General features: G+C 61.0%; 54 protein-coding genes (1 of these 54 cut by a window edge). 37 read left to right on the top strand and 17 right to left on the bottom strand.

Going from position 1 to position 55,969, the window contains the following annotated elements; translation table 11 throughout:
- From pstC to PHI30_RS05050, 8 genes are all read left to right on the top strand, one after another.
- On the top strand, positions 1-435 hold the 3' portion of the coding sequence (gene pstC, locus PHI30_RS05085; protein WP_300024820.1) for a phosphate ABC transporter permease subunit PstC. Its footprint begins 426 nt before the window's first position; only the last 435 of its 861 coding nucleotides appear in the window; its start codon lies off the left edge, out of view; it ends in the stop codon at positions 433-435.
- A 1-nt stretch (position 436) separates the two neighbouring features.
- Positions 437-1,288: a phosphate ABC transporter permease PstA gene (gene pstA / locus PHI30_RS05080; protein WP_300024778.1), complete on the top strand. Its 852-nt coding sequence runs from the start codon at positions 437-439 to the stop codon at positions 1,286-1,288.
- Positions 1,289-1,362: 74 nt separating this feature from the next.
- Positions 1,363-2,118, top strand: coding sequence for a phosphate ABC transporter ATP-binding protein PstB (gene pstB, locus PHI30_RS05075; protein WP_300024738.1), 756 nt, complete (start codon positions 1,363-1,365; stop codon positions 2,116-2,118).
- An 11-nt stretch (positions 2,119-2,129) separates the two neighbouring features.
- Positions 2,130-2,777, top strand: a complete 648-nt coding sequence (phoU, locus tag PHI30_RS05070; RefSeq protein ID WP_300024735.1) for a phosphate signaling complex protein PhoU — start codon at positions 2,130-2,132, stop codon at positions 2,775-2,777.
- Positions 2,778-2,827: 50 nt separating this feature from the next.
- The gene (locus PHI30_RS05065; RefSeq protein ID WP_300024732.1) at positions 2,828-3,487 is read left to right on the top strand and encodes an HD domain-containing protein; all 660 of its coding nucleotides are present in this window, start codon (positions 2,828-2,830) and stop codon (positions 3,485-3,487) included.
- A 96-nt stretch (positions 3,488-3,583) separates the two neighbouring features.
- A complete protein-coding gene (locus PHI30_RS05060; protein ID WP_300024729.1) occupies positions 3,584-4,264 on the top strand; it encodes a response regulator transcription factor in 681 nt (226 codons plus the stop codon).
- Positions 4,264-5,925 (top strand): ATP-binding protein, encoded by a 1,662-nt coding sequence (locus tag PHI30_RS05055; RefSeq protein WP_300024726.1) that lies wholly within the window; start codon positions 4,264-4,266, stop codon positions 5,923-5,925. Before PHI30_RS05060 ends, PHI30_RS05055 begins: the two co-directional genes overlap by 1 nt.
- Positions 5,926-6,110: 185 nt before the next feature.
- On the top strand, positions 6,111-7,529 hold the full coding sequence (locus tag PHI30_RS05050) for a spore germination protein (protein ID WP_300024724.1): 1,419 nt from the start codon (positions 6,111-6,113) through the stop codon (positions 7,527-7,529).
- 60 nt (positions 7,530-7,589) lie between these two features.
- Here the strand turns inward: PHI30_RS05050 and PHI30_RS05045 are convergent, their stop codons facing one another.
- The 5 genes from PHI30_RS05045 to PHI30_RS05025 all read right to left on the bottom strand — a co-directional run bounded on the left by PHI30_RS05045 (position 7,590) and on the right by PHI30_RS05025 (position 12,912).
- Positions 7,590-8,288 (bottom strand): M23 family metallopeptidase, encoded by a 699-nt coding sequence (locus PHI30_RS05045; protein ID WP_300024722.1) that lies wholly within the window; start codon positions 8,286-8,288, stop codon positions 7,590-7,592.
- Positions 8,289-8,475: 187 nt separating this feature from the next.
- Positions 8,476-9,990 carry a 2,3-bisphosphoglycerate-independent phosphoglycerate mutase gene (gene gpmI, locus PHI30_RS05040; protein ID WP_300024719.1) on the bottom strand — a complete coding sequence of 505 codons (1,515 nt, stop codon included), beginning with the start codon at positions 9,988-9,990 and terminating at the stop codon, positions 8,476-8,478.
- Positions 9,991-10,111: 121 nt separating this feature from the next.
- Positions 10,112-10,885 carry a triose-phosphate isomerase gene (gene tpiA, locus PHI30_RS05035; protein ID WP_300024717.1) on the bottom strand — a complete coding sequence of 258 codons (774 nt, stop codon included), beginning with the start codon at positions 10,883-10,885 and terminating at the stop codon, positions 10,112-10,114.
- 258 nt (positions 10,886-11,143) lie between these two features.
- Positions 11,144-12,337, bottom strand: coding sequence for a phosphoglycerate kinase (pgk, locus tag PHI30_RS05030; protein WP_300024714.1), 1,194 nt, complete (start codon positions 12,335-12,337; stop codon positions 11,144-11,146).
- Between the two features lie 83 nt (positions 12,338-12,420).
- The gene (locus PHI30_RS05025) at positions 12,421-12,912 is read right to left on the bottom strand and encodes a tRNA (cytidine(34)-2'-O)-methyltransferase (protein ID WP_300024712.1); all 492 of its coding nucleotides are present in this window, start codon (positions 12,910-12,912) and stop codon (positions 12,421-12,423) included.
- 357 nt (positions 12,913-13,269) lie between these two features.
- Here PHI30_RS05025 and PHI30_RS05020 point away from each other — a divergent pair, with 357 nt between their 5' ends.
- Together PHI30_RS05020 and PHI30_RS05015 are read left to right on the top strand one after the other, a co-directional pair.
- Positions 13,270-14,397 (top strand): DapH/DapD/GlmU-related protein, encoded by a 1,128-nt coding sequence (locus tag PHI30_RS05020; RefSeq protein ID WP_300024710.1) that lies wholly within the window; start codon positions 13,270-13,272, stop codon positions 14,395-14,397.
- Between the two features lie 80 nt (positions 14,398-14,477).
- Positions 14,478-15,437, top strand: a complete 960-nt coding sequence (locus tag PHI30_RS05015) for a ribose-phosphate pyrophosphokinase (RefSeq protein ID WP_300024708.1) — start codon at positions 14,478-14,480, stop codon at positions 15,435-15,437.
- A gap of 459 nt (positions 15,438-15,896) precedes the next feature.
- Here PHI30_RS05015 and PHI30_RS05010 read toward each other — a convergent pair whose 3' ends face one another.
- Positions 15,897-16,091 carry a hypothetical protein gene (locus tag PHI30_RS05010; protein ID WP_300024706.1) on the bottom strand — a complete coding sequence of 65 codons (195 nt, stop codon included), beginning with the start codon at positions 16,089-16,091 and terminating at the stop codon, positions 15,897-15,899.
- Positions 16,092-16,111: 20 nt separating this feature from the next.
- Between PHI30_RS05010 and pth the strand changes: the two genes are divergently transcribed.
- From pth to PHI30_RS04990, 4 genes are all read left to right on the top strand, one after another.
- On the top strand, positions 16,112-16,699 hold the full coding sequence (pth, locus tag PHI30_RS05005; RefSeq protein WP_300024703.1) for an aminoacyl-tRNA hydrolase: 588 nt from the start codon (positions 16,112-16,114) through the stop codon (positions 16,697-16,699).
- A 202-nt stretch (positions 16,700-16,901) separates the two neighbouring features.
- Positions 16,902-20,402 (top strand): transcription-repair coupling factor, encoded by a 3,501-nt coding sequence (gene mfd / locus PHI30_RS05000; RefSeq protein ID WP_300024700.1) that lies wholly within the window; start codon positions 16,902-16,904, stop codon positions 20,400-20,402.
- A gap of 129 nt (positions 20,403-20,531) precedes the next feature.
- Positions 20,532-21,557: a peptidylprolyl isomerase gene (locus PHI30_RS04995; protein ID WP_300024697.1), complete on the top strand. Its 1,026-nt coding sequence runs from the start codon at positions 20,532-20,534 to the stop codon at positions 21,555-21,557.
- 474 nt (positions 21,558-22,031) lie between these two features.
- Entirely contained in the window at positions 22,032-23,288 is a 1,257-nt protein-coding gene (locus PHI30_RS04990; RefSeq protein WP_300024694.1) for an acetyl-CoA C-acetyltransferase, read from the top strand.
- Between the two features lie 78 nt (positions 23,289-23,366).
- Here the strand turns inward: PHI30_RS04990 and PHI30_RS04985 are convergent, their stop codons facing one another.
- Positions 23,367-23,549, bottom strand: a complete 183-nt coding sequence (locus PHI30_RS04985; RefSeq protein ID WP_300024691.1) for a ferredoxin — start codon at positions 23,547-23,549, stop codon at positions 23,367-23,369.
- A gap of 224 nt (positions 23,550-23,773) precedes the next feature.
- On the opposite strand from PHI30_RS04985, the gene PHI30_RS04980 reads away from it, so the two are divergent.
- A complete protein-coding gene (locus PHI30_RS04980; RefSeq protein WP_300024688.1) occupies positions 23,774-26,854 on the top strand; it encodes an S-layer homology domain-containing protein in 3,081 nt (1,026 codons plus the stop codon).
- Between the two features lie 92 nt (positions 26,855-26,946).
- Here the strand turns inward: PHI30_RS04980 and recR are convergent, their stop codons facing one another.
- The 3 genes from recR to rpe are packed head-to-tail and all read right to left on the bottom strand — an operon-like array spanning position 26,947 to position 29,213.
- Positions 26,947-27,546: a recombination mediator RecR gene (recR, locus tag PHI30_RS04975; RefSeq protein WP_300024685.1), complete on the bottom strand. Its 600-nt coding sequence runs from the start codon at positions 27,544-27,546 to the stop codon at positions 26,947-26,949.
- A 39-nt stretch (positions 27,547-27,585) separates the two neighbouring features.
- Complete coding sequence (locus PHI30_RS04970; protein WP_300024682.1) at positions 27,586-28,563, bottom strand: 1-aminocyclopropane-1-carboxylate deaminase/D-cysteine desulfhydrase; 978 nt, start codon at positions 28,561-28,563, stop codon at positions 27,586-27,588.
- Between the two features lie 5 nt (positions 28,564-28,568).
- The gene (gene rpe, locus PHI30_RS04965) at positions 28,569-29,213 is read right to left on the bottom strand and encodes a ribulose-phosphate 3-epimerase (protein WP_300024679.1); all 645 of its coding nucleotides are present in this window, start codon (positions 29,211-29,213) and stop codon (positions 28,569-28,571) included.
- Positions 29,214-29,550: 337 nt separating this feature from the next.
- Here rpe and PHI30_RS04960 point away from each other — a divergent pair, with 337 nt between their 5' ends.
- The 9 genes from PHI30_RS04960 to PHI30_RS04920 all read left to right on the top strand — a co-directional run bounded on the left by PHI30_RS04960 (position 29,551) and on the right by PHI30_RS04920 (position 36,786).
- On the top strand, positions 29,551-29,850 hold the full coding sequence (locus PHI30_RS04960; RefSeq protein ID WP_300024677.1) for a helix-turn-helix transcriptional regulator: 300 nt from the start codon (positions 29,551-29,553) through the stop codon (positions 29,848-29,850).
- Positions 29,840-30,667: an NAD(P)/FAD-dependent oxidoreductase gene (locus PHI30_RS04955; protein ID WP_300024674.1), complete on the top strand. Its 828-nt coding sequence runs from the start codon at positions 29,840-29,842 to the stop codon at positions 30,665-30,667. The genes PHI30_RS04960 and PHI30_RS04955 overlap by 11 nt, the downstream gene beginning before the upstream one ends.
- Before the next feature lie 19 nt (positions 30,668-30,686).
- Positions 30,687-31,004, top strand: a complete 318-nt coding sequence (gene trxA, locus PHI30_RS04950) for a thioredoxin (RefSeq protein WP_300024671.1) — start codon at positions 30,687-30,689, stop codon at positions 31,002-31,004.
- Positions 31,005-31,197: 193 nt separating this feature from the next.
- Positions 31,198-32,949 carry an ABC transporter ATP-binding protein gene (locus PHI30_RS04945; RefSeq protein ID WP_300024668.1) on the top strand — a complete coding sequence of 584 codons (1,752 nt, stop codon included), beginning with the start codon at positions 31,198-31,200 and terminating at the stop codon, positions 32,947-32,949.
- On the top strand, positions 32,942-33,739 hold the full coding sequence (locus PHI30_RS04940) for a YlmH/Sll1252 family protein (RefSeq protein ID WP_300024665.1): 798 nt from the start codon (positions 32,942-32,944) through the stop codon (positions 33,737-33,739). Before PHI30_RS04945 ends, PHI30_RS04940 begins: the two co-directional genes overlap by 8 nt.
- 10 nt (positions 33,740-33,749) lie before the next feature.
- Entirely contained in the window at positions 33,750-33,971 is a 222-nt protein-coding gene (locus PHI30_RS04935) for a DUF4177 domain-containing protein (RefSeq protein WP_300024663.1), read from the top strand.
- 10 nt (positions 33,972-33,981) lie between these two features.
- Positions 33,982-34,191, top strand: coding sequence for a DUF896 domain-containing protein (locus tag PHI30_RS04930; RefSeq protein ID WP_300024660.1), 210 nt, complete (start codon positions 33,982-33,984; stop codon positions 34,189-34,191).
- A gap of 3 nt (positions 34,192-34,194) precedes the next feature.
- A complete protein-coding gene (locus tag PHI30_RS04925; RefSeq protein WP_300024657.1) occupies positions 34,195-35,331 on the top strand; it encodes a 5-bromo-4-chloroindolyl phosphate hydrolysis family protein in 1,137 nt (378 codons plus the stop codon).
- A 15-nt stretch (positions 35,332-35,346) separates the two neighbouring features.
- Positions 35,347-36,786, top strand: a complete 1,440-nt coding sequence (locus PHI30_RS04920; protein WP_300024654.1) for an aminoacyl-histidine dipeptidase — start codon at positions 35,347-35,349, stop codon at positions 36,784-36,786.
- Positions 36,787-36,825: 39 nt separating this feature from the next.
- On the opposite strand, the gene PHI30_RS04915 is transcribed toward PHI30_RS04920, so the two are convergent.
- A complete protein-coding gene (locus PHI30_RS04915) occupies positions 36,826-37,743 on the bottom strand; it encodes a CorA family divalent cation transporter (RefSeq protein ID WP_300024651.1) in 918 nt (305 codons plus the stop codon).
- A gap of 38 nt (positions 37,744-37,781) precedes the next feature.
- Positions 37,782-38,387, bottom strand: a complete 606-nt coding sequence (locus tag PHI30_RS04910) for an HdeD family acid-resistance protein (protein WP_300024649.1) — start codon at positions 38,385-38,387, stop codon at positions 37,782-37,784.
- Between the two features lie 180 nt (positions 38,388-38,567).
- On the opposite strand from PHI30_RS04910, the gene malQ reads away from it, so the two are divergent.
- From malQ to PHI30_RS04860, 10 genes are all read left to right on the top strand, one after another.
- Complete coding sequence (malQ, locus tag PHI30_RS04905) at positions 38,568-40,043, top strand: 4-alpha-glucanotransferase (RefSeq protein WP_300024647.1); 1,476 nt, start codon at positions 38,568-38,570, stop codon at positions 40,041-40,043.
- A gap of 245 nt (positions 40,044-40,288) precedes the next feature.
- Positions 40,289-40,549, top strand: a complete 261-nt coding sequence (locus tag PHI30_RS04900) for a TM1266 family iron-only hydrogenase system putative regulator (RefSeq protein ID WP_300024644.1) — start codon at positions 40,289-40,291, stop codon at positions 40,547-40,549.
- A gap of 17 nt (positions 40,550-40,566) precedes the next feature.
- Positions 40,567-41,556, top strand: coding sequence for an ABC transporter substrate-binding protein (locus PHI30_RS04895; protein WP_300024641.1), 990 nt, complete (start codon positions 40,567-40,569; stop codon positions 41,554-41,556).
- Between the two features lie 61 nt (positions 41,557-41,617).
- Complete coding sequence (locus PHI30_RS04890) at positions 41,618-42,310, top strand: ABC transporter permease (protein ID WP_367186335.1); 693 nt, start codon at positions 41,618-41,620, stop codon at positions 42,308-42,310.
- A complete protein-coding gene (locus tag PHI30_RS04885; protein WP_300024635.1) occupies positions 42,310-42,879 on the top strand; it encodes an ATP-binding cassette domain-containing protein in 570 nt (189 codons plus the stop codon). Before PHI30_RS04890 ends, PHI30_RS04885 begins: the two co-directional genes overlap by 1 nt.
- Before the next feature lie 60 nt (positions 42,880-42,939).
- Positions 42,940-44,073, top strand: a complete 1,134-nt coding sequence (locus PHI30_RS04880) for a glycerate kinase (protein ID WP_300024632.1) — start codon at positions 42,940-42,942, stop codon at positions 44,071-44,073.
- A complete protein-coding gene (locus tag PHI30_RS04875; protein ID WP_300024630.1) occupies positions 44,054-44,248 on the top strand; it encodes a hypothetical protein in 195 nt (64 codons plus the stop codon). Before PHI30_RS04880 ends, PHI30_RS04875 begins: the two co-directional genes overlap by 20 nt.
- Positions 44,249-44,291: 43 nt before the next feature.
- Complete coding sequence (locus PHI30_RS04870) at positions 44,292-45,131, top strand: DegV family protein (RefSeq protein WP_300024629.1); 840 nt, start codon at positions 44,292-44,294, stop codon at positions 45,129-45,131.
- 328 nt (positions 45,132-45,459) lie between these two features.
- Entirely contained in the window at positions 45,460-46,206 is a 747-nt protein-coding gene (locus PHI30_RS04865; protein WP_300024627.1) for an acyl-ACP thioesterase domain-containing protein, read from the top strand.
- 109 nt (positions 46,207-46,315) lie between these two features.
- Positions 46,316-46,765, top strand: a complete 450-nt coding sequence (locus PHI30_RS04860; RefSeq protein WP_300024625.1) for a helix-turn-helix transcriptional regulator — start codon at positions 46,316-46,318, stop codon at positions 46,763-46,765.
- Positions 46,766-46,844: 79 nt separating this feature from the next.
- Here the strand turns inward: PHI30_RS04860 and PHI30_RS04855 are convergent, their stop codons facing one another.
- Complete coding sequence (locus tag PHI30_RS04855) at positions 46,845-47,864, bottom strand: alpha-hydroxy-acid oxidizing protein (protein WP_300024818.1); 1,020 nt, start codon at positions 47,862-47,864, stop codon at positions 46,845-46,847.
- 212 nt (positions 47,865-48,076) lie between these two features.
- Between PHI30_RS04855 and PHI30_RS04850 the strand changes: the two genes are divergently transcribed.
- A complete protein-coding gene (locus tag PHI30_RS04850) occupies positions 48,077-49,012 on the top strand; it encodes a DUF4349 domain-containing protein (RefSeq protein WP_300024622.1) in 936 nt (311 codons plus the stop codon).
- A gap of 80 nt (positions 49,013-49,092) precedes the next feature.
- On the opposite strand, the gene PHI30_RS04845 is transcribed toward PHI30_RS04850, so the two are convergent.
- The 3 genes from PHI30_RS04845 to PHI30_RS04835 all read right to left on the bottom strand — a co-directional run bounded on the left by PHI30_RS04845 (position 49,093) and on the right by PHI30_RS04835 (position 52,499).
- The gene (locus PHI30_RS04845; RefSeq protein ID WP_300024620.1) at positions 49,093-49,914 is read right to left on the bottom strand and encodes a putative RNA methyltransferase; all 822 of its coding nucleotides are present in this window, start codon (positions 49,912-49,914) and stop codon (positions 49,093-49,095) included.
- Positions 49,911-51,299: an MATE family efflux transporter gene (locus tag PHI30_RS04840; RefSeq protein WP_300024617.1), complete on the bottom strand. Its 1,389-nt coding sequence runs from the start codon at positions 51,297-51,299 to the stop codon at positions 49,911-49,913. Before PHI30_RS04840 ends, PHI30_RS04845 begins: the two co-directional genes overlap by 4 nt.
- A 66-nt stretch (positions 51,300-51,365) precedes the next feature.
- Positions 51,366-52,499: a cysteine desulfurase family protein gene (locus tag PHI30_RS04835; RefSeq protein WP_300024614.1), complete on the bottom strand. Its 1,134-nt coding sequence runs from the start codon at positions 52,497-52,499 to the stop codon at positions 51,366-51,368.
- A gap of 107 nt (positions 52,500-52,606) precedes the next feature.
- Between PHI30_RS04835 and mtaB the strand changes: the two genes are divergently transcribed.
- Together mtaB and yfbR are read left to right on the top strand one after the other, a co-directional pair.
- Complete coding sequence (gene mtaB, locus PHI30_RS04830; RefSeq protein WP_300024612.1) at positions 52,607-53,896, top strand: tRNA (N(6)-L-threonylcarbamoyladenosine(37)-C(2))-methylthiotransferase MtaB; 1,290 nt, start codon at positions 52,607-52,609, stop codon at positions 53,894-53,896.
- Between the two features lies 1 nt (position 53,897).
- Complete coding sequence (gene yfbR, locus PHI30_RS04825) at positions 53,898-54,473, top strand: 5'-deoxynucleotidase (RefSeq protein ID WP_300024609.1); 576 nt, start codon at positions 53,898-53,900, stop codon at positions 54,471-54,473.
- A 49-nt stretch (positions 54,474-54,522) separates the two neighbouring features.
- On the opposite strand, the gene PHI30_RS04820 is transcribed toward yfbR, so the two are convergent.
- Positions 54,523-55,773 (bottom strand): helix-turn-helix domain-containing protein, encoded by a 1,251-nt coding sequence (locus PHI30_RS04820; RefSeq protein ID WP_300024607.1) that lies wholly within the window; start codon positions 55,771-55,773, stop codon positions 54,523-54,525.
- Positions 55,774-55,969: the final 196 nt, after the last annotated feature.

The following is a 55,969-nucleotide window of genomic DNA, read 5'->3' as shown; positions in this document are numbered from 1 at the left end:
CTGGCGGCCATCGTGGTGCTCTCCATCATGATTCTGCCCTCCATCATCAGCGTTTCCGAAACGGCGCTGCGGGCAGTGCCCAAGGAGTATGAGGAAGCGTCGCTGGCGCTGGGGGCCACGGAGATCGAGACCTATTTCCGGGTGTCCCTGCCCGCCGCGGGCAGCGGCGTTGCAACGGCGGTGGTACTGGGCGTGGGCCGCGCCATCGGCGAGGCCATGGCCATCATCATGGTGGCGGGCAACGTTGCCAATATGCCGGGGATTTTCACCTCCGTGCGCTTTCTCACCACCGCCATCGCCTCGGAGATGTCCTACGCCGCCTACGGCAGTCTCCAGCGCAACGCGCTCTACTCCATCGGACTGGTGCTGTTTTTGTTCATCATGCTCATCAATGTGCTTTTGAACGTGTTCATCAAAAACAAGAAGGAGGATTGACATGGACCGAAAGCTCTCTCCCCGCCGCCGGGTCTATGACACGGGACTGCGGGCGCTGTTGTGGCTGTGCAGTGGGATCACCTGCGCGCTGCTGATCTTCCTCATCGGGTATATCTTCTACCGGGGCCTTGGCAATCTCTCCTGGCAGCTGCTCTCGTCTCAGACCAGCTATATCAAGGATACCATCGGCATCCTGCCAAACCTCCTCAATACGCTCTATATCATTCTGGTGGCGATGCTCCTTGTGCTGCCGCTGGGCGTGGGGGCCGCCATCTATCTCACGGAGTACGCCACCAAGGCCAAGGTGGTGGCCGCCATTGAATTTGCCGCCGAGACCCTCACGGGCATCCCTTCCATCATCTTCGGCCTTGTGGGCATGCTGTTTTTTGTCCAGAAGCTGGGGCTGGCGCCGGGCATTCTGGCCGGCGGACTGACGCTGGTCATCATGATTCTGCCCACCATCATCCGCACGACGCAGGAAAGCCTTAAAACGGTGCCCCAGTCCTATCGGGAGGGCGCGCTGGGTCTTGGAGCGGGAAAGTGGCACATGGTGCGCACCGTGGTGCTGCCCAACGCCGTGGACGGCATCGTCACCGGCTGTATTCTGGCGGTGGGACGAATCGTGGGCGAGAGCGCGGCACTGCTGTTCACGGCGGGCTTCGGTCTCGTGCTGAACGACTTTTTCACCGCGCTGCAATCCTCCTCCGCAACGCTCACGGTGGCGCTGTACGTCTACGCCAACGAACGGGGCGAGACCGGCGTGGCCTTCGCCATTGCCGCCATCTTGATGGTGCTGACATTCCTCATCAATCTGGCCGCCAATTTTGCGGGCAGGAAACTAAGGAACATCTGATGAAATCCCCGCGCTCACCAATCCGAACGCGTTGATTTCATCAGAGATTCCTAAAAAAGTAACGGGAGAATACGATGGGTACGATGATACAGGCAAAAGACCTGAACCTCTGGTATGGGACCAACCATGCCCTCCACGGCATCAACGTGGACATTCCAGCCCATGAGATCACGGCGTTTATCGGGCCGTCGGGCTGTGGCAAGTCCACCTTTTTGCGCACGCTCAACCGCATGAACGACCTGATCCCCTCCGTCCGCATCACCGGGGAGGTTTCTTATCGGGGCGAAAACATCTACGACGACGGGGTGGACCCCACGTGGCTGCGCCGACAGGTGGGAATGGTGTTTCAAAAAGCCAACCCCTTTCCCATGAGCATTTACGACAACGTGGCCTACGGTCCCCGGACCCATGGCACCCGCTCCAAGGTGCAGCTAGACGAGATCGTGGAAGCATCCCTGCGCTCCGCCGCCATCTGGGATGAGGTGAAGGACCGGCTGAAAAAAAGCGCGCTGAGCCTCTCCGGCGGACAGCAGCAGCGGCTTTGCATCGCCCGGGCGCTGGCGGTGGAGCCGGAGGTGCTGCTGATGGACGAATCCACCAGTGCGCTCGACCCGATTTCCACCTCCAAGATCGAGGACCTTGCAGTGGAATTGAAAAACAAGTATACTGTCATCATGGTAACCCACAACATGCAGCAGGCCGCCCGCGTTTCCGACAATACGGCGTTCTTTCTGCTGGGCGATCTGGTGGAGTTCAGCCGGACGGAGGAGCTTTTCTCCACGCCGAAGGATCAGCGCACCGAGGACTACATTACCGGACGGTTTGGTTAAGGAGGGGAACCATGAGAAATACGTTTAATGAGCAGCTGGAGCGGCTGCATGTGGAGCTGATCCAGATGGGCGCGACCTGTGAGGACGCGATTTCTGCGGCGGCAGAGGCTCTTTTAAAAAACGACGAGGCGCTCTCCCGTGCCGCCGAGGAGGCGGAGCGGGAACTGGACCGGCAGGAGCGGGAGGTGGAAAACCTCTGCTTGAAGCTCCTTTTGCAGCAGCAGCCCGTGGCCCGGGACCTGCGGGAAATCTCCGCGGCGCTGAAGATGATCTCCGATCTGGAGCGCATCGGCGATCAGGCGGCGGACATTGCGGAGCTTACCCGGTTCGTGCGCCTGCCGGACGGGCAGGGCGCGCTGCACATCGCCGACATGGCCCGGGCCGTCATCGGCATGGTGACGGACAGCGTGGACTCCTTCGTGCGGCATGATCTGGAGCTTGCCCGGGCGGTGTGCGCCGCGGACGACCGGGTGGACGAATTGTTCGACAAGGTGAAACGGGAGCTTGTGGCCCTCATCGCGGCGGACGCTGCCAGCGGGGAGCAGGGGCTGGAGCTGATGATGGTGGCAAAGTACCTCGAGCGCATCGGCGACCATGCCACCAACGTGGCGGAATGGGTGGAATACTCCATCACCGGAATCCATCCGTCCAACAACTAAACAGGCGGGGGCGGCAGAGCTGTTTTCCCGCACAAGAGGAGGAAACGAGGATGCTGACCTTTGAGGACGTGAAAAACAACCCCGCCATCCGCACCTATATCCAGCGGGCCGACGAGTCGCTGGTTTCCGCAGGCTTTACGGAGCACAGCTTCGCCCACGTGACGCTGGTGGCGGAGACGGCGGGGTATATTCTCGAAACGCTGGACTATCCCGCCCGGACGGTGGAGGTGGCAAAAATTGCAGGCTTCCTCCACGATATCGGCAATCTCGTCAACCGCATCGACCACTCCCAGTCCGGCGCTGTGATGGCCTTTCGGATTCTGGACAATCTCAGCTGCGACCCGGAGGAGATCGCCACCATCGTCACCGCCATCGGCAACCACGACGAGGGGACCGGTCAGCCGGTGAACGCCGTGGCGGCGGCGCTGATTCTGGCGGATAAGTCCGACGTGCGCCGCAGCCGGGTCCGCAATCAGGAGCTGGCCAATTTCGACATCCACGACCGAGTGAACTACTCTGTGAAAAAAGCGCAGCTGAAGATCAATGAGGAGCACACCCTCATCAAGCTCAAGCTCTCCGTGGATACGAAGTACGGCTCCGTGATGGACTACTTTGAGATTTTCATGCAGCGCATGATCCTCTGCCGCAAGGCGGCGGAGAAGCTGGGCTTGCAGTTCAAGCTGATGATTAACGAACAGCAATTGATTTAACGGGGGCGGCAAACCCGCTCCCCCCGGCTTCAAAAGAACTGCGGAAGCGTCCGCAGTCCCTTTGAGGCCGCATGTTTTCACATACAGGAGGCCCTTATGATCTATTTGCTGGAAGACGACGACAGCATCCGGGATTTTGTAATCTATACGCTGAGCCATCAGGGCATGGAGACGCGGGGCTTTGCCCTGCCCTCCGCCTTCTGGGCGGCTGTGGCGGAGGAGGCGCCCACGCTGGTGCTGCTGGATATCATGCTGCCGGAGGAGGACGGCGTGAGCGTTTTGAAAAAGCTCCGCGCCTCCGCCCGCACGGCGAAGGCGCCGGTCATTATGCTCACCGCCAAGAGCACCGAATACGACAAGGTGCTGGGGCTGGACGCCGGGGCGGACGACTATGTGGCAAAGCCCTTCGGCATGATGGAGCTGCTCTCCCGCATTCGGGCGCTGCTGCGCAGGGTGGAGCGGGAGGACGGCGGGGCGTACCGCTGCGGCGCGCTGACGGTGGACCCGGGCAGCCACACGGTGACGGTAAACGATCAGGAGGTGGTCCTTACCCAGAAGGAATTCGAGGTACTGTGCCTGCTTTTGAAAAACCGGGGACAGGTGCTCTCCCGGGAACGGCTGATCGAGGAGGTGTGGGGCTATACCTTTACAGGCGAAAGCCGCACCGTGGACGTGCATGTGCGCACGCTCCGACAAAAGCTGGGGGACGCGGGGGCCTACATTGAGACCATTCGGGGCTACGGCTATAAGATCACGCAGGAAGGCGGCGGGGTCTGATGACAAAACGGATTTTCCGCTCCATCCTGACCGTGACGCTGGCGGTGCTGGTTTCCAGTTTCGTTTTGATCGTCGGGGTGCTGCACGGCTATTTTCAGGACCGGGTGGCCGCAGAACTGGCCCGGAGCACCGCCTACATAGCCCGGGGCGTGGAGCACGAGGGCATCGCCTACCTTCAAAGCGAATTTCCCGACGAGAGCCGCGTCACGTGGATCGCGGCCGACGGCACGGTCCTCTTTGATAACCGGGAGGAACCGGCGGATATGGGCAACCACGCCGACCGGGAGGAATTCCGCGAGGCGCTGGCGCTGGGCAAGGGCAGTGCCGCCCGCTATTCCAGCACGCTCTCTCAAAGGACGCTCTATTACGCGCTGCGGCTGACCGACGGCTCCGTATTGCGCACGGCCAGCGCCCAATACTCCGTCTGGATATTGGTGCTGCAAGCGATCCAGCCGGTGGCCTTTATGATGCTGGCGGCGTTTTGCATGGCTTTGTGGCTGGCGGGTCGGGTGGCCCAGCAGCTGGTGGAGCCCATCAACGCCATCGATCTCGGAAACCCCGGCGAGGAGGCGGTCTATGAGGAGCTTTCTCCTCTGGTGGGAAAAATCCGCAGCCAGAACCGGCAGATCCAGCGCCAAGTGCTGGACCTCAAGCAGCGGCGGGAGGAATTTGCCGCCATCACGGAAAACATGAGCGAGGGACTGCTGGTGGTGGATCAGGAGACCCGGGTGCTGTCCTATAACTCGGCGGCCTTGCACCTTTTGGGGGCGAGAGGCCCGGTGGAGGAGGGGCAGAGCGTCCTGGCGCTGGACCGGGAGGCCGGTTTCCGCCGCTGCGTGGAGGAATCCCTCGCCGGTCGCCGCTGCGAGGAGCTGCTGGAGCGCTCCGACGACTGCCGCAGGGTATTGGCAAGTCCCGTGATGGAGGAGGGCGCCGTGGCGGGCGCGGTGCTCATCGTGCTGGATGTGACGGAGAAGGAGCAGCGGGACCGGCTGCGCCGGGAATTTACCGCAAACGTCTCCCACGAGTTGAAAACGCCCCTGACCTCCATCCTCGGCACGGCGGAGATTCTGGAAAACGGCATGGTGAAGCCCGCCGACATCCCCCATTTTGCCGGGAACATCCACCGGGAGGCCCAGCGCCTGATCGGGCTTGTCAACGACATCATCAAGCTCTCCCGTCTCGATGAGGGCGGCCCCACGGCCCAGTGGGAAACTGTGGACCTTTACGCCCAGGCGCAGGCGGTTTTTCGCCAGCTTGCCGCCGCGGCGGAAAAAAAGCAGGTGGACATGCGCCTTACCGGCGAGAGCGTACCGGCGCGGGGCGTGCCGCAGATCGTGGAGGAGATTTTGTATAATCTCTGCGATAACGCCGTGGCGTACAATCATCCCGGCGGCAGCGTTGCCATGACCGTGGCGGATACGCCGGCGGGCGCCCGGGTCACTGTCAGGGATACGGGCATCGGCATCCCGCGGGAAGCAAGAGAGCGGGTGTTCGAGCGCTTCTACCGGGTGGATAAAAGCCATTCCAGCGGGGGGACAGGTCTGGGACTTTCCATCGTGAAGCACGGCGCGGCGTATCTTGGCGTCGGCGTGACGCTGGAGAGCGAGATGGGAAAGGGAAGTACCTTCACCCTGCAATTTCCAAAGGTGAGCGAATAAAAAGCTTGCCCGGGGTATCGAAAAGACTTTCTTAACAGAGGGACAGGCACGGCGCAGCCGTGCCTGTCCCTTGTCTCATTGTGCAAAAATGATAAAAAATGTTATATTTTGCAAAAATATGACAGATCGTATTGGAATAATCCACCTTCTGCCGCACATACTACCTTTATTCACGGAGGTGGAGCATGGAGAAATTATCAAACGATTACGCGGAAAATGTGCGGCGGTTCGACGCCGCGCTGGGCGTGGGGCGCAGCTGCGATCTGGTCAGCCGGGACTATGTGATCGGCGGCAGGCGCGCCCGCCTTTGGGTCATCGACGGCTATGGTAAGGACGGAACGCTCGAACGGATGGGGGCCTTCTGGCTGTCGCTTTCGGCGGCGGAGCTGATGGACTTAACGGAAATGCAGCGCTTTGCGGACCGATTCATTACATTTTCCGAAACCAACGTCAGCTTTGACGGGACGGATATTGTGACCTCCGTCCTGCTGGGAAAGACATTGCTGCTGATCGAGGGGATCTACGGCGCGGCGCTGATGGACGCCAAGGACTATCCCTCCCGGGGCGTATCGGAGCCGCCGGACGGCAAGGTGCTGCGCGGCTCCCACGACGGATTTGTGGAGGCGGTGGTACCCAATATGGCGCTGCTGCGCCGCCGCATCCGGGACCCACACCTCACCATGGAGGGCTGCAAGGTGGGGACCCGCTCCCACACCGACGCGGTGCTGTGCTATCTGGATGACAAGGTGGACGCCGCGCTTTTGGAGGAGGTGCGGGCAAAGCTAAGCGCCATCGCCGTCAAGTCCCTTTCCATGGGGCAGGAGAGCGTGGCGGAGGCGATCCGGCCCAAGCAGTGGTATAACCCGTTTCCAAAGGTTCGCTACACGGAACGGCCCGACAGCGCCGCCGCCAGCGTCATGGAGGGAAATATTGTGCTGATGGTGGACAACTCCCCGTCAGTGATGATTCTGCCCACCGGCTTTTTCGACTTTACGCAGGAGGCCAACGAGTTTTACTTTCCGCCTCTGGTTGGGACGTATCTGCGCTTGCTGCGCATTGCCGTGTTTTTAATCTCACTGCTCATTACGCCGGTTTGGTATCTGATGGTCCGCGCGCCGGGGCGGCTGCCGGAGTGGCTGCTGTTTCTCTCCTCGCCGGAGCCTGCGGCGCTGGATCTTTTGTGGCAGCTGCTGGCGGTGGAGTTTATGGTGGATGTTTTGAAGCTGGCGTCGCTGAACACGCCGGACGCCCTCTCCAACTCCTTTTCCATGCTGGGCGCGTTGATTCTGGGCGATTTTGCCGTGCAGGCGGGCTGGCTGGGGCCGGAGGTTCTGGTGTATATGGCGTTTGTATCCGTGGCCGGATTTGCCCAGCCCAGCTACGAGATGGGCTATGCCTTTAAGCTTTTACGGGTGGCGCTGCTGCTGCTCACCGCCGCGCTGGACGTGGTGGGGTTTGTGCTGGGGCTGCTTGGCATTTTGCTGTTGCTGGCCACCACCAAGCCGCTGGTGGGAAGGGGATACCTCTATCCGCTGATTCCCTTTGACGGCAAGGCGCTTCGCCGCCTTCTCATCCGCGAACCCATTAGCCGGGACAACACCTGAAGGAAAGCGCAACTGTACAAAAAAGCACCGCCCGTTTTCAGCGGGCGGTGCTTTTTGCATTCAACGCTTTAAAAATTCATCCGGGTCCACGGCGTCTCCGTCCTTGGTGACGGAGAAATGCAGGTGAGGTCCCTGGGCGGACTCCGCGGCGGCGGTGGTGCCCACGGCACCGACAATCTGTCCCGCGGATACGGCGTCGCCCACTTCCACATTGGGCGTTGTCTGCAAGCTTGCGTAGGTGGTTTGATAGCCGCCGGCGTGGTCGATGACCACGGTGGTGCCCATCAGCGCGTCGTCCGTGATGCCGGAGACGGTGCCGGAGCAGGCGGCCAGAACGGTGGTGCCGGCCCTGGCGGAGATGTCCAGCCCGTCATGGGTCCGCCAGTCGTTCAGGGTTTCGCTGTAAACCAGCTGGTCCACGGAAAACGCGGTGAGAACGTCGCCTTTGAGCGGCGAGACAATCAGCCGGGGCGCTTCCGCCACCACCGGTGTGCTGTCAATCTCCTCCTCCGGCATGGAGGGCGGTTCCTCTGCCACCGGCGTGGGCTGAATGGTCTCCACCACGGCGGGCTCCTCCGTCTCTTGCAGCTCCGGGGCCGGCGCGGTCACTTCGGCCTGCGTCGGGATCTCCGATGCCGGATTCGTCCCGTCCCGGTCCAGCAGCAGGTAGTATCCGCCAATGCCCACCGCCAGCACACAGGCGACCAGTGCGGCATAAAAGCCGCCGTTTCCCAACAGGGTTTTCAGTTTATTTTTCATGCAGGTTCCTCCCTCGTTTATAGGGAACCTCTGATTCGATCATCGCACACGTTGATTCCGTCAGAGCTTCCATAGGTTTGAGGAAAGTATGGACAAAATTTCAAAAATTCATACATGATGGAAAAACGGAAAAGCGACGCCCAGAGGGCGCCGCTTTCATTGCTTTTAAAAAGAGTCTGCCAAAAAATTATTTGACGATCAGCGTTTTTCCGTCCATTTCCGGGGGGCACGCAAGGCCCATCACATCCAGAATGGTGGGGGCGATGTCCGCAAGACGGCCCCGGCGCAGCTCCGTTCCCGCGCCGCAGAGAATGAAGGGGACCGGATTGGTGGTGTGGGCGGTCATGAGACTGCCGTCCGGCTCCGCCATCTGCTCGGCGTTGCCGTGGTCGGCGGTGATCATGGCGATGCCGCCCATCTTCAAGGTGGCGTCCACCACCCGGCCAACGCAGGCGTCCACGGTCTCAACGGCTTTCACGGCGGCCTCAAGCATGCCGGTGTGGCCCACCATGTCGCAGTTGGCAAAATTCAGAATGATGACGTCGTAGGCGCCGGATTCGATGCGCTCGACGCACTTGTCCGTCACTTCCAGCGCGCTCATTTCCGGCTGGAGATCATAGGTCGCCACCCGGGGAGAGGCGACGAGCACCCGGTCCTCGCCGGGGAACACGGTCTCGCTGCCGCCGTTGAAAAAGAAGGTGACGTGGGCGTACTTTTCCGTCTCCGCGATGCGCAGCTGGGAAAGACCCATCTGGCTGAGATATTCGCCCAGTCCGTTGCGCACGCCGGTGCGGGGGAAGGCCACCTCCACATTGGGCATCGTGGCGTCGTACTCCGTGTTGCACACAAACGTGACGGGGAAATATTGGCGGGTAAAGCCGTCAAAGGCCGGGTCCACCAGGGTCCGGGTGATTTCCCGGGCGCGGTCCGGCCGGAAGTTGAAAAAGATCACGCTGTCATTGTCGGAAATGGTGCCGTCGGCGTCGCACACCACGGGCTCCATAAATTCGTCGGTAATTCCGGCGGCGTAAGAGCTTTTCACGGCGGCGACGGGCAGGGGATTGAAGGACGCGCCTTCGCCGTAAACCATGGCGTCGTATGCTTCCTCCACCCGGTCCCAGCGCTTGTCGCGGTCCATGGCGTAGTATCTGCCCATGACGGTGGCAATTTTGCCAACGCCCACTTCCCGGCACTTTTCCACGGTGCGGGCCACAAAATCAGCGCCGGAGGTGGGAGAGACGTCCCGCCCATCGAGAAACGCGTGAATATAGACTTTTTCCAGTCCCTTGCTCCGGGCCAGCTTCAAAAGAGCAAACAGATGCTCTAAGTGGGAGTGCACGCCGCCGTCGGACAAAAGGCCCATCAAATGAAGGGCGGCGCCCTTTTCCGCGCAGGCGTCCATGGCGTGAAGATAGGCGGGATTCTGGAAAAAGTCCCCGTCGGCAATGGATTTCGTGATGCGGGGAAGATCCTGAAAGACTACCCTGCCGGCGCCGATGTTGGTGTGCCCGACCTCGCTGTTGCCCATTTGACCTGCCGGCAGACCCACGTCCAGACCGGAAGCGGACAGCTCCGTGTGGGCAAATTCCTGAAAGAACTGGTCCAGCCGGGGCGTTTTCGCAGCGCGGATGGCATTGCCGGAGACGCCGTCCGTCATGCCGAAACCATCCATGATGATCAAGGTAGTTGGTGTTTTATTCATATGAATTAAATTCCTCATTTCACTGGCCGAAGCCGGACAAAAGCAGACGGTCTCCACCGTCCGAAAAGATGGAAAGGAGCTTGCAAAGGAAAGACTCTTTGCCGGGGCGCGGAAAGCGCCGTCAGTCCTGATTCGCGGCGTTGATGATCTCCACGAACTGGTCCGGCTTCAGGGCGGCCCCGCCGATCAAGCCGCCGTCGATATCGGGCTGAGCGAGCAGCTCTGCGGCGTTCTTGGCATTCATGGACCCGCCGTACTGGATGGTGACGGAGCGGGCGACGCGGGCGCCGTACAGGCTGCGGATCGTGGCGCGGATGCCGCCGCAGACCTCGCCGGCCTGCTCGGCGGTGGCGGTCTTGCCGGTGCCGATGGCCCAAATGGGCTCGTAAGCGACGATGCAGCGGCGCAGCTTGTCGGCGGGAACGCCGCACAGCGCGCTCTTTACCTGCAGCGCAATCCACTCTTCCGTGACGCCGGATTCCCGCTGGGCAAGGCTCTCACCCACGCAGATGATGGGGCTCATGCCCGCGCCCAGCACGGCGTGGACCTTCTTATTGACGGTGGCGTCCGTTTCGCAGAAGTACTGACGGCGCTCGCTGTGGCCCACGATGACGTATTTTACGCCCAGATCCTTGAGCATCTCCGCGGAGATCTCGCCGGTGTAGGCGCCCTTTTCTTCAAAATATACATTTTCGGCGCCCACGGAGATGCGCAGGTCCTTAAAGGCCTTGGCAGCCACGGAGAGGTTGCAGGAGGGCACGCAGATCAGCGTCTCGCACCATTTGGCGCGGGGCAGGATCTTTTTCAGCTCCTCGGCAAACTTCTTGGTCTCGGTGGCGGTCATGTTCATTTTCCAGTTGCCGGCAATGACGGTTTTGCGATATCTGCGGTTCATGTTCTTCATGCTCCTTTATTGTTTGAAAATCACGCGCTCAGCACCGCTGACCGCAAAAAAATCTGTGTAGAGGAAAAAACGACGGCCGCTGAAAGAGCGGACGTGGAAACCTATTAACTTATAACGAAAACCGCCGAATTTGTCAAGCATTTCCCGGCGTTTTCCAAAAAATATGGAGATTTTATAACCGGAAAGAGGAGGGGGAACCACCAGTTCCCCCGTGCTCTGTTTCCGCCTGTCAGATGTCCGGCGGGCCGTTTACCGGTCCAGCAGACAAGCCACGCCCGGCAGCTCCTTGCCCTCCAGAAATTCCAGAGAGGCGCCGCCGCCGGTGGAGATGTGCGTCATTTTGTCGGCGTAGCCCAGCTGCTCCACGGCGGCTGCGCTGTCGCCGCCGCCAATGATGGTGATGGCGTCTGTTTCACTCAGGGCCTTGGCCATGGCTTCCGTACCTCTGGCAAAGGCGGGAAATTCAAAAACGCCCATGGGTCCGTTCCAGATCACGGTACCGGCGTCAGCCACCGCCGCGCAGTAAAGCTTGACAGTCTCCGGTCCGATGTCCAGACCCTGCCAGCCGTCGGGAATCTCCCCGGCCTTGACCACCTGCGACTTGGCGTCGGGGGCGAAGGCGTCGGCGCAGACGGTGTCCACCGGCAGCAAAAGCTTCACGCCCTTTGCGGCGGCTTTTTCCACCATCTCCCGGGAGTACTCCATCCAGTCGGCCTCCAGCAGGCTGTCGCCAATCTTCCCGCCCTGAGCGGCGGAGAAGGTATAGGCCATGCCGCCGCCGATGATAATGGTGTCCGCAATTTCCAGCAGGTTGTTGATGACGCCAATCTTGCCGGACACCTTGCTGCCGCCAAGGATGGCCACCAGCGGCCGCTTGGGGCTGGAAATGGCGCTGCCCAGAACCTCCAGCTCCTTTTGAATCAGGAAGCCGGAGACGGCGGGCAGATACGCCGCGACGCCGGCGGTGGAGGCGTGGGCCCGGTGGACCGCGCCAAAAGCGTCGGACACGTACACGTCCGCCATGGAGGCCATGGCCTTTGCCAGCTCGGGGTCGTTTTTCGTCTCGCCCTTTTCAAAGCGGGTGTTCTCCAGCAGAAGGAGTTCGCCGGGCTGCAAGGCGGCGGCCTTGGCCTGTGCGTCCTCGCCTACCACGTCGCGGGCGAAGAGCACGCTCTTGCCCAAAAGCTCCCCCAGGCGCTGGGCCACAGGGGCGAGGCTCAGCTTGGGGTCCGGCCCGTTTTTGGGCTTGCCCAGATGGGAACAGGCGATGACGGCGGCGTGCTGGTCCAGCAGATACTGGATTGTCGGCAGTGCGGCCACAATGCGCTTGTCGCTGGTGATCTCGCCGGTCTCCTTGTCCTGGGGCACATTGAAGTCACAGCGCAGTAGGACCTTTTTGCCATTGACGTCCACGTCCCGTACGGTCTTTTTCCTGTAATTCATGAGGAAGTCCTCCTTGATTTGGTATAGTTTGCGGCGCGGCTGCGCCGGGGTTCCTAAAATAGTATCGGCACTTTGCAGGAAATTCAGCCCTGCGCCATCTCACCGGCGTCCTGAAGGCCCGGGAAACCAGCTTGCCGCAGCGCTTCGTAAACGCACACAGCCACGGTGTTGCTGAGATTCAGGCTGCGGGCGTCGGGACGCATGGGAAGGCGGATGCAGCGGTCGCGGAATTTTTCCCGGAAGGCGAGGGGCAGTCCTGCGGTCTCTTTCCCGAAGAAAAGCCAGCTGTCCGCGCAAAAGTCAGCCTCCTGATAGGAACGGGGCGCCTTGGTGGTGGTAAGCCAGGCGCCCGCGGCGGCTTCCGGATGCCGCTGAAAAAGCGCGTCGAGGTTTTCGTAATCGAAAACCTCCACCAGATGCCAATAGTCCAGACCCGCGCGCTTGACGGCCCTGTCCGAAATGTCAAAGCCCAGCGGGCGGACCAGATGGAGCCGACTGCCCGTGGCCGCGCAGGTGCGGGCAATGTTGCCGCAATTTTGCGGAATCTCCGGCTCTACCAAAACCACATTCAGCATAAAAGACGAAACCTCCACTTTTCTGTAAGCAAGTGATATTGTAATCTTTTACGTGTACAAATTCAACTACAATATGGGAAAGAAAATGAAATTTTGCAGAAAAGAGCAATGATTGCCGCCCGGTGGCGGCAAAATCCGGAGAGAAAAAAGGGAATGCGAAGGGAAAGAAGAAAATTCCGTTGCCTCCGACAAAAAAAGACGGGAATTAAAAAAAGATTTGGGAGAAATTTCTCCAATAAATTCGCCGGAAACACTGGATTTCCTGTAAAAGTTTGATATAATAAAGCTGCGCGTGACGCGCCAAGGCAGGGGGATAGCCCTGCCCTGACGATAAAATAATCAGAGGAGGAGCGCACCATGAGTTGTCCGAAGAACGCTTTGTTCTTTCTGGAAGAAGACGCCTCCGTCCCGGAAGATTCCAAACCGCTTATGCTGGAGACCGCTCTTTTCTGCCCGCTTTTAACGTGGGTGAGCAGGAAACTGCTGGCTGACGGTGTGCAGCGGTTTTTTGTTGTCTGCGGTCCCCGCTTTGCAACCGAGGCAAAAAACTGCTTCCCGCCGGAGGCGGATGTGACGGTATCCGAGCAGCAAAAGGATCTTACGGCATTTTTGAACAGTCCGGACCCGGTACTGGTATTGCCCAGAGCGGCGCTGCCCATGGCGGAGGCGGGAGCGGGGTTTGCTTACGCGGCGCCCGGCTATGAGCTGCAGGAGAGCTGGAAGGAACGAATGACCAATCAGGTGGCCGCGGCGGAGCTGGTTCCCGGTTGGCTGCCGGTTTTCTCGCTGGAGACCATTGCCGAGCTGGAGCCGCTGCTCCGGGAGCGCGTTGTCAAAGAGCATCTGCGCGGCGGCGTCCGGATTCTGGACCCTGCCAGCGTCTATATTGACCCCCGGGTCACCATCGACCGGGGGACCGCCATCCTGCCCGGAACCATTTTGCGGGGCGAGACGCACATCGGCCGGGGCTGCACCCTTGGCCCCAACGCCGTGGTGGACGGCTGCACGGTGGGAGACGACGTGGAGATCAACGCCTCTCAGGTTTACGGGAGCACCTTTGGAGATGGGTGCGACGTGGGGCCTTACGCCCATGTCCGCCCCAACTGCACCGTGGGGCCGCGGTGCCACGTGGGAGCGTTTGTCCAGCTGAAAAACTGCACGCTGGGCGAGGGGACCAAGATGTCTCACCTTACGTATGTGGGGGATTCCGATGTGGGCAGCAACGTCAATTTCGGCTGCGGCACCATCACCACCAATTACGACGGATTTCAAAAGCACCGCTGTACCATTGAGGACGGCGCGTTTATCGGCTGCAATACGAACCTGATCGCACCGGTCAAGGTGGGGCAGGGCGCGTACATCGCCGCTGGCAGCACCATTACGGAGGAAGTGCCGGCCGACGCGCTGGCCGTGGCACGGACCAGACAGAAAAATCTGGAGGGATGGGCCGCGCGCCGCAGACGGCTCCACGGCAAAGAGCAGTGAACCGTACCTTCCGTTTATTTCGTTGTTTTAGAAAATGATAGAATATAGAATGATAGAATATAGAAAGAGGGCGTTTTCCAATGATTTCTCACGGCAAGGATATTAAGGTGTTTTCCGGAAATGCGAACCCGAAGCTGGCAGAGGAAGTCTGCAAACTCATGGGGACAAAGCTGGGTGAATCCGAAGTCGGAACTTTCTCTGACGGCGAGATTTTTGTCTCTTTGTACGAAACGGTCCGCGGCAGTGATGTTTTCGTGATCCAGTCCACCAGCACTCCCGTCAACAACAATCTGATGGAGCTGCTCATCATGATCGACGCGCTCAAGCGCGCCTCCGCAGGCCGCATCACCGCAGTCATCCCCTATTTCGGCTATGCCCGGCAGGACCGCAAGGCCAAGGCCCGCGATCCCATCACCGCCAAGATGGTGGCCAATATGCTGACCACCGCCGGCGCCGACCGCGTGCTGACCATGGACCTGCATGCCTCCCAGATTCAGGGCTTCTTTGATATCCCTGTGGACAATCTGGCTGGCAACCCCATTTTCGTGGATTACTACGCCAAGAAGTTTGGCACCGACTGCGAGAATATGATGGTGGTTTCTCCCGACGTTGGCTCCGTGTCCCGCGCCCGCGCCTTCGCGCAGAAGCTGCACATGAATCTGGCCATCGTGGACAAGCGCCGTCAAAAGGCCAACAGCTGCGAGGTCATGAACGTCATCGGGGATGTGGCCGGCAAGGACTGCATCCTGTTTGACGATATGGTGGATACCGGCGGGTCTTTGTGCAACGCCGCCAAGGCGCTGATCGAAGTCGGCGGCGCCAAGAGCGTCCACGCCTGCGCATCCCACGGCGTTCTCTCCGGCCCCGCCATCGACCGCATCAACGACAGCGTGATTCAGGAGCTGGCGCTTTTGAACACCGTGCCGGAGATCGACGCCTCCCGCAGCAGCAAGATCAAGTATCTCTCTGTTGCCCCCATGTTCTGCGAGGCCATTGAGCGCATTTATCAGGAGGTCTCCATTTCCAAACTGTTCCGCTGAGTCGTCGGAAGAAACTGCGCTTCATTCGGAACCGGCGTTGCCGATTCCTCACACCGCTACGTTCTTCCTCCTCTTCCGACGCAAACGCTTCGCGCCTTTGCGTCGGAGATGGACGGGGGACGCGGAAGAAACTGCGCTTCATTCGGAACCGGCGTTGCCGATTCCTCACACCGCTACGTTCTTCCTCCTCTTCCGACGCAAACGCTTCGCGCCTTTGCGTCGGAGATGGACGGGGGACGCGGAAGAAACTGCGCTTCATTCGGAACCGGCGTTGCCGATTCCTCACACCGCTACGTTCTTCCTACGTCTCCGACGCAAACGCTTCGCGCCTTCGCGTCGGAGACGGACGGGGGAGGCGGAAGCTTTCCGCTGCGCAGAAAACGGTGCGGCACGCCAATGCGGCACCCCAAAAAGAGCAAGGCGGGAAAGAAATCTTTCCCGCCTTGCTCAGGCTATCAATTAAACCCTGAAATCCCGGGAAACGGGAAGGAAGATAGTTACGAAAGAAACCCAGGAAGGGTGTCTTTCGTTTTCAATCATAAGTTTTTGAAACTTTTTGCGGGTTTCAAAAACTTGCACAGCGTGTCGAAAAGACTTTTTTGACACGCTGAGCAAGGCGGGAAAGACTTCTTTCCCGCCTTGCTCCACTGCCATTTGTCCGAAAGGAGCGTTCTATGCTGCTTGGAAACAAATCCTCCGCCGTGGACTGGCTGATCGTCGGCCTTGGAAACCCGGGGGAGAAATACGAGCATACCCGCCACAACATGGGCTTTCTCACCGTAGACCTGCTGGCGCAGCGGCAGGGCGTGAAGCTCAACCGGGTGAAGTTCAAGGCCGCTTATAATGTGATGGATTTTGCCGGGGCAAAATGCCTTGTGATGAAGCCCCAGACCTATATGAATCTCTCCGGCGAGGCGGTGCGGGAGGCGGCGCAGTTTTATAAAATTCCCGCCGGGCGCGTGCTGGTGATCTATGACGACGTGTCCCTGCCGGTGGGAAAACTCCGGGTGCGGCCCTCCGGCTCCGCAGGCGGTCATAACGGCATTAAAAATATCATCGCCCATCTGGGAACCCAGGAATTTCCCCGCATCAAGATCGGCACCGGCGCCCCCGGCGAGGGAGGAGACATGATCGACTGGGTCATCGGGGTCCCCTCTCAGGGCGAGCGGAAGGCGCTGGCGGAAACGTTTGACCGGGCCATCGAAGCGGCAGAGCGCATTGTGACGGACGGCTGCCAGAAGGCCATGAACGAATTCAATTGAGACGTCCGGCCCGCGTGGGCCGGATTCCGCTTGCAACTTCTTGACGCAAAGCGCATAAAATTGCATCAAGACACACCACCCTCCGTGTGTCCGGGGCGCATTGCCCTTTGCACACGGAGGATACCCACACCCTGCCCCTTGCGGCGCGGTGCGGGCTGCGTGCGCATATCAATTTCCAAATTTTGACAGGGGGCAGGGCGTTATGGAACACTTCCTGCAACAATTACAAACGATTGGCGAGGTAAGGGAGCTGATTCGCCGGGTGGACGAGGGCGGCTGTCCCGCAGCGGTCAGCGGCCTTCAGCCGGTGCAGCGGGCCTGCGTGGGGGCCGCGCTGGCCCGGGCCACGGACCGTCCCGCCGTGTTCGTCTGCGGAGACGAGCGGGAGGTCCGCCAGCTGGCGGGGGATCTGCGGACGCTCACGGGGGAGGAGCCGGTGCTGCTTTTGCCCCGGGAGTGGCAGTTTCGCCCCGGCGCGGTCTCCTCTCGGGAATGGGAGCGTGGCCGTTTGGCGGCGCTGCATGCGCTCTCCCGGGGGAAGAGTCGCGTGGCGGTCACCACTGCCGACGCGCTGATGGCCAGAACGCTGCCCCCCAAGCTCCTCAAGGACTTGGCGGTGGCGCTGAAGGTGGGCGGCAGGGCCGACCTCAAGGACCTGACGGAAAAGCTGCTCTCTGCCGGATATACCCGGTGCCAGCAGGTGGAGGGCGTGGGCCAGTTTGCGCTGCGGGGCGGCATTTTGGACGTGTTTTCCCCCCTGATGGACCAGCCAGTGCGGTGCGAATTTTTTGACGATGAAATTGACTCCATGGGCGCCTTTGACCCCGGCACCCAGCGGCGGACCGCCAACGTGAAGTCCGCGCTGCTGCTGCCGGCGGCGGAGGTGCTGCCCCACTGTGCGCAGGGCGGGCTTGCGGGCCTTGGCGAGAAGCTCTCCGCGCTGGCGGAGAAGCTTTCCAAAAAGCAAAAGACGGAAGCTGCCGTCGCCCGGCTGCGGGAGGATGCGGAAAAACTGAAAAACGGGGCGGAGCCCGGCGGCATGGACCGCTATCTTGCCGCTGTCTATCCGGAGCTTACAGCGGGCGTCCACTATCTGCCCAAAGACGCCGTGGTGTTTTTGTGCGAGAGCGGACGGGTGGATGAGCGGGTCAAGGCAACGCTGCTGACCCTCCGGCAGGATCTGGAAGCGCTGATGGAGGTGGGATTGGTGGCGGGGGAGTATGCCCACCTGTGCCTCTCCGGCGAGGAGTTTTACGGCGCGCTGGAGGAATTTCCGGTGGTGATGACGGATTCGCTGCCCATCTCCCGCCACCCGCTCCAGCCCAAGGGTCTGCTCTCCATGAACGCCCGCCAGCTCAGCTCCTACGGCGGCAGCCTGGAGACGGCGGTGAGCGATCTGGAGCAGTACCGCAAAAACGGCCGGGCGGTGTTGCTGCTGTGCGGCGGAGAGAGTCGGGCGAAGAATCTGCAGCGACTGCTGGAGGAGCGGGAGATTCCCGCCGTGCTGGATTTGAAAAACGCGGCGATGCCTGTCCCCGGCGAGGTGCGCATCTCGCTGGGCGCGCTCTCCGCCGGCTGCGAATGGCCGGTTTTGAAGCTGGCGGTGCTGACCGAGGGCCAGCTCACCGCCGCGCCCCAAAAGCGGGCGAAGCTGAAGAAGGAATCCAACCGGCAAAAGGTCCAGTCCTACACGGACCTGTCGCCGGGGGATCTGGTGGTCCACGTCCATCACGGCATCGGGCGGTTTGCGGGCATTCAGCGTCTGCCGGTGGACGGGGTGGAAAAGGACTATATCAAGCTCGACTACGCCGGGGGCGACTGCCTGTATGTGCCCGCCACGCAGCTGGACATGGTCTCCAAATACATCGGCGGCGGGGAGGAGCAGGAGCGGCAAAAGCTCAATAAGCTGGGCGGCACCGAGTGGGCCAAGCAAAAGAGCAAGGCGAAAAAGGCGGCCAAGGACCTTGCCAAGGGCCTCACCGCCCTCTATGCCGAGCGGCAGCGCCGCCCCGGCTTCGCCTTTTCGCCGGACTCTCCCTGGCAGATGGAATTTGAGGAGTCCTTCCCCTATACGGAGACGGACGATCAGCTCCGCGCCACTGCAGACATCAAAAAGGACATGGAAAAGCAGCGGCCCATGGACCGCCTTCTCTGCGGCGACGTGGGCTACGGCAAGACGGAGGTGGCGCTTCGGGCGGTGATGAAATGCGTGCTGGACGGCAAGCAGGCGGCCATTCTGGTGCCCACCACGGTTTTGGCTCAGCAGCACTACGCCACCGCCTCCGGTCGCTTTAAGGACTTTCCCGTGAAGATCGAGGTCCTCTCCCGCTTTACAACGCCCAAGGAGCAAAAGCGGATTCTGGACGCGGCAAAGCGAGGGGCCATAGACCTTTTGATCGGCACCCACAAGCTGCTGCAAAAGGGCGTGGAATTCCACAATCTGGGCCTCTTGGTCATTGACGAGGAACAGCGCTTTGGCGTGACTCACAAGGAGCGCCTCAAGGAGATGTCCCGGCAGGTGGACGTGCTGACGCTGACGGCCACGCCCATTCCCCGCACGCTGAACATGGCCCTCTCCGGCCTGCGGGACATGTCCACCATCGAAGAGCCCCCCGCCGACCGCCAACCGGTCCAAACCTATGTGCTGGAGCACGATTGGGCCATTCTGGAGGACGCCATGCGCAAGGAGCTGGGCCGCGGCGGGCAGATCTATTACCTCCACAACCGGGTGGAGAGCATTGACCTCACCGCCTCCCGTATCCAGAAAATGCTGGGTCCCGAGGCCAGAGTGGTGACGGGCCACGGCAAAATGGGGGAGCAGGAGCTCTCCGGCGTGATGCAGGCCATGGTAGACGGCGAGGCGGACATTCTGGTGTGCACCACCATCATCGAAACCGGCATCGACATCCCCAACGTCAACACCCTCATCATCGAGGACGCGGACCGTCTGGGCCTTGCCCAGCTCCACCAGATCCGGGGCCGGATCGGACGCAGCGCCCGACGGGCGTATGCGTATCTGACCTTCCGCAAGGGCAAAATTTTGCAGGAGGTGGCCTCCAAACGGCTTTCCGCCATTCGGGAATATGTGGAGTTCGGCTCCGGCTTCAAGATCGCCATGCGGGATCTGGAGATTCGCGGGGCGGGAAATCTGCTGGGACCGGAGCAGTCCGGCTATTTGATGAGCGTGGGCTACGATCTCTATTTGAAGCTGCTGGAAGAGGCCGTTTTGGAAGAGCGGGGCGAGGAAAAGCAGATCGAGACGGAGTGCTCCGCCGACCTTACCGTCAGCGCCAACATTCCGGAGCGGTATGTGCCCGCGCCCGAGCAGCGGATGGACCTCTACCGCCGCATTGCCGCCATCCGCAGCAACGACGACGCCTCCGAGGTGCTGGACGAGCTGCTGGACCGCTACGGCGAGGCGCCAAAGTCCGTGCTGGCGCTGCTGGATGTGGCGCTTTTGCGCGCCGCCGCCGCCAAGGCCGGGATCTCCGATATTTCGCAGAAGAAAGACCTTCTGCGCTTCCAGCTGGCCCTGTTCCGGCCGGAGAGCCTGGTTGCCGTGTGCGCCCAGACGAAATACAAATACCGACTGAGTCTGGCCGCAGGCGAGAATCCGGCCCTCACGCTGAAGCTCAAGCCCGGCGAGGACGTGCTGGAGACAGCTTTGACGCTGGTGGAGGATTTGAAGCTGGCCGCCGGTTAAGTATCTCTCGCACAAAGCGCCGCCCGCGCCGGAGCGGGCACGGCTTTTGAAAAAACGAAACAAGGCATGATACGCCCCTTCCCCGCATACACATGGATGGACAACCTTGGGGGGAGAGGAGTGAGCGCCTTGAAAAAATGCGTGTGTGCGCTGGCTCTGGGAGTGTGCCTTTTTTTGACCGCCTGCGGCGGGAAGGGGAGCGACCAGAGCCAGACCTCATTTTTGGGAGAGGCCGCCGACTTGGAGGAGACGGCGGTGCTGGTGACGGTGGACGGGCGAAAAGTGAGCGCGTGGCGGTATCTTTACTGGCTGGCGGATACCTGCGACGGGATTCAGGAGCAGTACGAAAAGGCGGGGCTGCGGCTGGACTGGAACACGCCGGTGACCGGCGGAACGCTTGCGGACTATGCAAGAGACCAGGCCTTGGCGAATACGGCCCTGTATGCCACGGTGGAAAACTGGGCGGTAAAGTACGGCTGCGCACTGAGTGAGAGCGACCGGGAGGCGCTGGAGGGCGACTGGGCCGAGGAGACAAAGGACGGAGAAGATGCGTTTTTGCGCAAATTGCGGGACCGGGGACTGAACCGGGAGCGCATGGAGGAGCTTCAAGGCGTGGGGGGGCTGTACGCCAAACTCTTTGCACAGTGTCAAACACCGGGCAGCGCGCTCGCGCCGGACCCGGCGGCCCTCAAGGCCTTTGCCGAGAAGGAGAAGCGGATGACGCTGGACCGCATTCTGGTGGCCGTCAAGGACGACCGGGCGGCGGCTCAGCAGCGGGCGGCGGAATTGTTTTCCCAGCTCAACAGCGCGGAGGATCAGGCCTCGCTGTTTGCCGCGCTCTCCGCGGCGGGGGATGATCCAAAGGGTCCAAGGACGGTGACGGTGGGGGACGGCGCGCTCTCCAGCGCGCTGGAGGAGGCCGCCGCCACGCTGGAGGAGGGGCAGTGCTCCGGGATTCTGGAGTCCGAGGAGGGCTTTTCCATTTTGCGGCGGCTGCCGGTGGATTCCGCTGTGATTCTGGGGGAGTACTTCGATTCCCTGCTGGAGGAGGCCGCCAAAGGCGCGGTGGTGGAAGAGGCGGAGGCCTATCAAAAAATTGATCCCGCCGATTTTTTTGAGAAGCTGCAAAGCCTGCGGGAGAGCGCGGATAGCTGAGCGAATAGCTGAGTAGAGTGGGGCATGGTTTTCGTCAAGGTGACGAAAACCATGCCCGCAGTCTGCCAGCAGACCCTGATGACCCCAAAAACGGGAAGGAAAATAGTTACGAAAGAAACCCAGGAAGGGTGTCTTTCGTTTTCAATCAGAAGTTTTTTGAACTTCAAGAGGTTCAAAAAATCTTGCTCAGCTTGCCGAAAAGAAGTTTTCGGCAAGCTGAGGGCATGGTTTTCGTCAAGGTGACGAAAACCATGCCTATTTTGATAAATATTTAACAAAATTTCAAAGAACGGGAAGTTTGTCATTGACGCGGGGGAGGAAACCCATTATAATAAAAAACAGAAATACAAGCCATCTACATAATTGTCAAAAAATTAGCAATCATGTCAAGCTTTTGACAAAGTGGACCCGCGAAAAAAGATGCAGGGCGAGAGATGATCGCCAATCAAATACTTTATAAAACGGAGGAACACCATGAAAGATCTTTATGTTGTAAATTGCTGCAGAACTGCGATCGGTTCTTTTGGCGGTGCGCTGAAGAACACGCCCGCCGCTGAGCTTGGCGCGATTGCCGTCAAGGAAGCCCTCAAGCGTGCCGGTGTAAGCCCCGAGCAGGTGGATGAGGTCATGTTCGGCTGCGTGTTGACCACGGCTCAGGGCCAGAACGTCGCCCGTCAGGTCGCCGTGAAGGCAGGCATTCCCTTCTCTGTCCCCTCTTACACCGTGGGCATGGTGTGCGGCTCCGGCATGAAGTCCATGATCGAGGGCGCCCGTTCCATCCTCGCCGGCGACGCCGACGTCATTGTCTGCGGCGGCACCGAGAATATGTCCGCTGCGCCCTATGCCGCTCCCGACGCCCGCTGGGGCGCTCGTATGGGCGACAAGAAGCTGGTGGACACCATGATCAAAGACGGCTTGTGGGATGCGTTCAACAACTATCACATGGGCACCACCGCAGAGAACATCTGCGATATCTGGGGCATCACCCGCGAAGAGCTGGACGAGTTCGCCGTCTCCTCTCAGAATAAGACCGAGACCGCGCAGACTTCCGGCAGATTCGACGACGAGATTGTTCCCGTTCCCGTGAAGGTCAAAAAGGACATCGTGGAATTCAAGAAGGACGAGTTCCCCCGCGCCGGCACCACCATGGCGGGCGTTGCCAAGATGAAGGGCGCCTTCCCCGTGGGTCCCGAGTCCCCCGCTCCTCAGGTCGTCCATACCTTTGAGCCTACCGGCTGCAAGGATGCCGCCGACAAGGGCACGCCCCGCGTGACCGCCGCCTCCGCCTCCGGCATCAACGACGGCGCTGCCGCCATCGTTCTGGCCTCCGGCGAAGCCGTTGAAAAGTATGGTCTCAAGCCCATGGCGAAGCTGATCGGCTGGGGCCAGGGCGGCGTTGATCCCAAGATCATGGGCGTCGGTCCCGTTCCTGCCTCCCGTCAGGCCATGGCCAAGGCCGGCGTGACCATCGAGGATATCGACCTGGTGGAGGCCAACGAGGCCTTTGCCGCACAGTCCATTGCTGTGGCCCGCGAGCTGCACTTCGACATGAAGAAGGTCAACGTCAACGGCGGCGCCATCTCTCTGGGCCACCCCGTGGGCGCTTCCGGTGCGCGGATCATTGTCACGCTGCTGCACGAGATGCAAAAGCGCGACGATGCCAAGAAGGGTCTTGCCACGCTGTGCATCGGCGGCGGCCAGGGCGTTGCCACCGTCTTTGAAAAGTGCTGAAAAGCTTTCTGAAAAATCAGAGGTTTTACAGAGTGTGAATCATAAAAAAGAGGAGCCGTAAGGCTCCTCTTCTTTTGGCTATTTGCGGACCGTGATGGCGTTGACCGGGCAGCCGTTGGCGGCGTCCAGCACCCGGAAGGACTGCCCGTCAGGCTGGGCGAGAACGGTGGAATGTGCGCCGTTCATACAAAAAACGGCAGGCGCGGTAAATGCGCACATGCCGCAGCCGATGCAGCGGGCGGGATCGATGGTGACGGTCATGGGTGGCCCTCCTCTGTTTTTTTCCATTGTAATACAGAACCCTCCGCCCGCCAAGAAGAAAATAAGATTGGTGGAACGAAACCGCTTTCCCAAACGTCCTTTTTACAGAATCATTACCACGAAAGGCAAAAATTTGTATCTTCTTTGACATTTACTTTGAATGCGGATTGTGTTATTCTGGTAAACGTTATGTAACCTTGGCTTTGAGCTTTTGGAGGCAATTTATGAAACAGTTTTTTCGCAAATCCGTCTCGGCGCTGCTGGCGCTGTCCCTTTTGGGGTCTGTGAGCTTTTCCGCCGCCGCGTCCAACGCGCTGGGGGAGGATGTGACCGTGAAGGAGACGCTGCTGCATCAGCAGACACAGCTTTCCACCAACGTGTTCTGGAGTACCGCGTATTCGGATCTCCGGACGGAGAATGTGATTACGTATACACCCAGTGAGAACGTGACGCCCATTGTCACCTTCGGCAATAGCCTGACGGACCGGAACACGGTCTCCTCCATGGCCCGGCAGCTGGAGGGAGAGGGGCACCGGGTGGTGGCCGGCATCAATGGCGACTTTTACAATGTCGGCACCGGCCTTCCCATCGGCATGGTGGTCGCCGACGGACAGATTCGCAGCAGCGACGGCGGGTATTACGCCATCGGCTTCCATGCGGACGGCACAGCCATCATGGGCAAGCCCGCTTTGAAGGTCTCCGCCGATCTGGGGTACCAGCTGCTGGACAGCTACGAGGTGCCCACGCAGGTGATCCGCCAGCTCTCCGGCATCAATAAGGCCCGGGTATCCACCGGCGGCATTTACCTCTATACTTATGACTTCAACGCCAAACACACCACCGGCACCACGGAGCCGGGGGTGGATGTGGTGTGCACCATTCAAGAAGGAAAGCTCTCCATCGGCGGGACGCTGACCCTCACGGTGGACCAGGTGCTGGAGGGTGCCTCCGCCACGCCCATCGGAGAAAATCAGGTGGTGCTGTCCGTCAACCAGCAGTCTAACAGCTATCATATCGACGCGCTGCGCAATGTGCCGCTGGGGACCACCATCACGCTGAACACCACCGCATCCAGCGAGGGGTGGAACAACGTGGAAAACGGTGTGGGCGCACTCTATGCGCTGGTTGAAAACGGCGCGGTATCGCCGGGTCTTGCCGCCGGCGTCAGCCCCCGCACCGCCGTGGGCCAGCGCTCGGACGGCTCGCTGCTGTTTTACACCATTGACGGCCGCCGCTCCGGCTATTCCATCGGCGCGTCGCTCACGCAGGTGGCCCAGCGACTCATCGAGCTGGGGTGTGTCACGGCGCTGTGCCTCGATGGCGGCGGCTCCACCACGCTGTCCGTAACGGAGCCGGATGAGTGGACCGCCAAGACCATCAACAAGCCTTCCGACGGCGGCGAGCGCTCCGTCAGCAACCAGATCTTTCTGGTATCCGACAACCAGCCCTCCGACCATCTCAGCCACTTCTATGTCAGCGCGGATTACGCCTACGTTCTGGCGGGCAGCAAGGTGAATATCTCCGCCTCCGCGGTGGATACCAATTATATTCCCATGAATCAGAGCTATGAGCTGGAAGCCGACGCCGGAGAGCTTGACGGCAATGTGCTGACCACCCCCAAGCAGGGCGGGCTGGTCACCGTCACTGCCGACAGCGGCGGAAAGACGGGAACGACCACGGTGAACGCCATCGCGGACCCGGATAACGTGGCCGTCCGCGACGCCGGCAGCGCCATCCTCACAACCCTTGGCGTGGCGCCCGGTTCCACCACGCAGCTTTCCGCTTCCGCCGCGTACAGGCACATTGCGCTCAAGGCCGATCCGGAGGCGTTTACCTGGACGGTCACCGGCGATATCGGAACCGTTGACCAAACCGGCAAATTTACCGCCACGACCCCCGGCACCGGGACCATTGCGGTCTCCGCCGGCGGAAAATCCGCCGTGGTGGCGGTGACGGTTTCCAAGGTGGCCCTCAAGACCGTGGAGGACTTCGAGAGCGAACAGACCATCTTCACCGACGGCAACGGCGATTCCATGCAATTCCGCCGTGTCACCGGCAGCGAACAGGTGAAGCTGGGCCGGGGCGCCGCAGCGCTGGACTACACGCTGACGGAAAACCTTGGATACAGCGCCCAGTGGCGCACCTACGGCACGGCCCCCGAGATCTCCATTCCCTATACCAGCCTGAATCTCTGGGTCTATGGCGACGCTTCCGGCAACGTGCTTACCTTCCTGTATGCCAACGATACGCAGGAAAACCTGACACTGCCTGTCACCACGCTGGACTTTACCGGCTGGAAGCAGGTGTCCGTGACGCTGCCCGACCAGCACTTTACCTTGCAGGGTCTGCGGGTGAGCACCACCGGCGCCAACGTCTATGATGACGGATTCGGCAACTTCATCACCGACTATCCCGACACGGCCCGCGCAGGTACCGTGTATGTTGACCACCTGGTGGCCTCCTTCGGCGGCACTGTGGACCAAGAGGTCCCCGCCGTCACCGCCGCGCTGGATCAGGCCAACTGGCAGGTGAACGCCACCGTGAAGGACGCCGTGGACGGCGTGCTGCCCAAGAGCGCCGTCAGCGTGACGTATAACGGCAGCGAGAGCGCGTTCACCTACGACGCCGCCACCGGCAAGGTGACGCTCTCGCTTCCCGGCCCCGGCGAAAGCTACGAGGCCATGCGCGTCACCGTCACCGCCAAGGACGCCTCCGGCAACATTGGCCGCTCCTCCGTGGATGTGGAGCCTTACGGCGTGGCGCATAAGTTCACGGATATTGACGGCTACTGGGCGGCTACCTATGTGGATTTCCTGTATAACTCCGGCGTCACCACCGGCTATTCCAACGGAACCTTCCAGCCCAATCAGAACATCACCCGGGCGCAGTTCGCCGTGATGCTCTACCGGTATCTGGGGCTGAAGGAGAGCGCGTACGCGGATGTGACGCTGCCCTTTGCGGATAACGCGGCCATTGCGGACTACGCCGTGCCTGCCATCAAGGCGCTCTACACGGAAGGGATCATCAACGGTTCCACCGGCCCGGACGGAAAGATTTACTTCAATCCCGGCAACAGCCTCACCCGGGCGCAGGCCGCCACCATGATCGGCCGCACACAGGCAAAGGGCTATGCTGCGGCGGCGCTAAGCTTCACGGACGCGGCCAAGATTCCCGCCTATGCCGCCTACTATATCCAGACCATGGCGGCGCAGGGCATCATCGGCGGTTATACCGACGGCAGCTTTAAGCCAAACAGCAACATCACCCGCGGTCAGATGGCCAAAATCCTCTATAACCTCATGTAATGCCCGCTGAACAGATGCGCTTTGCAAAGTGCATTTGCCCAAAGAGCACAAAAAGCCCGGCGCAGACGCGCCGGGCTTTTTATTACCTAAATTCAGATGTCGCGCCGTCCCTCCAGCGCCCGCATCAGCGTGGCGTCGTCCGCGAATTCCAGATGACCCCCCACGGGAATGCCGTAGGCAAGGCGGGTGATGCGCACGTCAAAGGGCTTGAGCAGCCGGGCAATGTACATGGCGGTGGCTTCCCCTTCGGTGTCCGGGTTGGTGGCCATGATGACCTCCTTCACGTCGCCGCCCGCCACACGGCCAACGAGAGACTTGATGGAAAGATCGTCCGGCCCCACGTGATTCATGGGGGAGATCACGCCGTGAAGCACGTGGTAGTGCCCGTTGTATTCCCGGCTGCGCTCCAGCGCCGCCACATCCCGGGGGTCCGCCACCACGCAGATGGTGGTCCCATCCCGCTTGGGGGAGGCGCAGATGGGGCAAAGTCCCCCGGCGGTAAAATTCTGGCATGCCGGACAGCAGGTGACGGTGTGCTTGGCGTCTAAAATGGCGTCGGCAAAGGCCCGGGCATCCTCTTCCGGGAGACCCAGAACGTAGAAGGCCAGACGCTGGGCGGACTTGCCGCCGATGCCGGGAAGCCGGGCAAACTGCTCCACCAGATTTTCCAGCGGTGCGGGAAAGTATTCCATAACGACGATGCTCCTTCGATAAAAATGGGGAAAGGGCGTTCAGGCCCGGGGCAGGTCCATGGCAAACAGCGCCGCAGCGCCGCCGGTGTGAACGAACACAATGTCGCCCCGGTCAGAAAAACCGCCGGATTGCACCCTTTTGAGCATCCCTGCCCACGCCTTGCCGGTGTATACCGGGTCCAGCAAAATGCCCTCGGTCCGGGCAAGCTCTTCGAGAAACGGCGTGTCCTCCGCGTTGGGGACGGCATAGCCCTGCCCCACGTGATAGATCATTTCAAAATCGTCCGCCGTCCGCTCAAACTGCCACCCCAGAATTTCGGCAGCGCCCTTCGCCAGCGTGGGGACGATCTCCGCAAAGGGAGAGTCGTCCACCCCCATGCCGGTGACCTTGACGCCGGGGAGATACCGCTTCGCGCCCAGCAGCAAGCCGGCGGTGGTGCCACCGGAGCCGGTGGCGCTGACGATGTGGCCCACGGGGACATGCTGGGCTGCACACTGCTCCGCCAGCTCTTCCACCGCATCCACATACCCGATGGCGCCCAGCGGCGTGGACCCGCCCACCGGAATGGAATAGGCCCGGTGCCCCCGGGCTGCAAGCTCTTTGCTCAGACGGTCCATCTCATCATAGATGTCCTCGTAGCGGTCCGTGTCGATCAGGCGGACCTGTGCGCCGTACAGCGCATCCAGCACCAGATTGCCCCGCAGCTCGGTGACGCCCCGCTGCTTTAAAAGGAGAATGCATTGCATCCCCAGTCGGGATGCGCAGGCGGCGGTGAGCATGGCGTGGTTGGATTGGGCGCCGCCGGTGGTGAACACCGTGTCGCAGCCCTGCGATTTGGCCTGCGCCAGCAGGTATTGGAGCTTGCGGACCTTGTTGCCGCCCAGCGCCACGCCGCACAGATCGTCCCGCTTCATCCAGATGTTTCGGCCGTAGCGGGCGCTGATGGCGGGCAGGGCACAAAGGGGCGTTGGAAACACGCCCAGAGAGACCCGGTCGGGAAAAGAACCATCCTGCATGGGCCTTACCCTCTCAGCTCCGCGATGCGCACGGGAATGTCGGCGGCTTTGTAGACGGCGCTGCCCGCCACCAGCACGTTGGCCCCGGCTCGAATGCAGAGCGTGCAGGTCTCCGGGTCCACGCCGCCGTCCACCTCCAGCTCGCAGGCGGGATTCTTCTCGTCGATCAGCGCGCGCAGGGCGGATACCTTGGGCATCATGTCCGTCATGAATTTCTGACCGCCGAACCCCGGCTCCACCGTCATGACCAGAATCAATTCCACCTTTTCCAAAAAGGGCAGGGCAGCCTCCGCCGGGGTGCCGGGCTTTAAAACGATGCCCGCCCGCTTGCCCTTGGCGTGAATGCGGTCAATGGCGCAGTGCAACGCCTCCTCCGTGTCGGATTCCACATGGATCGTCACAAGATCGGCCCCGGCGTCGCAAAACTGCTCCACGTACCGCCCCGGCTGCACGATCATCAAATGGACGTCCAGCGGCAGGGAGGTGGTGGGGCGAATGGATTTCACCACCGGGACGCCGATGGTGATGTTGGGGACGAACATGCCGTCCATCACGTCCACATGGACGTAATCGGCGGTGGCGATGCGCCCAATGTCACGCTCTAAATTTGCGAAATCGGCGGAAAGAATGGATGGCGCAATTTTAATCATAGATATTCCTCATTTCCTGGTGGTTTCGGGGCAGTGAGACCGGGACGGGTACGCGGGTGGGTGTGGCTGCCGGGGGCGATGCCGCATAGTATAGCGCAAGCGGCAAGGGCATCTCCGGTCAACGATTCCGCGCAGCGTCCGCCCCCGGGGACGGTGCCGCCGCTTTTTTGAATAGGGAGCCGGCGGGGCATCCGCCGGCTCCCGTTTTGCATTGCTCTCAGTGTACCAAACTCCCGCTTTAAAAGCAACCGCCTTGAAAATTTTTGCGCTGTTGCAAAAACAACTTTCATACTTAGAATATTATGATATTCTAATAAAAAACAGGATGGTGATATGCGTGGAAAAGTACATAGACTATGAGGAGCGGGCGGCCCTTTTAAAGGCGCTGGCGCATCCCGTTCGGCTGCGCATTGTGCATAGCCTGCTGACCGGCGGCTGTCACAACGTCGGCTGCATGGAAAAGAGCAGCGGGATGTCCCAGTCCTGTGTTTCTCAGCATTTGCAAAAACTGCGGGCGGCAGGCGTGGTGATGGCGGAGCGTTCCGGCAACGAGGTTTACTATCACGCCGCGTCCCGGGAAGTGGCGGCGCTGATGGCAGCGCTGTTTGAAGAGGAGACGGAGCAATATGTCCTATGAAGTGTTGGTGATCGGCGGCGGTCCGGCGGGACTTTCCGCAGCGCTGAATGTGCGCGCCAGAGGGTACGGTGTGCTGGTGGTATCCAATCCGCCGGAGGAGAGTCCGCTTTGGAAGGCGGAGCGGGTGGAGAACTATTTGGGTCTGCCCGGCGTCACGGGCGCGGAGCTGCTGCGCACCATGCACCGCCATGCAAAGGACGCGGGCGTGGAATTTTCCGCCGGAAAGGTGCTGAGCACCGTCCGAATGGGGGAAACCTGGTACGTGAGCATCGGCGCCGATATGGAAAACGCCCGGGCGCTGATTTTGGCCGGCGGCGTGGCGAGAGGAAAAAAATTCCCGGGCGAGGCCGAGTTTTTGGGTAAGGGCGTCAGCTACTGCGCCACCTGCGACGGGATGCTGTATCGCGGCAAGAAGGTGGCGGTGCTGGGCTACACGCAAACGGCCCGCCGTGAGGCGGAATTTCTGGAAGGCCTGGGCTGCGCCGTGACGTATTTCGACCGGCCCAAAACCTGCGCTATCAGCGGTGACAAGCAGGTGGAGCGCATCGTCTGCGACGGAAAGACGGCGGAGGTGGCAGGGGTATTTTTGCTTCGCCCTACCATGGCGCCCACGGACCTCTTTTCGGATTTGGCGGTGGAAAACGGCTATGTGGCGGTGGATCGGCGGATGGCCACCAATCTGCCCGGCGTGTTTGCGGCGGGGGACTGCACCGGCGGACTGTTACAGGTCTCCAAGGCGTCCGGAGAAGGATTGATTGCGGGACAAAGTGCCGCGGCCTATGTTGCGGCGCTTTTGAGAAAAGAAAAAAACAACTGACAGGAAGGAAGTATGGAATATGGCAATCAAACATTTTAAGACAGCGGAATTCGATCAGGAAGTAGAGGCGGCGACTCTTTCCATGGTGGATTTTTGGGCTGACTGGTGCGGTCCGTGCAAAATGCTCGCTCCGGTGGTGGAAGCCATCGCGGAGCAGTATGCGGGCAAGGCGCTGGTAGGCAAGGTGAATGTGGATGAAGAGCCGGACCTTGCCCGGCGATTCGGCGTGATGAGCATTCCTACCGTGGTGTTTTTGAAAAACGGGCAGGAATTTGACCGGAAGGTGGGCGTAATGCCCGAAGAAGCCTTTACCGCCGTTTTGGACAAGGAACTTTAAAAGAGGGCCGGTGGCGGACTGAGTCCCACGGCGCAATTGCCCCCTGTTACCGTTTGGGTAACAGGGGGCTTTTCGTGGGCGTCCGGCCCGTTTTAACGAGAATATAGAGAAGTCCCGCAGGCGGCTGCGTTGCGTTTTTTCAAAAAACGTGGTATGCTATTCTCTGTATTGATATCACACAAGGAGTACGGCTATGACGACCCGAGACTTTCAGAAAAAATCAACGCTTCAGATATTTCTCTCCTATTTTAAGCCGCATCGGCGGTTGTTTCTGCTGGACCTTTTCTGCGCGCTTTTGATCTCGCTCATCGATCTGGCGTTTCCCTATGTTTCCCGGTGGTGCATGTACGAGCTGCTGCCAAGAAGCGCCTACCAAACCTTTTTTGCCGTGATGGGGGTGGTGCTGGCGGCCTTCGCGCTGCGCGCGGCGCTGACCTATGTCATTTGCTACTGGGGCCATACCTTCGGCATTCTGGTGGAGGCGGACATCCGCCGGGACCTGTTTCGCCACATGCAGGAGCTGTCCTTCGATTATTTTGACCGCAACCGCACCGGCACATTGATGAGCCGCCTCACCGCCGACCTTTTTGACATCACGGAGCTGGCCCACCACGGACCGGAGGACATCTTCATCTCCGGCGTCACCATCGTGGGGGCGCTTGCCATCATGTTCACCATCCAGTGGCAGCTGGCGCTGGTGATCGCCATCATCCTGCCGGTCTTTTTTTGGGTGGTTGGGGTGTGCCGCCGGGATATGAGCGAGGCGTCCGCCCGGGTGAAGCAGCGGACGGCCCTCATCAACGCGGACATCGAATCCGGCCTTTCCGGCATCCGCACCGCCAAGGCCTTTGCCAACGAGGAAGCGGAGCTGCGCAAGTTCGAGACCTCCAACGACGGCTATAAGACCTCCAAGCGCCAGTTCCACAAGGCCATGGGCCGCTTCAACGCCGTGATGGAGTTTTTCCTGTGCATTCTTTCCGTGGCGGTGATCGCGGCCGGCGGCATCCTCATTATGGAGGGGAAAATGAACACGGTGGACCTCATCACCTTCAGCCTCTACATTACAACGTTCGTCAATCCCGTGCGCAAGCTCTCCACCTTTGCGGAGCTGTTTGCCAACGGCACCGCGGGCCTTGGCCGCTTCGTCCAGCTGATGCGGGAGGAGCCCGCCATGCAGGATGCCCCCGACGCCAAGATCCTTTCAAACGTTTCCGGGCGCATCGACGTGGACCATGTGGGCTTTGCCTATCAGGACGATCTGGCGGTGCTCCGCGATGTGGACCTCCACATCCGCTCGGGAGAAACGGTGGCCATCGTGGGCCCCTCCGGCGGCGGCAAGTCCACGCTGTGCCAGCTCATCCCCCGGTTTTACGACGTGACGGAGGGCGCCGTCCGGATCGACGGGGCCGACATCCGCTCCGTGACGCAGGAATCCCTGCGCCAGAACGTGGGCGTTGTGCAGCAGGACGTGTTTTTGTTTGCCGCCAGCATTCTGGAAAATATCCGCTACGGCAGACCCGGCGCCACGGAGGAAGAGGTGGCGCGCGCGGCAAAGCAGGCGGAAATTTACGAGGATATCGCGGCCATGCCCGACGGCTTTGAAACCTATGTGGGAGAGCGGGGGGCTCTGCTCTCCGGCGGACAAAAGCAGCGCATCTCCATTGCCCGCATCTTTTTGAAGGACCCGCCCATCCTGATTTTGGACGAGGCCACCTCCGCACTGGACAGCGTGACGGAGGCAAAGCTGCAAAAGACCTTTGAAAAGCTCTCCCGTGGCCGCACCACCCTCATCATCGCCCACCGCCTTTCCACCGTGCGCAATGCCGACCGCATCGCCGTGGTGGAGGAGGGGCGCATTGCGGAGCTGGGCAGCCACGAAGAGCTGATGGCGCGAAACGGGGCCTATGCCGCCCTGGTGCGCACACAGGAGCTGCGCCATGGATAAGACGAAGCTGCTGGACCGCATGGGCCTTGCCGGGGAGGAGCGGATGCTGCTGGCGGGAGTCTTGGACCGCGCGGAGCACGCCCGCAGCCGCGGCATCCCCGTCGCCACGGATTTTCTCAGTCCCAGTCAGCAGATGCAGGGCGTGGACCTTTTGCGTCTGGCGGGGATCGCGGAAACGGACTATGTGCTCCTTGGGGGGTACGAGGGCGCGGAGCGAAAGCTGTTCCTCTTTTTGCCGGACTGGCTGGAGGCGGAGGACGCCCCGTCCCAAAGCCCCATCCGCCTTCTGCGGGCAGCCTTCCGGGCGGAGTACGCCCTGACCCACCGGGATTTTCTGGGCAGTCTCATGGGTATGGGCATTGTCCGGGAGAAGGTGGGGGACATTTTGGTGGGAAGCGAGAGCGCGGACCTCATTGTGCTGGACACCGTGGCGGAATTTCTGCTGCAAAGCTGGAGCGGCGCAGGCCGGGCAAAGCTGACGCTCACGTCCCTTTCTCCGGACGAAATTCACATACCGGAGACAAAGTGCGAGGAGGTGCGGGACACCGTGTCCTCTCTGCGGCTGGACGCCGTGGCCGCCACGGGCTTCAAAACGGCCCGGGGCAAGGCGGCGGACCTTATCACCGGCGGAAGGGTGCAGGTGAACTGGCGGGATTGCAGCAAACCGGACAAGCTGCTCGCGGCGGGGGACACCGTCTCCGCCCGGGGACTTGGAAAATTTCAGCTGGCGGAGGTGGGCGGCGTCACAAAAAAGGGACGCACGTCCATCGTCGTGAAGCGGTATCTGTAAGGAGAGAGCCATGCTGGAGTACGCGTTTGAAACGGTGGATTGCACCGGAGGCGGCGGATACAGCCTTTTCGGCGGCATTGGTCTGGAGACCATAGACCACCGGGAGATCATTCAAAAGATGGCCGGCGAGGGTTGGCGGTATGCGGGCAGCATTCCGCGGACGCAGCGGGCCGGCGGATTCATCGAGACATTGGATTTGGTGTTCGAGCGGGAGTGCCCGGACATCCCTTAAGGAGGAGCGCATGGAACAAAAGCGGATCGACCGGATCAACGAGCTGGCCAGAAAGGCCAAAAGTCCCGAGGGATTGACGGAGGCGGAGACCATGGAGCGCGCCGCGCTGCGGCGGGAGTATGTGGACTCCGTGCTGGGCAGTTTGCAGGGCCAGCTGGACAATACCTATCTGGTGGACGAGAAGGGAAATCGAAAAAAGCTCAAAAAGAAGGGGGAGTAAGCCATGGCGGAGCGGCAGAAACAGAATACCGACTGGGGCTCCTGGGTCTTTATCATCTTCATGCTATGGGTATTTTGGCCCGTGGGACTGTTTCTGCTTTTTTCCAAGCTGTTTGGAAACGACCGGAAAAAGAACACAGCCAAGGCAGGCGCGGCACCCGCCCCGGAGCGGTCAAACCGGGCGCGGGCAGCGGTGGGGTCCGTGACAAAGTCCCCGGTGGCGAAAAAATCCACCGCAGGCTGGCTGAAAGTGGTGGGCGCTGCGGTGGCGGCCATGGGCATCCTGGCAGTGGGCGACCCGTTTTCCGCTATGCTTGCCTCGCCAAATGACATCTCCTTCTGGCTGGAGGACCTCATCACGGCGCTGGCGCTGATGGTGGGCGGCGGCGCCATGCTTTGCAGCGGCATGTCCATGGACCGGGGCCTGCGGCGCTTCGCCAAGTATTTGGCGGTGCTGGGGGACCGGGGGGCCATGTCCGTGGAGGAGCTGGCTCGGACGCTGGGGTATTCGCCTCAGCGGGTGGAAAAAGACCTTCAGAAGATGATCGACAAGGGGTACTTTGGCGGCAGAGCTTTTTTAAATGTGGAGCTGGGCCGCTTCTTCCGCAGCGACAAAGCCTATGAAGAGGTAAAGCGCCGGCAGCAGGAGGAGGCCCCAGAGGCCCCGGAGGCCCCGGAGGAGACGGAGACGGGGTATTCCGGCATTCTGCGCAATATCCGCCGGGCAAACGACCGTATCGCAGACCCGGCGCTCTCCGCCAAGATCGACCGTCTGGAGGAGATCACCGCCCGCATTTTTAAGGCGGTGGAGGAGGACCCCAACAAGCGGGGGCGGATCGACACCTTTTTGAACTACTACCTGCCCACCACGCAAAAGCTGCTGGACTCCTATGTGGAATTCGAGTCTGCCGGCGTGGAGGGTGAGAATCTGCGGCAGGCCAAAAGCCGAATCGAGGCCACGATGGACGCCATCGTCAAGGGCTTCGAGCACCAGCTGGACGAGCTTTATCAGGCGGAGGTCCTGGATGTGGACAGCGATATCCGGGTGATGGAGACCATGCTCCGGCGGGACACCGCCAGCGCGGCGGAGGATTTCGGTTTGGGCGGCGCGGCGGTGCAAACCGCGCCGGAAGAACATTGAAAGGGGAAAAATTTCATGGCAGCTTTGGAGCATCTGGAACCGGGCGGCGTGTTCCACTTTTTTGAGCAGCTTTGCGCCATCCCTCACGGCTCCCGCAACACGAAGACCATCAGTGACTGGTGCGTGGACTTTGCCCGGGAGCGGGGCCTCGCGTATTGGCAGGATAGCGCGAACAACGTCATGATCATCAAGGCGGCGTCCCCGGGGTATGAAAACGCCCCGGCCCTGATTTTGCAGGGACATCTGGATATGGTGTGCGAAAAGGAGCCGGGATGTCCCAAGGATATGGACCGGGAGGGACTGGACCTTTCAGTGGAGGGCGACAGTGTGTGTGCCGTGGGTACCACGCTGGGCGGGGACGACGGCATTGCCGTCGCCATGGCGCTGGCGGTGCTGGACGACGACGCACTGCCCCATCCCCGGCTGGAGGTGGTGCTGACCACGGAGGAAGAGATCGGGATGCTGGGAGCCACCGCGCTGGACGCTTCGCCCCTGCAAGGGCGGCAGATGGTGAATCTGGACTCCGAGGAGGAGGGCGTGTTCACGGTGGGCTGCGCCGGAGGCAGCATGGTCCGCTGCACGTTGCCCCTTGTGCGGGAAGCCTTTGACGGCGCGCGGCTCGCGGTGCGCATCGGCGGCCTCACCGGCGGACACTCCGGCACGGAGATAAATAAGGGCCGCGCCAATGCGGACATGCTGCTGGGCCGCCTTTTGCGGGCCATCGCCGCCAAGACGCAGCTGCGCCTTGCGCGTGCCGCGGGCGGCTTGAAGGACAATGCCATTCCCACCGCGGCGGAGGCGGTGGTGGCGGTGGCGGACGCCAAGGCGGCGAAGGAAGCCGCTAAAGCCATGGCGGAGACGCTCCGGCGGGAATATGCCCTGACGGACCCGGGCCTTACGGTGATGGTGGAAGCTTCCGACGCCGGGGAGACGCCCCTTTGCGCGGCTTCTACCCAGCGTGCGCTGTGCCTTTTGACCTGTGCGCCAAACGGCGTGCAGGCGTACAGTCAGGACGTGCCGGACCTGGTGCAGACGTCCTTGAATCTGGGCGTTTTGGAAAGCGGACCCGAGGCGCTTTCCGCCACCTTCTGCGTGCGCAGCGCCGTCTCCACGCAAAAGGAAATGCTCCACGACCGTCTGCGCTGCCTGACGGAACAGCTGGGCGGCCGGGTGGAGATCTCCGGGGATTATCCCGCTTGGGAATACCGCCGGGATTCCGTTTTGCGTGCGCGGATGACGGATATCTTCCGCGCCCAGTACGGCCGTGAGCCGAAAATCGAGGTCATTCACGCCGGCGTGGAGTGCGGCATCCTCTGCGGCAAGCTGCCGGGGCTGGACTGCGTGTCCATCGGACCGGACCTCACCGAGATCCATACGCCCCGGGAGAAAATGAGCATCTCCTCCGTGCAGCGGGTCTGGGCATTTTTGCTGGAAGTGCTGAAAGAATCCAAATAAAAAGCGAGACCCCCATCCAAGCGGATGGGGGTCTCTTGTTTACAACAACTTTTTGTGTTTAAAATAGAGAATCTCGATCACCACGATCAGCAAACTCACCGCGATCACAGACAGATAGCCATATTGCCAGTGCAGCGCGAACATGCCGCCAAAATTCATGCCGTACCAGCCCACGATGAGTGTCAGGGGCATAAAAATTGTGGTCACCACGGTGAGCAGCGTGATGATGCGGTTTTGCTGCGCCTCCAGCTGGGACTGATAGAGCATCCGCAGCTGCGTGAGATATTCCCGCAGGGCCTCTACCTGCGCGTGCAGCCACTGGGTGCGGTTGGAAAAAAGATGCCACGCCGTCCGCTCCGGCTCCGTGAGAAGCCGACTGAGATTGGCTTGCATGCTCTCTCCCATGCCGGTCAGCTGCTCATAATAGCCGTGCAGGGCGGCCAGACGCTTGCGGTAGTCAAGGAAGGTCTCCAAAAAGAGGCTTTGGCTTTTTTGCAGCAAAGCATCCTCCATCCCCGAAAGCTGCGCTTCCACCGCAAGCAATTGCTCCACATCGTCGGCAATCAGCGTGTCGAAAAGGCGCAGCAAAAACTGCTGTAAGGTGCAGCTGCCATAGGCGGTGCGGCAGAGCTTTTCCAAAAGCTCCGAAAGCCGCCCTTCCGGACCGACCAGAAAGAGGCGTCGGGGCTGCATGTAAAAACCGAAGGAGATGGGCTCGCTTTTCTCGGCGGTTTCCGCCGGGACCTTCATCGTGCCCTGCATACTCTCTCGCAGGGTCTCGATTTTACAGCAGACCACCGGGGACATGCTGCGCAGGAGGTTTCGCTTGTAGGGCAAAACCTCCTCCAGCGCGCAAAAGGATTCCAGACTGAGCAAGCGGATCTCGCAGTCCCCACCGTCTCCGGCAGGGGAGGGGCCCAGCTCGCCGGTGTCCTGATTCAAAAAATACTGTTTCATGGTTTGTGGTGTTCCAACCGCGGATGCGCTCCGCCGCCTTATTCCTCCGTGTCTCGAAATTCCACATCCACCGCGTTTTTCTCCGCGTCGGTGAACTGCTCCGCCTGCCTGACCGCCCGACTCACCTGCGTCGTGATCCAGAGGTCGCTGACGCCGTCATAAATCAAAAACGCACCGATGAGCCGGACCACCGTGGTGAAGGCGTCGAAAGGATCAAAAATCAGCACGGCGCCCAGCGCCAGAGACACCAACGCCAGAATCAGCGCCGTTCGGTGGCGGGCGGACCCGGCCTTGCGCAGGGCATTGGCGTCGGAAAGGTTCCCCGCGCCGTGGATGCAGATCAAAACGCCGATGATGCGGGGGATGATGACGGCGATCAGCGTGGGACGGGCCATCAGCCAAATGCCCACCGCCGCCAAAATCACACCCAGAATCAAATGTCCCGCGGCATAGAGACTTCCGTCCCGCTGACGCAGAAAGACAAAAAGGTCCCCCAGACCGCACGCTAACAGCACCAATCCCAGCGCCGTGCACAAAAGGCGGGTGGAGGGAGCGGGCCAAAGCAGCAGCACCAGCCCCAAAAGCGCATACAGTGTGGAGGAGATCAGCGCGTCCGCTTTTACGCGCTTGAAAAAGCTGCTCATCGTAACACCTGATTTCCTTTAAGATGTATGTAGTATACGCTTTTTTCCGAAATTTGTGAAGAGGGGGAAAAACTTTGTCGAAAAGCCTTCCGCCAAAGCGGGCAGACGCGGACGTAACTTGACACCTGCGCCTTGGGCACCTACAATAGAAGGAAACTGGAAGAAGGGCTGGGGTGTGCTATGGAACGTTCCGCCGGTATTTTGCTGCCGATTTTTTCATTGCCGTCGCCTTACGGCATCGGGTCTCTGGGCGCGGAGGCCCGGGCATTCGTAAAGTTCCTGTCCGACGCGGGCCAGCGCTGGTGGCAGGTTTTGCCGGTGGGTCCGGCGGGGGCGGGAAACTCCCCCTATACCAGCGCGTCGACCTTCGCCGGGAATCCGCTTTTTGTCGATCTGGAATCGCTGGCGGAGCGGGGACTGCTCTCGGTGGCGGACCTTGCTGCATCCCGGATGCCGCAGGGCGGACTTTTGGATTACCCGGCGGTGGAAAAGAGCCACGGCGCACTGCTGCGCAAGGCCTTTGCGCAGATCGATGAAAGGGAGGCGGAAAGGGTCCGCGCTTTTGAAAGCAAGACGCCGTGGCTGCGGGAATACGCCCTCTACCAGTCGGCGAAGGACCACTTTGGCGGCGCGCCCTGGTACGACTGGCCGGATCTGGCGCTGCGGGGACATGAGAGCGCCGCGGTGGAGCGCTGGCGAGAGGAGCTCAAGTGCGAAATTGCCTTTCACAGCTGGGTCCAATGCTGCTTTTTTGACCAGTGGGCCGCCTTGAAGCGCCATGCCAACGAGCGGGGCGTAAAGATCATCGGAGACCTGCCCATCTACGTGTCGCTGGACTCTGCGGACGTGTGGAGCGAGCGGGGGCAGTTCCTGCTGGACGGGGACGGGAAACCCGCCGCAGTGGCGGGCGTGCCGCCGGACTACTTTTCTGAGGAGGGGCAGCTGTGGGGCAATCCGCTCTACGACTGGCCCGCCCAGAAACGGGACGGCTTTGGCTGGTGGATTCGGCGAGTGGAGGGTGTTTCCTGCCTGTTCGACGCCGTCCGGCTGGACCACTTCCGGGCATTTGAAAGCTACTGGGCGATTCCGGCCCGGGCCAAAAGCGCCAAGGAGGGCACGTGGGAAAAGGGTCCGGGCATGGACCTTTTGAGCGTACTCACCGCATGGTTTCCGCAAATCACCTATATTGCCGAGGATTTGGGCCTGCTGACCGACGCGGTGCACGCACTGCGCCGCGCTGCGCTCCTGCCGGGGATGAAGGTGCTGGAGTTCGCCTTCTCGGGACCGGATAACGCCTATCTTCCCCATAACTATGGGCCACATTGCGTGTGCTATACCGGCACCCACGACAACGATACCGCCGTGGGCTGGTATACCGGAGCTACCGAGGCGGAGCAGGCCTACGCGCGGGCGTATCTGGGCGTGGGGGACGACGCTCGCGACGTGGCGCAGGCACTTTTGCGCTGCGGCAGTGGCAGCGTGGCGGAGCTGTTTGTGGCCCAGATGCAGGATTATCTGGGCCTTGGCACGGCGGCGCGGATCAATGTGCCCGGCGTTGCAAACGGCAACTGGCGGTGGCGAATGGAACCGGGGGCGACCTCGCCGGCGCTGGCAAGGCAGATGCGGGACCTCACCCACACCTTCGGCCGGTGCTGAGGAAAGCGCCATCCCCGCCTTCTTGACGGGAGAGAAAAAGCAGAGTATACTTGCCTCGTCCCCGGAAAGTGCTTCTGACCGGAGGACCCGCTGCCTTCATATGTCGTTCTGCCGGTGAGGAAAGCTCCAAACCGAAAGACGGGGAAAACGCGGCACGGACTTCCGTGCGGCATTTGGTGCATCCATCCCCTCTGCGAAACGGCAGAGGGGATGTTATTTTTTCGCTGAGAAAGGGGGAAAACTGTATGGAGACGCGGGTGGCCGTGCTGGCCATCATTGTGCGTAGGGACGACTCTGTCGCCGCGCTGAACGACCTGCTGCACCAATACGGCAGGTACATCATCGGCCGAATGGGTGTGCCGTATCGGGAGCGGGGCGTGAATATCATCAGTGTTGCCATGGACGCGCCGGGGGATGCCATCTCCGCGCTGTCCGGAAAAATCGGACGTCTGCCGGGCATCACGGCGAAAACCGTGTACGCGCCGGAGGACGCCCTCAGAGAGTGAAAGAGAGGAACTGCAATATGAATCTATGGAAAAAAGGCCTTGCGCTGTGCCTGAGCGCGGCGCTGATACTGTCGCTGACCGCCTGCGGAAAACAGGCGGAAACACCTGCCCCGCCGGTGGAGGAGGACGTCACCGTCCGCATCGGGGCATTGAAGGGTCCCACCGCCATGGGCCTTGTGAATCTGGAAGAGAGCGAGGCTGGGGCAGAGCGCTATGATCTGCACATTGCCGCCAGCGCCGACGAGCTGACCCCGGCACTCATCAAGGGCGAACTGGACGTGGCCTGCTTGCCGGCAAACCTCGCCTCCGTGCTCTACAACAAGACCGAGGGGCAGATCGTGACCATTGGCATCAACACGCTGGGCGTCCTTTATATCGTGGAAAACGGCAACGCCGTGCAGTCCATAAAGGACCTGAGGGGCACCACCATCGCGGCGTCCGGCAAGGGGTCCACGCCGGAGTACGCCCTGCAGTATCTGCTTAAGCAAAACGGTCTGGACCCGGACACGGACGTGATCATCGACTGGAAGAGCGAGCACAGCGAGTGCGTGGCGGCGCTGGCGTCCGGGGCCGCGACCATCGCCCTGCTGCCCCAGCCCTTTGTCACCGTGGCACAGGGGAAGATCGAAAATCTGCGGGTGGCGCTGGACCTTACCAAAGAGTGGGACGCGCTGGAAAATGGCTCCGCCCTGCTCACCGGCGTGGTGGTGGCCCGGAAGGACTTTGTGGAAACGCATCCCGCCGCGGTGGAGACGCTTTTGCAGGATTACGCCGCCTCCGTGGACTGGGTGAACGCAAACACTGCCGACGCCGCCGTGAAGATTGGCGAGATGGGCATTGTGGACGCCGCCGTGGCGGAAAAGGCACTGCCTGCGTGCAATATTGTCTGCATTACCGGCAGCGAGATGAAGGAGAAGCTGTCGGGCTATCTGGAGGTGCTTTATGACGCAGCGGCGGAATCCGTGGGCGGCAAGCTGCCCGGCGACGACTTCTACTACGGCGCGTAAAAAAAACGCCCTGCGGCCTTGGGCGGTGGGCGTGTGGCTGCTGGTGTGGCAGGGGGCGAGCATGGCGTTTCGTGCCGCGCTCCCCCACGGAGGGCTGCTGCTGCCGTCCCCGCTCTCGGCGCTAAGCCGGCTTTTTGAGCTGGCGGGCACCGCCGCCTTCTGGCAGGCGGTGGGTAATTCCACGGCGCATATTTTCGGCGGCTTTCTGCTCTCCTGCGCACTGGCGGTGGTGCTGGCGGCTGCGGCTGCCCGGCTGCCCGCCGTCCGGGAGCTACTCTATCCGCTGGTGGCGGCGGTCAAGGCGGTGCCGGTGGTGTCCTTCGTCATTTTGGCGCTGGTGTGGCTTGACAGCCATACGCTGCCGCTGTTCATTTCCGCCCTGATGGTATTCCCCCCGGTTTACCTCAACGTGCTCTCGGGGATCGACGGGGCGGACCGGAGCCTTCTGGAGATGGCGGCGGTCTTTCACGTGCCCCTCTGGCGGCGACTGCGGGGTATTTGGCTGCCCGCGGTGCTGCCTTATTTCCGCTCCGCCGTGTCGCTGTCGCTGGGCCTTTGCTGGAAGGCCGGCGCGGCGGCGGAGGTCATCGGCCTGCCCGCCGGAACCATCGGCGAGCGGCTGTACACCGCCAAGGTGTATTTCCAAACGCCAGACCTCTTCGCGTGGACCGCTGTCATTGTGGCGGTGTCCGTGGTGTTTGAGAAGCTGTTTTTGCGGGCGGTGGATACGCTTGCGGGAAAGGCGGGCAGATGATGGAAGTGCGCGTAGAGAACCTTTGCAAGGCCTATGGCGGAAAAACCGTGCTGGATCACCTCTCCTTCACGGTGGAGCGCGGCGTCACCTGCGTGATGGCGCCCTCGGGAAGTGGGAAAACAACGCTGCTGCGCCTTTTGCTGGGCCTCGAGACGCCGGACAGCGGGCGGGTGATCGTGCCGGAGGGACTGCGCTGGGCGGCTGTTTTTCAGGAGGACCGTCTTTTGGAGCACCTGGACGCGCTGGGCAATCTGCGCTTTGTGCTGGGCGCGGCGCTGGAGGAATCGCAGGCCCGTCAAATGTTGAAGGAGCTGGGCCTTGGCGACGCAGGCGGGAAACCGGTCCGGGCGTACTCCGGCGGCATGAAGCGCCGTCTGGCGCTTTGCCGGGCGTTGCTGGCCCCCTCCGACGCGCTGGCGCTGGACGAACCGTTTACCGGGCTGGATGGGGAAAACCGCTCCCGCGCCATGGAGAGCATCCGCCGCCGCAGCGCGGGGAAGATAGTGATACTGGTGACTCATGAGGCGGCGTCCGCCGCCGCGCTGGAAGCCAAAATTCTGCGGTTGTAAAAGCGATACGCTCTGTGGTACACTGACCACAGAGTGTATTTTTTTGTGGGGAGGGGTTCTATGAAAAAGGTGGTTTTGGTCCCGGATTCCTTTAAGGGCACCATGTCCTCGGCGCAGGTTTGCGATGCCATGGCGGAAGGGATTCACGCCGTGTTTCCGGCGGCGGAGGTGATTTCCCTGCCGGTGGCGGACGGCGGCGAGGGCAGCGCGGAAGCATTTTTGACGGCCCTTGGCGGCGCGCGCGTTTCCCTGCGGGTCACCGGGCCGGAGGGCGCGGCGTTGGAGAGCTTTTACGCCCTGCTGCCCGACGGGACGGCGGTGGTGGAGATGGCGGCGGCGGCGGGGCTTCCCCAGGTGCTTGGACAAAAGGACCCGGAGCGGACCACCACCTTCGGCGTGGGAGAGCTGCTGCGCCACGCGGCGCACCACGGCGCAAAGCGGGCGGTGATGTGCCTTGGCGGCAGCGCCACCAACGATGGCGGCTGCGGCGCGGCGGCGGCGTGCGGCGTCCGGTTTCTGGACAGGGCGGGAAACCCCTTCGTTCCCGTGGGCGGGACGCTGGGGGATATTTCCGCCGTGGATATCGCCTCAATGGACCCGGCGGTGCGGGACCTTCCCATCGTCACCATGTGCGATATCGATAACCCGCTTTGCGGCGCGGCGGGCGCGGCGGCGGTGTTTGGTCCCCAGAAGGGGGCGGACGCGGCCATGGTGCGGCGGCTGGACGGGGGCCTTGCCCATTTGGCGTCCATTGTGCGCCGGGACCTTGGCACGGAGGTGGAGACGCTGCCCGGCGCGGGCGCGGCAGGCGGCATGGGCGCGGGCATGGCGGCCTTTTTCCGCAGTACGCTCCGTCCCGGCATCGAAACGGTGCTGGATACCGTCCGCTTTGCGGAGGTGGCATCGGGCGCGGATCTGATTTTGACCGGGGAGGGAAAGCTGGATGGCCAGAGCCTTCGGGGCAAGGTGATCTCCGGCGTGGCCCGGCGGGCGGGGGGCGTACCCGTGGTGGCCGTGGTGGGCGATGTGGGAGAGGGCGCGGAGGCGGTTTACGATCTGGGTGTGACGGCTGTTTTTTCCATCAACCGGGTGGCGCTGCCCTATGAGCTTTCCCGGCTGCGCGCCCGGCGCGACCTGTGCTCCACCGTGGAGGATATGATGCGCTTTTTGAAAATTGGAGGATTCCCTCGCTGAGGACTGGAATTTTGAGAAGAGCTATGGTACAATAGCCGAAAAAGCAAGGATGCGTCTTTTCACCCTTTTTCTCACCGCCGTTGACGGCAGATGGAAAAGGAAGGCGGATTCCATACCCATTGGGAGAAGATGGAACCGGCACGATGCCCTTGCAGAAAAAGCCGCGCTGAAATAACCGGCGGAGACGGCTTTGGTCCCATAACGGAAGGAGAACCTGCATGATTCATATTACCACGGACAGTACCTGCGACTTGCCCGCGTGGCTGCTAAAGCAGCACCATATCACGGTGATCCCCCTCGGCATCGTCAAGGCGGGGAAGCTCTATCGCGACGGTGTGGACATCCATCCCGCGGACATCGCCGCCCATGTGGATGCCGGCGGCGACATCACCACCACCAACGCCGTCAACATTGCGGACTACGAAACGCTGTTTCGCGCCGAAATGCAAGTTTGCGACGCGGTGATCCATCTGAATATCGGGATGGGCTTTTCCAGCTGCCATCAAAACGCACGGCTTGCCGCCCAGGAGGTCCCGGGAGTCTACGTGGTGGATACCGGCAACCTCTCCGTGGGGCACGGGCTGCTGGTGCTGACTGCGGCGGAGGCGGCGGAGAGCGGGAAATCCGTGAGTGAAATCCTGGATCTGGTGGAACAGACGGCTGCCAAAGTGGAGATGAGCTTCGTGCTGGACCGGCTGGACTACATGAAAAAGGGCGGGAGATGCTCCACCGTGACGGCCTTGGGCGCGAATCTTCTTAAGCTGCACCCCTGCGTGGAGGTTATTGACGCCAAGATGTCCGTGACAAGGAAATTCCGCGGCTCCATGGAGAAGGTGGCCGTGGACTATCTGCGGGAGCGGCTGACCGACCGGACGGACATTGACCGCAGGCGCTGCATTCTGGTGGACAGCTGCGCCGACGATTCACTCGCCGCCATCGCCCGGGAGACTCTCCAAGCGGAGGGCGGGTTTGAAGAGGTGCTGGAGACCAAGGCGGGCTGCACCATCTTTTGCCACTGCGGCGGCAACACGCTGGGCATTGTGTTTTTGCGGAAATAAAAATGGGACTGGCCTTAGGCCAGTCCACAGCATGTCGTAAAAGTCTTTTCGACACGCTGTGCAAGTTTTTGAAACCCGTGAAAAGTATCAAAAACTTATGATTGAAAACGAAAGACACCCTTCCTGGGTTTCTTTCGTAACTATCTTCCTTCCCGTTTTTTGGGATTTTAGGGGTTATCGACAGACTGGGGGCTGGCCTTAGGCCAGTCCTTTTCTTTGTAAATGACCGGGCGTCGGCGGCGGGCGCAAAAGTCCACCGGCCCACCTTGTGAAAAAAGAGAAAATATGGTATACTATCTGGTAAATCTCACAGAAGGGGCATCAAAGCGTGAAGGATTTTAAACAGTGTTTGACGGAAAACAGCTATTTTCGGCAGGAGGAGCTGGTGTTTGCCGATTGTGACCGCAATCAGCGGGCGCGCGTTGCGGCGCTTTTGAGCAAGGTGGGGGCGTATGCGGGATATGACTACGACGCCCGGGGCCTGACCCATGACTATTTGTACACGCTGGGGGAGATTTTTCTCCTCTCCCGCGTTGCCCTGCGCATGCACAGGTGTCCCTGCGCCGGGGAGGTGCTGGACATCACGACGTGGGAAAACGGGACCCGGGGCGCCCATATGCAGCGGGTGTTTGAGATGGCCGATCAAACCGGCGCCGTGTGCGTGAGCGCAAAGAGCGATTGGATTCTGGTGGACCCTAAGACCCGGAAAATCCTGCGTCCCGCGTCCTTCACGGCAAAATCTCTGACGGTGTGCCCCAAGGAAATCGACTGCCCGGAGCCTCGAAAGCTTTTCCTGCCCCAAGAGGGGGCGGAGGAGCTGGGCTTTCGCCCCGTCCGGTGGTCCGATCTGGACGGAAACGGGCATCTGTACAGCGGCAGATACGGCGACATCGTGTGGGACGCGCTGCCCGACGCGCTGCAAGAGCAGACGCCCCGGGAGTTCTATATCAATTACAGCAAGGAAGCGACGCTGGGAGAGCAGCTGCGGCTTCTGGGGCGGCGCGAGGGGGCGGAATACCGCATGGAGGGCCTTGGAAACGACGGCACGTGCTTTTCCGCGCTGTGCGTATTTTGAGCGGTGAGGGCGGAAAGAAAACGTGCGAAAATGTTAAATCGAATGGATGGACTCCCGCTTTATGGATTGCTATACTGATTCTGTACTTTTTACAAGGGGGGTAGTGTTGATGAATTTGGGAAACAGCTTATGTAACGCAAGAAAAAAGAGCGGACTCTCGCAGGAAGAAGTTGCCGAGAAATTAGGCGTCAGCAGACAAACCATTTCAAAATGGGAAACGGATGAAACGGCTCCTGATATACACCAATCCCAAAAGCTTGCTCTTTTGTATCACCTCACGTTGGATGAACTGGTTGCATTTGATGTGGAATTAAAAAGAATCGAGCAAGCCATTGAAAACACAAGCGAAGAAGTACAAAAAAGAGTGAATTGGACAACGGTTTGGAGTAAAAAATATCCGATTTTATCCACCTATCAAAAGGAAGTAGCGATAAACAAGTATGCCGTTGAACTGAAAAAACTGCTCAATGATCTAAAGCGGGACTACGGTTACAGCGATGTGGATGCCTGTCTGGTGCTAAAGGATATTTTAGCCCATGTTTGGAATGAAAAGGGCTGATGGTTAGAGAATAAGAACAAGTAAGGGCATCACCGCTTTTTGAAAGCGGTGATGCCCTGTAAACATCTTTTCTATGTACTTAGAATCCGTAGAGCATGGAGCGCTTGATCTCCGATAGCGTGTGGGCACCGCACATGGCCATGGTGTCGGCCAATTCGCTCTTCAGCTTTTCCACCAGCACCTTCACGCCCTCCGCGCCGCCGCCGTAAACCATGTTCACGAAGGGACGGCCGATCAAAACCGCGTCGGCTCCCAGTGCCAGCGCCTTGAAAACGTCCATACCGGTGCGGATGCCGCCGTCCACCAGAACGGTCATCCGACCGCCCACGGCGTCCACAATGGCGGGCAGGACATCCGCCGTGGCGGGGCACTGGTCCAGCACGCGGCCGCCGTGGTTGGAGACCACAATGCCGCTGGCCCCGGCTTCCAGCGCCTTTTTCGCGCCCTGCACCGTCATGATGCCCTTGAGCAGGAAGGGCTTTTCCGCCCACTCCACGATCTGGCGCAGCTCGTCCACGGTTTTGCTGCCGGCGGGCGGCGTCATGTTTTTCAGGAAGGGCAGGCCCGCCGCGTCGATATCCATGGCGATGGCAAAGGGATCGGCGGTTTTCACAAGCTCCAGCTTCTCCCGCACAGCCTCCATGTTCCACGGCTTGACGGTGGGAACGCCGCAGCCGCCGGACCGTTTCAGCGCCCCGACGGCCCCCTCCATCACGGCGGGATTGGTGCCGTCGCCGGTGAAGGCGGCAATGCCGGCGTCCGCGCAGGCGGGGACCAGAATGTCGTTGTATTGAAGATCGCTCAGCTTGTCGCCGTAGTGCAGCGTCAGTGCGCCCACAGGCGCGACAAACACCGGCAGCGCCGCCTTCTGACCAAACAGCGTGAACGAGGTGTCCACAATCTTGTTTTCACAGATGGTGTCCATGTTGACGCACAGCTCCTGCCACTTTTGATAGTTGCGAATAAAGCCGGTCCCGATCCCCTTGGCGCCGGGGCCGGGAACCGTGTTGCGGCAGGCAAGGCCGTTGCATACCGGGCAAGATTTACAATAGGGGCCCATACAGGTACGGGCATTTTCCAGAATTTCCTGATAGGTCATCATCGTTTCCCTCCGAAAAGTTAAATTTCGATCCGCTTATGGCGGATTGGGTCTGTTTCATTGTAGCGCACTCCGGAAAAAAAGGCAAGGTACGTAAAACGCTTTCCCCGTTCAATGTGGAAAAAAGAGGGAACTATTTGAAAGCGTCTCCGTCTAAAAGAGCAAAAGCCGGGCAGTGGCGCGACACAACCACAGAAAGGGAGGCTGGAAGGATGAAAAAGAAATGGCTTGCGGGGGGACTGGCGGCGCTGATGCTGCTGGGATTGACGGCCTGCGGCAGCAAAAGCAGCATGTCTGGGATGAGTATGATGACCAGCGACACTGCCGCCGCGGAGGCGCCTGCCGAACCCAATGGGGCGGAGTACGGCGGGGGCGTTGCATACGAGGAATCTCAGGCGGGGACGGACCGCGCCGGGGAGCAAAAGCTAATCCGCCGGGCGGAGCTGGAGCTGGAGACCACCGCCTTCGACGAGGCCGTGCAGGGCCTCTCGGATCTGACGAAGCAGCTGGGCGGCTACTATGAGTCCGGCAGCGTGGGCGACCGGGGCAGCAACTACCGCTGGGCGAACTATGTGGTCCGGGTGCCGGCGGAGCGGTACGAGGACTTTTTGAATCAGGCGGGGGCGCTTTGCCACGAAATTTGGCGCAGCACCAGTCAGGAGGACGTGAGTGAAGCCTATTACGATACCGCCGGACGGCTCAAGACACAGCAGATCAAGCTGGAGCGCTTGCAGGAGCTTTTGAAGCGGGCAGAGAAGATGGAGGATATCATCACCATCGAATCCGCCGTCTCGGAGACGGAGCAGGCCATCGACGACCTCTCCGGCACCCTCCAGCATTACGACGCGCAGGTGGACTACGCCACGGTGAACATTTCCCTCAGTGAAGTATATCAGCTTTCCAACGTACCCCAGGCTCCCACCAGCTTTGCAAGCCGCATGGCGGCCTCCTTTACAGACGGCTGGCGGGCGTTCGTCTCCGGACTGGAGTCTCTCGCGGTGGGCATCGCGTATGGCTGGATGTATCTGCTGGTGCTGGCAGGGGTGATCGCGGTGACGGTGCGGGTGGTGCGCCGGCGGAAGCTGCACCTGCCCGGCATCTTCCACCGCCATGGCAAGGGCCCGGAGGACGGCGCGCCGAAGCCCTGACCGGCTTGGAAGCCAACGCTGCGCGAGAAAAGAGAATCAAAAAGCACACCCACTTTCCAAAGGAAGCGGGTGTGCTTTTTTCAATCCCTGTGAAAAACGTGGATGCGGAAGGAGATGCGGCACTTAAGCGTGTCCAGCGCCAAAAGGCGCTCCGCCCCTGCCTTGGGGGTTTTCCAGTAATAGGGTGTCATCTGGAACAGGGCGTGGATGTCCGACTGGGTGGCCAGCGTGACGGTTTCCTCCACCGGAATCACCGCCTCGTAGGTAAATCCCTCGTAAGGCGTCTCCTTCTCCTCGTTGGGATAGGGCTTCTCGTAAAGCACCTGCTTGAGCTCCCACAGGTGATCCGCCGCCGGAACCACATAAAAGAACGTGCCGCCCGGGCGCAGGACCCGGCGAAACTCCTCCAGCGCCAGCGGGGAAAAGCAGTTGAGCAGCAAGTCCACGCTGCCGTCGGCAAGCGGCAGATGGTAGGATGAGGCCACGGCAAATTCGATGGCCCGCTCCCGCCGGGCGGCGTAGCGCAGGATGGACTTGGAGATGTCGATGCCCGCCATCCGGGGCGCCTTTCCCGCGGCACAAAGCGCCTGATAGACGCCCGCGGTATAGTACCCCTCGCCGCAGCCGGTGTCCAAAATCACCGGGGAATCCCCGGAATGCGACAAAAAACAGCTACAAAGCGTATGCAAAAGCGGTTCATAATACCCTTTGGAGAGAAATTCCCGCCGGGCAGCGGCCATGCCCTTGTCGTCGCCCGGGGCGGCGGAGTGCTTTTGGTTGGGCGGCAGAAGGTAGGTGTAGCCCTCCTTCGCGATGTCGAAGCTGTGCCCATCGGCGCAGCGGTAGACGCCCGCTTCCCGGCAAAGCGGCTCCTTGCAGACGGGGCAGCGGAAAAGACTCATGCGTCATGCCCCCGTGTCACGTCGTTGATCCACTTGCCCTTGTTGATGCGCCACATGCAAAGGGGGACCTTCACGATCGATTCCACCTGAATGGCGATGCAGATGGGCCAGTACCCGGTTTTCAAAACCAGCGCGGCCAGCGCCGTCAGCGGCAGGCACAAAAGCCACTGGGGACCAAGGTCCAGCGCGGTGCCCCAGGCCACGTCCCCGCCGGCGCGCAAAACGCCAGTGACGGAGGAGATGGCGTAGGCGTGAAGCGGGATGGCGGCAAAGCCCGTTACAGCCAGCGCGGTGGCAATGGCGGCGGATTCCCCGAAGAGCTTGAACAGGGGGAAGATCACCGGCACAAAGACCAGCGGCACCAGTAAAAGGGAGACAATCGCCACGCCGCCGCCCACCAGAACGCCGAAATGCAGCAGTGCGCGGCTCAGGTCCGTCACCTGCGCGTGGCTCTTGCCCTCTCCGATGGCTTTGCCCACGATCACCGCCGTGGCGGCGCCAAGGCCAAAGCACACCACCAAAAACAATCGGCTGAGATTTCCCATCACGGCGTTGGCGGCCAGCATTGCAACGGAGTTTTCCGTGTAGCCCAAAATCACCGTCAGCAGGGAGTTGCCAAGGCCCCAGGCGGCCTCGTTGAGGACCACGGGGGAGGCGTATTTCACAAAGCGGCGCGCCATGTCCGTGCCGGGGCGGAAAAAGCAGGCAAGGTCCAGCGGGACGGTCTTGCTGCGAAGGGCGCACACCACGCAGATCAAAAACTCGCACACCCGGGCGAGGAGCGTGGCAATGGCCGCACCACCAACGCCCATGGCGGGAAAGCCGCCGTGGCCGAAGATCAAAAGATAGTTCAGCCCCGTGTTCAAAAGCGTGGAAAAGCCGAAGAGCTTCATGCCGAAGGAGGCGTTCTCCACGCTGCGCTGCACGCTCACATAGGCGGAAGAGAGCATGTTGAACACGTAGGAAAAGCCGATTACCCGCAGATAGGGCGCGCCCAGCAGGGAAAGAGCGTGTTTGTTGGAAAGAAGGTCCATCACGGAAACCGGAAAGAGAAAGAACACCACCGCCAGCACCACCGTGATGACGGTGCCCAAAAAGGACGCCACGCCCAGAGCGCGGCTGATGCTTTTGGTGTCTCCCTTGCCCCAGTATTGGCTTGCCAGAATCCCCAGCCCGCTCTGCACGCCGAAAACGATGCTGATGAGCAAAAACACCGGCACATTGGCGGTGGTGACGGCGGCCATCTCCTGATTGCCCAGCTGACTGACCATGAAGGTGTCGATGAGGCCCAGAGAAAAGGTGATGAGATTTTGCAGGATCATGGGCAGGGAGAGCTTCCAGAGCCGTTTATAAAAGCCGGGCTCCCGGCGCAGCGTTTGCAGCATAAAAAACCTCGTTGTCTTTCGTGTAAAATGGGAGTGCCGGGACCTGCGCGAAAAAGCCCCTGAAGATTACAGCATGGGCAGGCGCGTGTCGTGATGGCGGCGCAGCGCGGCGGCGCAGGCGTCGATGTCCGCTTGGGTGGTCTCCGGGCCAAAGCTCAGGCGAATGACGCCTCCGGCGGTCCGCTTGGGCAGCTTTAATGCCGCCACCACGTGACTGGGCTTGCCCTGATGACAGGCGGAACCGGCGGAAATGCAGATCCCCTGTTCGGAGAGGTCGTTGACGATGTTCTGGCTGGGCCAGCCCACCAGAGAGACCGCCAGAATGTGGGGGGCAGTGCCGCTGCCAATGATGGTAAGATCGTCAATGGCACAGAGCTGCTCCACGGCGTAGGCCTTGATGGCCGCCATGTGGGCGAGCTTTTGGGCAAGATTTTCCGTGCGCAGCTCCACGGCCTTGGCAAAGCCCGCGATCTGGGCGGTGGCCTCCGTGCCGGAGCGGAGACCGCCCTCCTGCCCGCCACCGGGCAGCAGGGGGCGGGGATTGCGCACCCGGGGACTGATATACAAAGCGCCAATGCCCTTGGGCCCGCCGATTTTGTGGGCCGAGACGGTGACAAAATCCGCGCCCAGCGCCCGGGCGGAGCAGTTTACCTTCAAAAAGCCCTGCACCGCGTCGGTGTGGAGGAGCGTTTTTGGGTTTTTCTCCTGAAGTCCACGGGCAATCTCCGAGACGGGGTAGACGCTGCCCAGCTCGTTATTCACCAGCATCACGCTCACAAGCGCCGTGTCCGGCCGGACGGCGCTTAAAATCTTCTCTGCGGAAATCCCGCCGTCTGCCTCCGGCGATACATAGCTGACCTCACAGCCCTGCTTTTCCATCCACGCGCACGCCTGCCCCACGGCGCTGTGCTCTACCGCCGTGGTGACGACGTGGCGGCCCAAATGCCGGTTTTGCCACAGGGCGGCCTGAATCGCCCAGTTGTCGCCCTCCGTGCCGCAGGAGGTGAAATGGAGCTGCCCCGGCGGGCAGTCCAAAGCCCTTGCCACCGTCTCGCGCCACACGGAAACCTGATTTTTCATGTGAAGCCCCATGGCGTACTGGGCGCTGGGGTTTCCAAATTGTTCCGTCAAAACGGCGTACATAGCGTCCGCCACCGCCCGGGGGACCGGGGTGGTGGCGGCATGATCCAGATAAATCATATCGATAACTCCTTTGGTTGGGTCTTGCTGAATGGAGAAATTCCAAGTATAATCAAACATATACGGTTTATTATATAGAGGATTTGCAAAAAGCGCAAGGAGAAACCATGAAAGTTGCAATTTACACCCTTGGATGCAAGGTGAATCAATATGAGACCCAGGCCATGGAGCAATCGCTTCGCGCCCGGGGCCATCAGGTGGTGGACTTCACGGCGGAGGCGGACGCCTACGTGGTGAATACGTGTTCCGTCACGGCGGTGAGCGACCAGAAATCCCGCCAGACCATCCACCGGGTGAAAAAACAGCACCCCCACGCCGTGGTGGCCGTGTGCGGCTGCTATCCCCAGACCCATGCGGAGGATGTGCGGGCGCTGGAGGTGGATTTGATCGCCGGGACCGGCGACCGGGAGGGCTTTGTAAGCCTTCTGGAGCAAACTGCCGCGGAAAAGCGCCGCATCGAGGCCATCGACCGCCCCTTTGAGCGCCGGGCGTTCGAGGTGCTGCCCGCCGGGGGCCTTTCGGAGCGGACCCGGGCCATGCTGAAGGTGGAGGACGGCTGCGTCAATTTCTGCTCCTACTGCATCATTCCCTACGCCCGGGGGCCGGTGCGCTCCGCCCCGCTTCAAACGGCGGCGGCGCAGGCCGCCGCGCTGGAGGCGGAGGGCTACCGGGAGATCGTGCTCACCGGCATCGAGATTTCCTCCTGGGGCCGGGACCTTGCAGGGGAGGAGACCCTCATCGACTTGCTGGAGGCCGTCTGCGCCGCCGCGCCGCGTCTGCGGGTCCGGCTGGGCAGTCTGGAGCCCCGCACGATTACGGAGGAGTTCTGCCGCCGCGCCGCCGCCCTTCCGAATCTCTGCCCCCAGTTCCATCTGTCCCTGCAAAGCGGGTGCGACGCTACCCTCCGTCGGATGAACCGCAAGTACGATACCGCCCGATACGGGCGCTCGGTGGACCTGCTCAATGAGTTTTTCCACCATCCCGCCATCACAACGGACCTCATCACCGGCTTTCCGGAGGAGACGGAGGAGGAGTTTGCCCAGACGCTGGAATTTCTTTTCCGCTGCGGCTTTGCCCAGATGCACATTTTCCCCTACTCCATCCGCCCCGGCACGCCCGCCGCGGCGATGCAGCAGGTCCCCAAGGCAGTGAAGGAGGACCGTGCCCGCCGGGCGGCGGCGGTGGCGGACGCACTGCACCGGGTGTATCTTGCCGATTGCGTGGGGGAGGTTTGCGCCGTGCTCTTCGAGCAGCCGCGAAGCGGCCGCTTTGTGGGTCACGCCCCCAATTACATGGAGGTGGCGGTGGTGGGCGAGGGGCTTCACAATGTGGTGAAGTCCGTCCGCATCACGGGAAGCAACGGACATCTCCTGCTGGGAGAACTTTTGGAGGACTGATATGAAAAGCCACTTTTTTGCCTATATTTCCCGCATGCGGTTCATTCAGCGCTGGTCGCTGATGCGCAACACGGCGCCGGAAAACGTGCAGGAGCACAGCCACCAGACGGCGGTATTGGCCCACGCTCTGGCGGTGATCCGCAACGAAAAATTCGGCGGGCAGGTGGACCCCGGGGCAGTAGCTGTGGCGGCGCTGTATCACGACGCGTCGGAAATCCTCACCGGCGACATGCCCACCCCCATCAAGTACGATAACCCCGCCATTCGCAGCGCCTACAAGGAGGTGGAGGCGGTGGCGGAGCGAAAGCTCACGGAGCTGCTGCCAAAGGAACTGCGAGAGGTGTACCGCCCCATCCTCACCATGCAGGACGCCGAGATCGCCGGTCTTGTGAAGGCGGCGGACAAGCTCTCCGCCTATATCAAGTGCGTGGAGGAGCTGAAGGCGGGAAACACGGAGTTTCGGGAGGCCGCTGTCCAGACCCGGCGGGCGCTGGAGAGCTACGGCCTGCCGGAGGTGGATTATTTTTTGAGTACCTTCATGGACAGCTTTTCCCTGACGCTGGACGAATTGAAATAAGCGCAAAACGCCGCCCGATGCTTATGCATCAGGCGGCGTTTTCTATGCGCTAGGAGAAGGTCCAGTGGGCCGCATCCCGGTCCAACGCCGAGCTGTCCGGCCAGGTGAGGGCACCGTCTTGCAAAATGTAGGGAATGTCGTTATAGACCGCGTCCCGGCCATACGTGTCCGTCACCACGGCGGCAAAGCAGATGGAATCCGTACCGGTGAGGGTGACGTCGGTTTGCGCCAGTCGAAAAAATTGCTCAGCCGGGGGGAAGTCCCCGTGGATGCTCCCCGGCTGGGCGCAGGGCTCCAGCCACCGCAGGAGGGTCTGGTTTTGAAAAAGGCCCACCCGCACCGTGGCAAGCTCTGCTTGGCCCAGCGCCTCGTTGACGGCGGCGGTGGAAGCGGCGTTTCCGACACTGAGAAAAAGCTCCGGCAGCGTCACCCGGCCGGTTTCATCCGCCTTCAGGTCCAGCAGATGCCCGTAACTGAGCACCTCCGCCTCCGGCAGCGTGGCGGCGCGCAGCCCTTCAAAGCTCTCCAGCAGCTGGGTTTGTCGGGTGCCGTCCGGGGAAAGGAAAACGATGTAGAGAGAGATTTGGTCCGCAAGGCGCGTCGTCACCGTTCCGGAAAAGGTCTGGTCCACGGCTTCGTACGGCCCGAAGGTCTCCCTTGCGCCGCCGCTTTCCACTTCCAGACTGGCCTGCAGCCCCGCCACAAAGACCTTTGGGATGGCGCGGAAGGAGAAGGTCACCTGATCCTGCGCCAAATTCGCGCCGGTGACGGATGTTTCATAGTCGGCGGTGAGATTGTTTTGCGCCTTGAGTACCGCTTCCACCCGGTCGGAAATGCCGCTGATTTGGTGGTCCACGCTGTGCTCCACCCGGGAAATTTCGTTTTGCAATGTCTCGTTTTGCATTCGCAGCAGGTCAAATTCCTCAAACAGGTTGGACACCGCGAAAAACAGCACGAGTCCCGCCAGCACAAGGGGCCATTTCCGGCGCTTTTTCGGCGCGGGCTGGGCGGCAAGATATCGCTCGACGATCTCCTCCACCATTTTCAGCTGGATTTGTGTCAGCTCGTCGGCACCTTCCGGGGCGGTGCTTGGGGGAACTTCTTCCTCCACGCCCAGCAGCCACCCAACGGACACGCAAAACAGGCGGCTGAGAGTGATCAGTTTTTCAATTTCCGGCAGGGCGGCGTCAGACTCCCATTTGTAAATAGATTGGCGGGAGACGCCCAGATGGTCGCCAAGGGCTTCCTGAGAAAGCCCCTGCTCCCTGCGCTTTTGCGCAATGCGCCCTCCAACAGTCATGGCAGGACCTCCTTTTTAGAGCAGTATAGCAGAAGAAGGGGAGGGAGCGCCACCAACTTCCGGGTAAAATGGCTCAACTCCAAAGTTTGTTGATGAAAAGGTCTGTGCTATACTGGTACAGGTGATTGTAAATGGTAAATGGATTCACAGACATGATAGCTGGTTCCCTCAATCTGAAAGAACCGTGGTATGTTGA

This window comes from Oscillibacter sp. (assembly GCF_028693505.1).
In the GTDB taxonomy this organism is placed as follows: Bacteria; Bacillota; Clostridia; order Oscillospirales; family Oscillospiraceae; genus Oscillibacter.
The sequence above is the reverse complement of the archived record's forward strand: the minus strand, read 5'-3'. Positions and strand labels throughout refer to the sequence as shown.

Excerpts from the sequence above, each read along its gene's own strand:
- tpiA (WP_300024717.1), bottom strand. The coding sequence starts at position 10,885 with ATGAACCGCAGATATCGCAAAACCGTCATTGCCGGCAACTGGAAAATG.
- PHI30_RS04910 (WP_300024649.1), bottom strand. The coding sequence starts at position 38,387 with ATGAGCAGCTTTTTCAAGCGCGTAAAAGCGGACGCGCTGATCTCCTCC.
- PHI30_RS04925 (WP_300024657.1), top strand. The coding sequence starts at position 34,195 with ATGGCGGAGCGGCAGAAACAGAATACCGACTGGGGCTCCTGGGTCTTT.
- PHI30_RS05015 (WP_300024708.1), top strand. The coding sequence starts at position 14,478 with ATGATTTCTCACGGCAAGGATATTAAGGTGTTTTCCGGAAATGCGAAC.
- PHI30_RS04930 (WP_300024660.1), top strand. The coding sequence starts at position 33,982 with ATGGAACAAAAGCGGATCGACCGGATCAACGAGCTGGCCAGAAAGGCC.
- PHI30_RS05025 (WP_300024712.1), bottom strand. The coding sequence starts at position 12,912 with ATGCTGAATGTGGTTTTGGTAGAGCCGGAGATTCCGCAAAATTGCGGC.
- PHI30_RS05020 (WP_300024710.1), top strand. The coding sequence starts at position 13,270 with ATGAGTTGTCCGAAGAACGCTTTGTTCTTTCTGGAAGAAGACGCCTCC.
- PHI30_RS04970 (WP_300024682.1), bottom strand. The coding sequence starts at position 28,563 with ATGCAGGATGGTTCTTTTCCCGACCGGGTCTCTCTGGGCGTGTTTCCA.
- PHI30_RS04900 (WP_300024644.1), top strand. The coding sequence starts at position 40,289 with ATGGAGACGCGGGTGGCCGTGCTGGCCATCATTGTGCGTAGGGACGAC.
- trxA (WP_300024671.1), top strand. The coding sequence starts at position 30,687 with ATGGCAATCAAACATTTTAAGACAGCGGAATTCGATCAGGAAGTAGAG.
- PHI30_RS05065 (WP_300024732.1), top strand. The coding sequence starts at position 2,828 with ATGCTGACCTTTGAGGACGTGAAAAACAACCCCGCCATCCGCACCTAT.
- PHI30_RS04915 (WP_300024651.1), bottom strand. The coding sequence starts at position 37,743 with ATGAAACAGTATTTTTTGAATCAGGACACCGGCGAGCTGGGCCCCTCC.
- mtaB (WP_300024612.1), top strand. The coding sequence starts at position 52,607 with ATGAAAGTTGCAATTTACACCCTTGGATGCAAGGTGAATCAATATGAG.
- PHI30_RS05010 (WP_300024706.1), bottom strand. The coding sequence starts at position 16,091 with ATGGCAGTGGAGCAAGGCGGGAAAGAAGTCTTTCCCGCCTTGCTCAGC.
- malQ (WP_300024647.1), top strand. The coding sequence starts at position 38,568 with ATGGAACGTTCCGCCGGTATTTTGCTGCCGATTTTTTCATTGCCGTCG.
- PHI30_RS04860 (WP_300024625.1), top strand. The coding sequence starts at position 46,316 with ATGAATTTGGGAAACAGCTTATGTAACGCAAGAAAAAAGAGCGGACTC.
- PHI30_RS04870 (WP_300024629.1), top strand. The coding sequence starts at position 44,292 with ATGATTCATATTACCACGGACAGTACCTGCGACTTGCCCGCGTGGCTG.
- PHI30_RS04840 (WP_300024617.1), bottom strand. The coding sequence starts at position 51,299 with ATGCTGCAAACGCTGCGCCGGGAGCCCGGCTTTTATAAACGGCTCTGG.
- PHI30_RS04990 (WP_300024694.1), top strand. The coding sequence starts at position 22,032 with ATGAAAGATCTTTATGTTGTAAATTGCTGCAGAACTGCGATCGGTTCT.
- PHI30_RS04920 (WP_300024654.1), top strand. The coding sequence starts at position 35,347 with ATGGCAGCTTTGGAGCATCTGGAACCGGGCGGCGTGTTCCACTTTTTT.
- pstA (WP_300024778.1), top strand. The coding sequence starts at position 437 with ATGGACCGAAAGCTCTCTCCCCGCCGCCGGGTCTATGACACGGGACTG.
- PHI30_RS04935 (WP_300024663.1), top strand. The coding sequence starts at position 33,750 with ATGCTGGAGTACGCGTTTGAAACGGTGGATTGCACCGGAGGCGGCGGA.
- PHI30_RS04885 (WP_300024635.1), top strand. The coding sequence starts at position 42,310 with ATGGAAGTGCGCGTAGAGAACCTTTGCAAGGCCTATGGCGGAAAAACC.
- phoU (WP_300024735.1), top strand. The coding sequence starts at position 2,130 with ATGAGAAATACGTTTAATGAGCAGCTGGAGCGGCTGCATGTGGAGCTG.
- PHI30_RS04985 (WP_300024691.1), bottom strand. The coding sequence starts at position 23,549 with ATGACCGTCACCATCGATCCCGCCCGCTGCATCGGCTGCGGCATGTGC.
- gpmI (WP_300024719.1), bottom strand. The coding sequence starts at position 9,990 with ATGAATAAAACACCAACTACCTTGATCATCATGGATGGTTTCGGCATG.
- pgk (WP_300024714.1), bottom strand. The coding sequence starts at position 12,337 with ATGAATTACAGGAAAAAGACCGTACGGGACGTGGACGTCAATGGCAAA.
- PHI30_RS04955 (WP_300024674.1), top strand. The coding sequence starts at position 29,840 with ATGTCCTATGAAGTGTTGGTGATCGGCGGCGGTCCGGCGGGACTTTCC.
- PHI30_RS04820 (WP_300024607.1), bottom strand. The coding sequence starts at position 55,773 with ATGACTGTTGGAGGGCGCATTGCGCAAAAGCGCAGGGAGCAGGGGCTT.
- PHI30_RS05045 (WP_300024722.1), bottom strand. The coding sequence starts at position 8,288 with ATGAAAAATAAACTGAAAACCCTGTTGGGAAACGGCGGCTTTTATGCC.
- PHI30_RS04940 (WP_300024665.1), top strand. The coding sequence starts at position 32,942 with ATGGATAAGACGAAGCTGCTGGACCGCATGGGCCTTGCCGGGGAGGAG.
- PHI30_RS04835 (WP_300024614.1), bottom strand. The coding sequence starts at position 52,499 with ATGATTTATCTGGATCATGCCGCCACCACCCCGGTCCCCCGGGCGGTG.
- PHI30_RS04945 (WP_300024668.1), top strand. The coding sequence starts at position 31,198 with ATGACGACCCGAGACTTTCAGAAAAAATCAACGCTTCAGATATTTCTC.
- PHI30_RS04850 (WP_300024622.1), top strand. The coding sequence starts at position 48,077 with ATGAAAAAGAAATGGCTTGCGGGGGGACTGGCGGCGCTGATGCTGCTG.
- mfd (WP_300024700.1), top strand. The coding sequence starts at position 16,902 with ATGGAACACTTCCTGCAACAATTACAAACGATTGGCGAGGTAAGGGAG.
- PHI30_RS05060 (WP_300024729.1), top strand. The coding sequence starts at position 3,584 with ATGATCTATTTGCTGGAAGACGACGACAGCATCCGGGATTTTGTAATC.
- PHI30_RS04890 (WP_367186335.1), top strand. The coding sequence starts at position 41,618 with ATGGCGTTTCGTGCCGCGCTCCCCCACGGAGGGCTGCTGCTGCCGTCC.
- yfbR (WP_300024609.1), top strand. The coding sequence starts at position 53,898 with ATGAAAAGCCACTTTTTTGCCTATATTTCCCGCATGCGGTTCATTCAG.
- pth (WP_300024703.1), top strand. The coding sequence starts at position 16,112 with ATGCTGCTTGGAAACAAATCCTCCGCCGTGGACTGGCTGATCGTCGGC.
- pstB (WP_300024738.1), top strand. The coding sequence starts at position 1,363 with ATGGGTACGATGATACAGGCAAAAGACCTGAACCTCTGGTATGGGACC.
- PHI30_RS04845 (WP_300024620.1), bottom strand. The coding sequence starts at position 49,914 with ATGAGTCTTTTCCGCTGCCCCGTCTGCAAGGAGCCGCTTTGCCGGGAA.
- PHI30_RS05055 (WP_300024726.1), top strand. The coding sequence starts at position 4,264 with ATGACAAAACGGATTTTCCGCTCCATCCTGACCGTGACGCTGGCGGTG.
- recR (WP_300024685.1), bottom strand. The coding sequence starts at position 27,546 with ATGGAATACTTTCCCGCACCGCTGGAAAATCTGGTGGAGCAGTTTGCC.
- PHI30_RS04980 (WP_300024688.1), top strand. The coding sequence starts at position 23,774 with ATGAAACAGTTTTTTCGCAAATCCGTCTCGGCGCTGCTGGCGCTGTCC.
- PHI30_RS04855 (WP_300024818.1), bottom strand. The coding sequence starts at position 47,864 with ATGACCTATCAGGAAATTCTGGAAAATGCCCGTACCTGTATGGGCCCC.
- PHI30_RS04895 (WP_300024641.1), top strand. The coding sequence starts at position 40,567 with ATGAATCTATGGAAAAAAGGCCTTGCGCTGTGCCTGAGCGCGGCGCTG.
- PHI30_RS04880 (WP_300024632.1), top strand. The coding sequence starts at position 42,940 with ATGAAAAAGGTGGTTTTGGTCCCGGATTCCTTTAAGGGCACCATGTCC.
- PHI30_RS05050 (WP_300024724.1), top strand. The coding sequence starts at position 6,111 with ATGGAGAAATTATCAAACGATTACGCGGAAAATGTGCGGCGGTTCGAC.
- rpe (WP_300024679.1), bottom strand. The coding sequence starts at position 29,213 with ATGATTAAAATTGCGCCATCCATTCTTTCCGCCGATTTCGCAAATTTA.